The organism is Banduia mediterranea, from assembly GCF_031846245.1.
GTDB classification, from domain to species: domain Bacteria; phylum Pseudomonadota; class Gammaproteobacteria; order Nevskiales; family Nevskiaceae; genus Banduia; species Banduia mediterranea.
Window position 1 is genome coordinate 227810 of record NZ_JAVRIC010000001.1, and the last position, 57520, is coordinate 285329.

Sequence of the window (57520 nt, forward strand, 5' to 3'; positions counted from 1 at the left end):
GTGCGCGAGCCTCTGGAACGCATGCGCGCCCGCCTCGACGAGTTCTTCGACGCCGCCGCCGACGGCAGTCGCGCGCTCGATGGTCTTCGCCTGGAAACCGGCGCCGCCGGCGACAACGTGTTCCACTGGGAACTCAATGCGGCCGGCCGGCCGGTGCACGCCGAGGCCGAGCTTTCGGAGGTCTTCGACAAGGCACCGCGCAGCTCCGCCGAAACCCGGGCGCAGGGCGATGTCGCCGATCTCGGCCGCAGCGACGACGCCGGCGGCCATGTGTTCGGCCATCGCTTCACGCTCGATCAGGGCGAACGCAACATGTTTCCGCAGAACGCCCAGTTCAATAACAGCGCCTATCGCGTGCTGGAGAACGAATGGGCGGCCTGGGCCGACAGCGGCAAGCGCGTCGACATCGAGATCGACTTCAAGGATTTCGACGGCGTGCGTCCGCAATCGCTGGACGTGAGTTACGAGGTGGTGGACCCGGCGAATGGCGACGTCGTTTACGATAACTACGTTCGTTTCGAGAACGAGGCCGAACAGCAGTTCGAACGCGTTTCCACGAGCGACATCAACGAGAACTACTGACGTGAGCACCGTCGAGACGATGGATCGGAACGAAGCCACCCTGCAACTGGCACGCGCGATAGCCGCCGACACCAAGCTCGGCGCCCTGCCCTGGGACGACCTGGTGCTGGTCGCCCGCTTCGACGAGGGCGTCAGCAAGGTCAACGGATTTGCCTATCAGGCTGGTGGCGCCTCGCGGCCGGTGGCGCCTCGCGGCGCGGCGGTGCTCGATGCCTTCATCGACTTGCGCGCCGCCACGGCGGCCGACGACCAGGCGGACTGGATCGCCTGCAAGCTGCACGTTCGCCGTGCCGGCGGCAAGCTGTCGCTGGATTTCGAGTACGAACAACCGGATCGCTGGAAGATTTCGCCGGCGAACGTGAAGCAAATGAGCGAGGCATTGCGCCCGGCCGATTGACCGATCGAGCGCGCGCCCCGCGCTACAGATACGGCGAGAACAGCCAGCAGGCGGCATCGCGCAGGCGTTTCGGGAACGGCCGCCGTTCGAGTTCCTCCACCGTGGCCATGCGTGAACGCGTCATCACGGTCTTGCAGTAGTCGACGAACTCGCCGGCGAGCTGTGCATCAAACAGTTCCACGCCGAGTTCGAAGTTCAGTCGCAGGCTGCGCGCATCCAGGTTCGCCGAGCCCACCAACGCATAGCTGCCGTCGACCACGAACAGCTTGGAGTGCGCGAACGGCGCCGGCTGATACCAGACCAGGAATCCACGGCGCAGCATCGATGCCAGCACGTGCCGCACGGCGTAGTGGACGAAGCGCAGATTGCCGCGCTCCGGCAGGATCAGATGCACGCGTACACCGCGCAAGGCGGCGCCGTGCAGAGCGGCTTCGAGTTCTCGCGGCGGCAGGAAGTACGGCGTCATGATGTAGATGTCGTGACGCGCGCTGGCGATCGCCGCCTGCATCACCAGACTCAGATGGTCCATGTCCTCATTGGGGCCATCGGTGATCACGCGCGCGATCGTGGTGCCGGGCACTGCAGCGTCCGCCTGCCAGACATCCGGCATCCAGGCCTCATGCGCGGAGAACTGCCAGTCCTGCGCGAAGGCGCGCGCCAGCTGGGTGATCGCCGGGCCGCGCAGCTCGAAATGCAGATCGCTCACCGGATGGCGATTGCCGGGGTCTTGCGCCAGATGGCGGCCGCCGATGTTCATGCCGCCGGTAAAGGCCACGCATCCGTCCACCAGCAGCAACTTGCGATGGTTGCGCAAGTTCAGATAAAGCGCCGGTGGCAGCAGGCGCGGCGGGTGGAATCGCGCCACCGGCACGCCGCCGCGACGCAACAGCCAGCCGGCGCGCGGAAAGCTGTACCACTCGCCGACCCCGTCGATCAGCACGCGCACTTCCACACCGCGTCTGTGCGCCCGGATCAAGGCCTCGATGAAATCCCTGCCGGCGCGATCGGTATCGAACAGGTAGGTCGCCATCGCCACTGAATGACTGGCCCTGTCGATCGCCTCGATCATGCGTGGATACGCGGATTCGCCGTCACGCAGCATTTCCACATGGTGGCCGCCCAGCAAGGGCAGCTGCGTGATGACATCACTGGTGCGCACCAGCGAAAGATTGGCCTGCAGGATCGCGGGCACCTTGTCGCGATTGCGGATATCGGATTCGTTGTCGATGCCGACGGCGCCGCCGCGCAGATGCAGAAAGCCGAGCTGGCGGCCACGGGTGCGCACGCGATTGATGCCGAACAGCATGTACAACACCGGGCCGGCCAGCGGAAACAGCAGGCACACGGCGATCCAGCCCCAGGCGGTGCGCGGGTCCGGCGCCGTCAGCAGGGCATGTCCGCCCGCCACGAAAGCGATGGCGCCCCCGGCGAAGAACAGCAGTGCGTGCCAGGGGACGAAGGCTAGTTCGGTCGTAGCGCGATCTCCGTGGCCACCGGCAGATGGTCGGACAGGCGGTTGTCGAGCACTTGTGTCCGCACGATCGATACACCCGCGGTGGACAGGACATGGTCGATCGAACGTGTCGGACGCCAGCTCGGAAAGGTTGGCTCGGCATGCGCTGGCGTCAAGCCGGCGGCACGCAGTCTCTGGTGGTCGCGCAGTTCCTGCGGCTCGCAATTGAGGTCACCGAGAATCACCGTGTCCTGCGTGGCGGTGTCGGCATCCGGAATGGCGAGACCGCCCAGATAGTCCAGCTGGCGCGTGCGTGCTTCACGGTTCAGTGCCAGATGCGTCACCACCAATTGCAAGGGTGCATGTGCATCCAGGCGCAGCTCGGCCTGCAAGGCGCCGCGTCCGGGAATTCTTCCCGGCAGCGGATGGTGACGAACCTCGTGCAAGGGATAACGCGACAGGAAGCCGAGGCAGTGCCGTGCGAACGGCTTGAGATCACGATTGATCGCAGCCTGCCAGTGCGTAAATCCGGCGCTGCTCGCGAGGTATTCCACCTGGTTGAGCTGCTGCGTGCGCAGGCTGCCGGCATCGCATTCCTGAAGCGCCACCACGTCGTAGTCGGACGCCAGCTCGGCGATGCGGTCGAGGTTGGAACGGACCCCGCGCGACGGCAGGACGTGACGCCACATCCCGGTGAAGTAGTGCCGGTAGTGTTCGGTCTGCATGCCCACCTGGATGTTCAGCGTGAGCACGCGCAAGCTGCGCTCCGGCGCACTTTCGTCCCGCGGCTTTTTGTCGTGATGGAACATCGTCCGGATTATGCCGTCTTGCGCGTGGTCATCATCTGAATGATCGGCGCCAAGGTCCGATCAGGCGCGGCTTGACTCTGGACCTGGGTCCAAGGTTTACCCTGTATTCCCGAGAACAGGAATGACCCATGTTGAGAATCGGACAACTCGCCGATCAGGCTCAGGTGCCGATCGACACCGTGCGTTACTACGAGCGCGCCGGCCTGCTGCAAGCACCGGACCGCAGCGCGGCCGGCTACCGGCTGTACGACGGCGCCAGCGTGCACCGTCTGCGCTTCGTCCGCCGCGCCAAACGGCTCGGCTTCAGCCTGGACGACATTGCCGAATTGCTGCGACTTTCGGACCGGCGCGGCGACATTGCCGGCGTGCGCGCGACCGCACAGGCGAAATTGAGCGAAATCGAGGCACGCATCGTCGAGCTCAGCCGCATCCGCGACGGCCTGAGCCGGCTGGTTGACGCCTGCCCCGGCCACGGCGATGCCGCCGACTGTCCGATTCTCGGCGCCCTCAATCACGATGTTCCCGAACAGGATCGGTACTCATGAACGAAAGCAGCAGCCACAACCAGGCCGAACACAAGCCAAACGAACACGGCTGCGGCCATGCGCATCACGCCCACGCTGCGGCCCCGGCCAAAGCGGTGCCCGGTGCGCAATACACCTGCCCGATGCACCCGGAAGTGCTGCAGTCAGGTCCCGGCAGCTGCCCGAAATGCGGAATGGCGCTGGAACCGACGATGCCCAGCGAAACCGTGGACGACAGCGAGCTGCGCGACATGACACGCCGTTTCACGACAGGCGTTGTGCTCTCGGCACCGCTGCTGGTACTGGCGATGGGGCCGATGCTGGGTCTGCCTCTGAGCGGCGCCTGGCTACCTTGGACCGAGCTGGCCCTGGCCAGCCCCGTGGTGCTGTGGGCCGGCTGGCCGTTCTTCGTGCGCGGCGCGCAGTCGCTGCGTGGCTGGAACCTCAACATGTTCACGCTGATCGCCCTGGGTTCCGGCGCCGCCTATCTGTTCTCACTGCTGGCGACCGTGGCGCCCGGACGGCTGCCCGCAGCGTTTCTGGACGATGGCCATCCACCGCTGTATTTCGAGGCCGCTGCGGTCATCGTGACACTGGTGCTGCTGGGCCAGGTACTGGAACTGCGCGCACGCGCGCAGACTTCGGGTGCGATCCGCGCCCTGCTCAAGTTGGCGCCGAAGACCGCGCATCGCGTCGATGCCCAGGGCCGGGAAAGCGATGTGGAACTGGATCAGCTCAAAACGGGCGATCGGCTCAGGGTGCGACCCGGCGAAAAAGTACCGGTGGATGGGCGGGTGCTGGATGGCGACAGCCATGTCGACGAGTCGATGCTCAGCGGTGAAGCCGATCCAGTTCGGAAATCGGCGGGCGGGCGCGTCTCTGCCGGCACCGGCAATGGTCATGGCAGCCTGCTGATCGAGGCCGAGCGTGTGGGCCAGGACACCACTTTGTCGCAGATCGTGAAGATGGTCGCCGATGCGCAGCGGTCGCGCGCGCCGGTACAACGCCTGGCGGACCAGGTGGCCGCCTGGTTCGTGCCGGCCGTGGTGCTCGCGGCCGCAAGCGCGGCTGTCGCATGGACCCTGTTCGGCCCGGCGCCGGTACTGGCGCATGCGCTGATCGCGACGGTCTCCGTGCTGATCGTGGCCTGCCCCTGCGCTTTGGGTCTGGCCACGCCGATGTCGATCATGGTCGGAGTCGGCCGCGGCGCCCAGATCGGCGTGCTGATCAAGGACGCGGCGGCCCTGGAGCGCTTGCAGGCGGTCGATACCGTGGTGGTCGACAAGACCGGTACGCTGACCGAAGGCAAGCCGACTCTGAGCCGTGTGGCCTCCGTCGGCGAGCTGGCGGACAATGAACTGCTGCGGCTGGCCGCAGCCGTGGAGGCGGCCAGCGAGCATCCGCTGGCGCGCGCCATCGTCGACGGCGCCGAAGCGCGAAAACTGCGGCTTCCGAAAGCGCAACAGTTCTACAGCGATCCTGGCCTCGGCGTGTGGGGCCAGATCGATGGCCAGCGCATCGCCGTAGGCAATCGGCGTCTGGCCGAACGCGAAGGCGCCAGCCTGGGCCGGGTCGGGGACGAAGCGGCCCAGGCGCAGGCGCGCGGGTCCACTGTCGTCTACGTGCTGCACGACAGCGCGCTGGCCGGCTACCTGCTGATCGAGGACAGCATCAAGTCCTCCACACCGGCAGCACTTCAGGCGCTGCGCAAAGCCGGTGTGCGCGTGATCATGCTCACCGGCGACGATCAAGCCACCGCCGAGCATGTCGGCCGCGAGCTGGGGCTCGACGAAGTCGTCGCCAATGTGCTGCCGCAGGACAAGGCAAGCACCATTGAACGCCTGCAGCGTGAGGGTCGCGTGGTGGCGATGGCCGGCGACGGTGTCAACGACGCGCCGGCACTGGCGCGCGCGGATGTCGGCATCGCCATGGGCGGCGGCGCGGACGTGGCCATGGAATCGGCCGGCGTAACGCTGATGCGCGGCGATCTCGGCGGCATCGCACAGGCGATCTCGCTGTCGCGCAAGACCCTGCGCAATATCCGTCAGAACCTGTGGTTTGCCTTCGCCTACAACGTGCTCGGCGTGCCGATCGCGGCCGGCGTGCTGTATCCGCTGTTCGGCTGGTTGCTGTCGCCGATGCTCGCCGCCGCGGCGATGAGCCTGTCGTCGGTGTCGGTGATCGGTAACGCCCTGCGTCTGCGGCGTGCCTGAACATGTGGTGCGCCGGAGCCCGCGCCGAACGAGGGTGAGCGTTCAAACCACGGCGTTATATTCGTGCGGATGGTTGGCGATTAGCCTGCGCGCATCGACTGAAACGGAGCGATGCGATGGAAACAGGAGTGGGCAGAGCTGGTTACGTCCGACGCAGCGAGTCGGACTGGCGCACGTTGATTGAAGAGTGGGCGCAAAGCGGTCAGAACCAGGCGGCCTTCTGCGCCTCGCGTGGGATTGCACTGAGCACGCTGGGCAACTGGCGGCGCAAGCTCAAGGCCGGGCCGGCGGCGTCGTCCGGCGCGCCGCATCAAGCCACCGGCTTCATCGAGCTGACGGCACCGAGGGCGCCGGACAAGGAATCGCCGGCCTGGGGTGTGGAGCTGAGCCTGGGAGAAGGGACGGTACTGCGCCTGCGGCGCGCGCATGCTCACGGTCGGTGAGCGTCGCATCTGGCTGTATCGCCAGCCGACCGACATGCGCAGGCGCCAGCATCGGTCCTCGAATCCAGCGTCGCCGACGTCAGCCTGCTGGCCGGTCTTCTGACCGACAAGTTTGCCTGTCACCTGCCCTTGTATCGCCAGCATCAACGTCTGGCCGACGCCGGGATTCAAGTCAGCCGCAGCAGTCTCACGCAATGGACGCAGCGTGCCATCGATTTGCTCCGGCCGATCGTCGAAGCCCAGCACCGGCACCTTTTACAAAGTCGGGTGCTGGCGATGGACGAAACCCCGATCAAGGCCGGCCGGGAGAAACAAGGCAAGCTGCGCCAGGCCTATCTGTGGCCGATCTACGGACAGGATCACGAAATCGTCTTTCACTATGCGCCCTCGCGGGAGCATCGGCACGTCAAAGCCTTCCTCGGCGAGGCCTTCGCCGGCACGCTGCTGTCCGACGGCTATGAAGCCTACAGCGCCTATGCCGCGCAGAACGTCCAGGTGAAGCATCCCGCCTGCCGAGTCATCGAACCCACGCCGCGCGAATGGAAACTCCGCTTCGCCGACAATCCGCTTCGACCAGACATTGAGCGTCGGGGCAACTACGCTGCGGTTTGAACGCTTACGTTAGGACCGCTCGCGCAGCGAGCGTGTCCGTCATCGGTGCGGTTCTTGCGAAACCGGTGACATGGGTGAATTCACACCGTTTCAACAAGCCTCGGCTCAGGACGCGCGTGCGATGATGGCGCCCATGCCCGAACCCTCTTCCGGACCCGCCAATCGCAACGGCGGCGATCGTCCCGAATCACGCGCCGAGTCACGACTCGGCGCGAACATGCGTCATCGCGTGGAACACGTGGTGGAGGATGCGTCTCGCGAGATTCGTCGTCATGTGCCGCCAGCGCTGTACTCGCTGGGCGAGGAGGTCGCGCATGCGATCACGCATGGCGTCGGAGTGATGCTGGGCATTGCCGGTCTGGCGATACTGGTGGCGCGCGCCGCGCTGTATGGCGACCCCCTGCACATCGTCAGCAGCGCGATCTTCGGTGCTTCGCTGATCATTCTGTACACGGCCTCCACGCTTTATCACAGCGTGCCGCCCTCACGCGCCAAGGAAATCCTGCGCGTGATCGATCATGTTTCAATCTATCTGCTGATCGCCGGAACCTATACGCCGTTCACGCTGGTCACGCTCAACGGCCCCTGGGGCTGGTCGCTGTTCGGCGTGACCTGGGGCCTGGCGGCGGTCGGCATCGTCTTCAAACTGTTCTTCACCGGCCGCTTCGAGGCCTTGTCCGTCGGAATCTACCTGGGCATGGGCTGGTGTGCCGTGGTCGCGATCGAGCCGCTGCTGGATTCGCTGGGTACCGGCGGACTGTTGCTGCTGCTCGGCGGCGGCCTTTGCTACACCGGTGGGGTCGCGTTCTATCTGTGGAAGCGGCTCAGCTATCACCACGCGATCTGGCACAGCTTCGTGCTCGCCGGCAGCGTGCTGCACTACTTTGCGGTGTTGTTCTACGTCTTGCCGGGCGGCGACTGAACCTGGAACGGCCAGCGATGCACCTTCGTGCCGGCGCGCGGATCGAAGGCAGCCGCGATCAACGCCGCGGCGACCGCGTCCGCCTGGACCGGACGCATTGGCGCCAGAGCGCCACGAAACAGCGGTGCCAGCAGCGGTGCGACGGCCTGAGCGAACGATTCCAGCGGACGCTGTTCGCTGCGATCCCCCAGCAGCAACGAGGGTCTGAGAATGTGCACGGCGCTGTAACCGACATCCGACACCGCCTGTTCCATGCGCGCCTTGACCCGCGAATAGAACGCCAGTGAGCGGACATTCGCTCCGTAGGCGGACACGACCATGAAACGCGAGGCGCCGGCAGCGTGCGCGGCACGCGCAAACGCCAGCACCAGGTGATGGTCGACGTGCTCGAACGCGGTGCGTGAGCCGGCACGCTCGAGCGTGGTGCCGAGGCAGCAATAGGCATCGTCGGCCGGCAGAGCCGGCACGAGCGCCGTCAGGTCATCGAAATCGGTTCGCAGCCATTTCAGCTTCGGGTGCTCGAACGGGTCCGCCTGGCGCGTCAGCGCGATCACGCGCCCATAGCGCGGATCATCCAGCAGCCGCTGCAGGCAGCACCGCCCGACCAGGCCGGTGGTGCCGGCGATGACCGCGATGCGCGGAACGATCTCTGTCATAAACTGGGACTCTCCATTGTTTGCCGGCTGCCTGCGGGCGGCCGCCGCATCGACCGAAGACCGACATGACCGCTCCTTTCGAACTTCACGAACGTCTCGCCGCCGACACCTCTAGTCTGGGCGAATTGCCGCTGTCACGTCTGCTGATGAGCCGCGACGGGCGCTATCCCTGGTTTCTGCTGGTGCCGCGCATTGCCGGCCTGCGTGAACTGCACGAGCTGGACGCTGCCGACCGCCATCGACTCAGTGATGAATCGGCGGCGCTGTCACGCGCGCTGCTGAAGGTTTTCGGCGGCGACAAGCTCAACGTCGCCGCCATCGGCAACCAGGTGCCGCAGTTGCACCTGCACCACGTGGTCCGATCCGCGGATGACGACGCATGGCCGGCCCCGGTATGGGGCCATTCGCCGCCGCTGGCCCTGGCGGATGACGAGGCGCAGCGGCGGCGGCACGCGGTGTCCGCATCCTTGCGGGCGGCCGGCATTGCGCTGCGCGCGGATTGAGTCTGCCGTGCGGCGCAGTAGCGCTGCTAGACTCCGCCGACAGCCCTATCGACACCGCTCAGCAAAATCGGGTGAAATCCGCCGCCCATGCTGCCTGACGATTCCCGGGGAATGGTGCAGACCTTGCGCCCGCCTATCTCGATACGGGGAGAACATTCGATGATGCAATCGGTCGCAGGCAAGAAGATTCTGATCACCGGCGCCGCCATGGGCATGGGCCGGCTCTATGCCGAGCTGGCGATTCGCGAGTCGGCCGCCGCGGTGGTTTTGGGATGTCAACGAAGCCGCGCTGACGGAGACCGCTGAGGCTCTGAGCGCTCAGGCGGCAAGGTACATCCCTATGTCGTGGACGTATCCACCTTGGAGGCGATCGATGAAACCGCAGCGAAAGTGCGCACCGAGATCGGCGATATCGAGCTGCTGTTCAACAACGCCGGCATCGTACGCGGACGCTTCTTCTGGGAACACGACCACCGTCGCGATACCTTCCTGACGATGGCGATCAACTCGCTGGCGATCATGTACATCGCGCGGGAGTTTTTGCCTGGCATGATCGCCTCCGGCAGCGAATACCGCGTGGTCAACATCGCATCCGCGGCCGGGCTGGTCTCCAAGCCGAAGATGAGCGTGTACTGCGCCTCCAAGTGGGCGGCCGTCGGGCTGGTCCGATTCGGTACGGCTGGAGCTGGAACAGGCCGGGCACCACCACGTCAAAGTCACGACCGTATGCCCCAGCTACATCAGTACCGGCATTTTCGATGGTGCCAAGGCGCCCCTGCTGACGCCGATTCTGACGCCGGAGTACGTGGTCAACCGTGTCTGGCGCGCGATGAAGCTCGGCAAGCCTTTCCTGACCATGTTGTTCATGGTCCGTCTGTCGATGCGGTTCTGCGGCCTGTTGCCGATCCGCGTCTGGGACTGGCTCGGCGGAAAATTCTTCGGCGTATACAAGTCCATGGAGGACTTCCATGGGCGGCCGACGGTCTGAAAACCTCACTGCGCCGCAGCGCGATACGCGGGCCGTTTTGAGGACACGCCCTGTCACCTGCGCACGGCTACACTAGGCGCAAGGAAGCTAGTAAAACAACAGGCTGTTAGAGGAGGAGAGGCAGGTGAACTATCTGGTGACCGGGGGAACGGGATTCATCGGGCGTTTTCTGATTGCACGATTGCTGCAGCGTGAAGGCGCCCAGGTGCACGTGCTGGTCCGGGAAGGCTCCACTGCCAAGTTCGACGGGCTTGTCGAACGCTTCCCGGAACAGGCCAAGCAACTGCATTCCGTGCATGGCGACGTGACGCAGGACGGGCTGATGGCGGCCGCCGCGCGCCGGAAGCTGGTCGGCAAGATCGATCACGTGTTTCACTTGGCGGCCGTGTACGACATGAACATGGACGACGCCACGGCCGATCGCGTCAACAACGAGGGCACGCGCAAGCTCGTGAACTTCGTCAACGGCCTGGGCGGCAATGTTCGCCTGCATCATGTGTCCAGCATCGCCGTGGCCGGCGGCGGTTACGTGGGTCGTTTCAGCGAGGCAATGTTCGACGAGGGTCAGGATCTCGACCATCCGTACTTCCGCACCAAGTTCCAATCGGAAAAGATCGTTCGCGAAGAATCCAGTGTGCCGTTCCGGGTGTACCGGCCCGGCACCGTCGTCGGTTCGTCCGAAACCGGCGAGATGGACAAGGTCGACGGCCCTTACTACTTCTTCAAGACGATCCAGCGCATCCGCGACGCAGTGCCGAAATGGCTGCCGCTGATGGGCGTGGAGGGCGGCCACGTTCCCGTGGTTCCGGTCGACTACGTGGCCGCGGCGATGGACGAACTCGCCCACCACGACGGCCTGGACGGGCAAAGCTTCCACCTCGTGCAGCGCAATGCTCCGACCGTGGGTGATCTCATTCAGTTGCTGCTCGAAGCCGCACATGGCCCCGAGATCACCAGAAACGTGGACCTGCCGCCGCTGAGCCTGCCGCGCAGCGTGCGCCGGGTTTCGCGCTCCGTGACAAGCCGGCTGCCGATCGACATCGAACGCACGGTATCCAAGACCATCGGCATTCCGGTTTCGGTGCTGGGCTACATCAACAATCGCGCGATCTTCGACGATCGCAAGACACGGGCTGCGCTCAAGGGCAGTGGCATCAAATGCCCAGAGTTCCACGACTATGTGGAACGCCTGTGGCACTACTGGGAAGCGCATCTGGATACACATGTGCGTCTGCCGCCGGAACTGTCGCGCAAGGTCGCCGGCAAGGTTGTGCTGATTACCGGCGCATCCAGCGGCATCGGCTTCACCACCGCCAAGAAACTGGCGGCCGCCGGCGCGCGCGTGATCATGGTGGCGCGCAAGCCGACCAAGCTGGAGGAGGCGCGCCAGACGCTGCTCAACTTCGGCAGCGAGGTCTATGCCTATCCCTGCGACTTGGCGGACATGGACGCCGTGGACCAGCTCGGGAAGCAGGTACTCAAGGATTTCGGCCACGTCGACATCCTGATCAACAACGCCGGTCGTTCGATCCGTCGTGCGGTTGCCGAGTCCTATGACCGCTTCCATGATTTCGAGCGCACCATGGAGCTCAACTACTACGGCGCGGTACGGATGATCATGGCGCTGCTGCCGACGATGTCGAAGCGGCGTCAGGGACACATCATCAACATCTCGTCGATCGGAGTGCTCGCCAACGCCGCCCGCTTCTCGGCGTATGTTGCCAGCAAGGCAGCACTGGATGCGTTCACGCGCTGCCTGTCGGCCGAAATCCGCAGGAGCAACATCCACACCACCGCGATCTACATGCCGCTGGTGCGCACACCCATGATCGCGCCGACCAGGATCTACGACTACGTGCCAACCTGGTCGCCGGACGACGCCGCCGACACCGTGATGCGCGCGATCATCAAGCGGCCGAAGTCGATCGCCACGCCGCTGGGCACGGCAGCGGCGCTGAGCTACGCGATGTGGCCCAAGATCAACGACTACGTGCTGTCCAAGGGCTTCCAGCTGTTTCCGTCCTCGAGCGCTGCCAAGAGAGGGCGCAAAGGCCGCGAAAAGCCGACGCTGGAACAGGTGGTGTTCGCCAATCTGTTCAAGGGCGAGCACTGGTAACCCAGGTCTCGATCTGCTTGGCAGGGACGCCGGGCCATGAATTCACGACGCATCCGTCCGGCACTACTGATCGCGCTCGGCCTGCATGCCGCAGGCGTGATCGCCGGGCTCGGCATGCTGGACCATCGCGGCCGACCACATTCCATTCCGATACGGTTGGCACCGCCGGTCGTGGCCCTGCAGCTTTCGAACGAAATCGGGATTGAGCGGGCGCAGGGCTCCGCGCCCGCCACGCGGCAGGCGGGTCTGCGGCCGCTGGGCCTGCAGATGAGTCAGCGCCTCGGCGCCGCAGCGCAGGCACGAGCGGTCCGCGCGTCCTTCACTCTGGAAATGCGGAAATTACCGATGCGGACGACCGCCTCCGCGCCGATCGATCTCGCCAGGGCGGTGCTGGCGGACGCAGCCGACCTGGATGCCGAATGGCGGCAGATGCCGGCGCAGCACGATCCGCTGACAGGGCCGGAACCGCCGATCGGTGCTTCGACTCCCAACAAGCACGCGTTCTATTCGCGCGCCACGGCTCAACTGTTCAGGGTGAATCAGGACGTGCTGGAAGCGGTGGCCGCGGCCCGCGGCCGCAGCGGGCGCCACAGCACCGTGGAAGTGAGGCTCACAGTGAACCGGCAGGGGCGCGTGATCGATACGCGCGTGGTTCGCAGCAGCGGTTACGCCGATCTCGACCGGGCCGCTGTGGGAATGGTGCTTGCGGCGTCGCCGTTGCCGCGCATGTCCGAGGACATGACGCAGCAACGCGCCGAATTCAATATCCCGATCATGGTCGTACGGTAAGGCTTCTCAGGCGCTGGCGACGAGCCGCTCGCGCCGCTGCGCCACGGCGCCGGCCAGTTCGCGCAGGACTTGGGCGGTGTCCTCCCAGTGAATGCAGGCGTCGGTGACCGACTGACCGTAGACCGCGTCCGGCCCGATCTCCTGACGCCCTTCGACCAGATGACTTTCGATCATCACGCCGATGATGCGCTGGTCGCCACCGGCGATCTGGTTGCCGATGTCCTGGGCCACGGCGAGCTGGCGCTTGTGCTGCTTCTGGCTGTTGGCGTGCGAGCAGTCGATCATCACCTGCTGCGGCAGGCCGGCCTTGGCCAAGGCCGCACAGCTGGCTTCCACGCTGGCGGCGTCGTAGTTGGTACCGCTGGAACCGCCGCGCAGGATCAGATGGCAATCGGCATTGCCGGCAGTTTCGAAGATTGCGACTTCCCCGGTCTGCGTCAGCGACAGGAAGCGGTGCGGACTGGACGCCGACTGGCAGGCGTCGACGGCGACCTTGACGCTGCCGTCGGTCCCGTTCTTGAAGCCCACCGGACACGACAGACCCGAGGCCATTTCGCGATGCAGCTGCGATTCCGTGGTGCGGGCGCCGATGGCGCCCCAGGCGACCAGATCCGCGAGGTACTGCGGCGTGAGAATATCGAGGTATTCCACACCGGCAGGCATGCCCTGTTCGGCGAGCGTCAGCAACAGGCTGCGCGCGGAGCGCAGCCCCTTGTCGATGTCGTAACTGTCGTTGAGATCGGGATCGTTGATCAGACCCTTCCAGCCGACGGTGGTCCGCGGCTTCTCGAAATACACGCGCATCACGATCAGCAGGTTCTTCGAAAACTGCTGTTTGGCCGCAGACAGGCGCTGCGCGTATTCCTGCGCCGCGCGCGTGTCATGGATCGAACACGGCCCGACCACGACCAGCAGACGATCATCACGACCGGCCAGCACATCCTGGATCTGCGAGCGCGTCTCGGACACGGTCTGGGCGGCGCCGTCCGACAGCGGATACTCGGACTGCACCTGTGCCGGCATGGAGACCGGACGGATGGTCTTGATACGCAGGTTTTCGGTGACGCGTTTCATGGCAACAACCGCAGTAAGCACAAACGGGGGCGGGGATGCTATCAGAGCCCGCTGTGTCACGCAGCCGTAGCGGCGCACGGCCGCCGCTTTCGGCTAATCTGCCGGACTTCGATTTCGGCGGCCTGGGGCAATACCGATGTTTGGACGATTACGGGCAAGAATTCTGCTGTCGGCCGCACTGGGCCTGATCCCGCTGAGCGCGCAGGCGGACCGCTTCATGAACCTGCGCAACGAAGCGGCACTGGCGCGTGGATTCGGCTTGCCGGCGCTGGGGCGCGCACATCTGGCCGAGGACAAGGCCTGGATTCTGAGTGCCGATCTCAGCAACGAGTATCACGCCTCGCAGGACGGCGGCTCCGCCTTGCTGCTGGACGGCGAAACCGCGCGCTACGCGATCGAATACCGACGCCGTATCGGCGCCCGAATGGAACTCGGCGTGGAACTACCGCTGCTGCATCAGAGCGGCGGCTTCATGGATTCTGCGATCGAGAACTGGCACGACTGGTTTTCGCTGCCCAATGGCGGGCGCGACGAAGCCGAGCAGGATCAGTACCGCTATCGCTATGTGGAATCCGGAGAGACCCTGCTCGATGTCACCGATCGCGGCACGCGACTGGGCGAGGCGCGGCTGCTCGCGGCCTGGACGCTGGGTGCGGACACCGCCTTGCGTGGCGCAATCAAGCTGCCGACCGGTGACGCCGACCGACTGTCCGGCAACGACGCCGTCGCGCTCTCGGCCTGGCTCGACCATGCCTGGCAGCGTGGCGCCTGGTCCGCCTATCTCTCGGGCGGCGGACTCTATGCCGCGCAAGGCGAAGTGCTCCGCGAGCACCAACGCCGATGGGTCGCACTGGGCGGTGCCGGCCTGGGCTGGCAGGCTAGGCCGGCGTTGCGTTTTCTGGTCCAGCTCAACGCCCATTCGGCGCTCTACGAAAACGTGGAGGACGACGTCCTGCGCCGCGCCGGCTTGCAGCTCGGCATCGGTGCGGCGATCCGTCTGTCACCCGGAAGCGAGTTCCATATCGGGTTTCAGGAAGACCCGGTGGTCGCCAGTTCCCCGGATTTTTCGCTGCACTTCGCCCTGGCATTTGAGTAGCAGCACTGCCCGGCCATCGAATTTATTGATGGTTGAGTTTAGGGATTTTGCTACCATCGGAGCGTGAAACTCTCCCTGGACGCACTGCGCACGCTGGAGGCGATTGTCGAATACGGCAGCTTCGCCGGTGCCGCCGGTGCCCTGCATCGCGTGCCGTCGGCGCTGACCTACACCATCCAGAAGCTTGAAGCCGACCTGGGCGTGCGCCTGTTCGAACGCAGCGGCCGGCGTGCCGAACCGACTGCGGTTGGCCGAGCGCTGGTCGAGGAGGCGCGCGGACTGCTGCGCCAGGCCGAACGCGTGGAAAGCCGCATCAAACGCCTGTCCGAAGGCTGGGAGGCGGAGCTGGCGGTCGCCGTCGATGGCCTGGTACCGATGGAATGGCTGTTTCCGATGGTCGAGGACTTCGATCGACATGGCGCCAGCACTCGACTGCGACTGATGCAGGAGTTGATCGGCGGGCCCTGGGATGCGCTGATCGACCGCCGTGTCGACGTCGCAGTGGCGGCCGGCGAGACCCCATCGGGCTACGGACTGACCAGCCGTGTCATCGGCGAGATCGAGTGGGTTTACGTGCTGGCCGCGAAGCATGTGCTCGCCGACGCCGAGGAACCGCTGACCGAAAGCGTCCTGCTCGAACATCGAGCGGTGGTGGTGGCCGACAGTTCGCGCCGGCTCAGTGTCGGCACCAGCGGCGTTCACCCGGGGCAACCGACACTGACGGTGTCCACGCTGGAACACAAGATTGCCGCCCAGATTCGCGGACTCGGTGGCGGCTTTCTGCCGCTTCACCTGGCGCGGGCGCATATCGAAGCCGGCCGGCTTCGACACAAGGCAGTGGAGACTCCGCGCGAACCACTGACCTTGCGCGTGGCCTGGCGCGACAGCGAGGCCGGGCGCGGCGTGCAGTGGATTCGCGAATGGCTATTGCATTCGGGCGACCTCTGTTCGAGGTTGCGCGAATTCTCAAGTTGATACGTTATAACATTATAGGCAAAATGCCTGCCTCACGATTTTCCCTCCGAGGACTGGCCCATGCACCCGCGTCATTCAGCCGTTACCCTGGGTTTGCTGGCCGCGCTGAGCGCGGTCACGGCGAACGCCCAATCAAACCCTGCGAACACGCCCACTTCTGACGCGGACGACACAACTCGCCTGGAAACGATCATCGTGGAGTCGGGCCCCTTCGGTGGCCGTGGCGGTGACGAACTGACGCGTCCGGTCGACGTGATTTACGGCGATGCCCTGGCCCGCAAGAACAAGGCAACGATCGGCGATCTGCTGTCGGAAGAACCCGGCGTGGCCAATTCGGGGTTCGGCCCCGGTGTGGGTCATCCCGTGATTCGCGGACAGAGCGGGCCGCGCGTTTCGATCCTGCAGAACGGCATCGGCAGCATGGATGCGTCCTCGGTCAGCGCCGACCACGCGGTGGCGCTCGATCCCGGCGGCGCCGAACAGGTCGAGATCATCAAGGGGCCGGCCACACTGATCTACGGCAGCGGCGCGATCGGCGGCATCATCAATGTGGTCGACGACCGGCTCCCGGACGAAATCAGCCGTGGGCTGTCGGGTGCCGGGGACTTCTCGTTCGCCGACAACGCCGACGAACGCGACGGCAGCCTCAAGCTGGGCTATGGCACCGACGCCGTGCAGTTCAATGCCAGCTACGGCTACCGCCGCGCCGACGATTTCGAGATTCCCGGCTATGCCGATGCCGACGGCGAAGGCGAACGCGGCGTCCTCGAAAACAGCGATGTCGATACGCAAAGCGGCAGCGCTTCGGTGTCCTGGATCACGCCGAAGCATGTGCTCGGCTTCGCCGTCAGCCGCTTTGACACGCTGTATGGCGTGCCGGGGCACGAGCATGGCGACGATGAAGGCGACGAAGGCGTGACCGAGGAGGAAGGCAAGGGCACGCACATCGATCTCGACCAGACCCGCTACGACCTGCGCGGCGACTGGATCGAACCCTTCGCCGGCCTCGAGAAGATCAAGCTGCGTGCCGGCTACAACGACTACGAGCACGCCGAGATCGAGGGCAGCGGTGAAGTCGGGACCCTGTTCAAGAACAAGGCCTACGAGGCGCGCGTCGAACTTTTGCACCTTGCCGTCGCCGGCTGGCACGGTGAAGTCGGTTCGCAGCTGTCGCACCGCGACTTCAAGGCGATCGGTGAGGAAGCCCTGGTGCCTCCGACGATCGCGCGCAACCTTGGCCTGTTCGTCGTCGAAGAACATCGGTTCGGCGACGGCCATCGCCTCGAACTCGGTGCGCGGGTCGAACGTGCCTCGGCGGAAGCGAATGGCACCCAGCCGAACACCGACGCGACCCTGCCCGACCTCGATTTCACGCCCCTGAGCCTGTCCGCCGGCAGCGTGTTCGCCCTGGGCCACGACTATCACCTGCGCTTCAACCTGGCACGTTCGCAACGCGCGCCCACCACCGAGGAGCTCTATTCCTTCGGCGCGCATGAAGGCACCAAGGCCTACGAACGCGGTGATGTCGATCTCGATGTGGAAACCTCCAACAACGTGGAACTCAGTCTGGAGCGTCACCACGGACGATTTCGCAGCAGCGCCAGCGTCTACTACAACCGCATCGACGACTATATCTACGAAAAGCCGGTGGATCTTGGCCTGAACGTGGACGGCTCCGGCACGGCATCCAGCGACGGCATCGCCGACCGGGTGGACGATGAAGGCCATTTCGATCCGGACGGAGAGCTGGTGCTCTATGACTATGAGCAAAGCCGCGCCACGTTCTACGGCCTGGAAGCGCAAGCCGAATACGCGCTGCTGCAACAGGGTCCGTTCAAGCTCGACGGTCGAATCTTCTTCGACACTGTGCGTGGCGAACTCGACGGCGGCCGTGACCTGCCGCGCATCACACCCTCACGTCTTGGCGGCGGTCTGGATGCCTCGTTTCGCCAGTGGAGCGCCTCGCTGGCCCTGACTCATGTCGACGAACAGGATCGCGTGGCCGCGCTGGAGACCGAGACCGAGGGATACACGCTGCTGTCGGCCGACCTCGGTTACCGACTGCGCTATGGAACGGGAATGGCGACGTTCTATCTGCGCGGCCGCAATCTGCTCGACGAGGAAGCACGTGAGCACACCTCGTTCCTGAAGGACTTGGCGCCGCTGACAGGACGTACCCTGATGGCCGGGGTTCGTTTCGAGTTCGCCGGCGTGCAAGGACTGTAAGCTCCCCCACAACGAATGCCGGAGCCTGGCAGCGGCACCCCGAAGCGAAGCAGGCCAACCGGGCCCGCGCAGATTCCGACTCAAGTCTGCGGCTTGTCCGTCAATGGCGATACCGGGGCGGTATGCACGCAGATAACAAGAAGGGCGCCAATGGCGCCCTTCTTGTTTCAAACCTGAAGCCGGAGATTAAGGCGTTTCCTCCTCAGTCGTCTTCCGCGACGATGTCGGTGGTCGCGCAGGCCGAGTAGACGTTGGTGGTGGCCAGCGCGGACAGCAGACCGGAGCTGAACCTCAGACGCAGTGCGTCGTGCGGCTCGGCGGCGGGTTCGGGCAGCGTCACCAGAACCTGCTGTTCGTCACCGAGCAATCCCAGCAGCGTCAGACGCAGGGGCATGATCTCGTTGGTGGTCTGCTGCTCTTCGCCGTCCAGCAGCGTCGTCACCGTCAGCTGTGAAATCAGTTCCGCGCTGAGCAAGGCGTTGGCCGGGCGCGAAATGATGAAGCCTGGCACGCCGCCAGCGGCGAACTCCGTGCCTTCGGCGGCGCTCACGGTGATCTGGGTATAGCCCTGCAGCAGACCCACCGGAATGATCATCTTGGCGAAGTTGTCGAAATCATCGTCGATCACGTTGATTTCATCGTCCACCAGACAGCCCAGGCACAGCAGCAGATTGGGTCCGGTTTCGGCGCGCACGGTGGCGCCATTGCTTTGCAGGAGGCGCGAGATGCATTGATCCGGCGTGACCGTCAGTGTCGTGCTGCCACTTCGTTCTTCATCGCCGATGCCCGGAGACACGGCGGGCTTGAGCGTGACCGTGATCGTGGCCGTGCCCTCGCCGGTACCGGTCGCGAGCCCTTCGGCGTCGATCGTGGCGATGCTGTCGTCGTCGCTGGTCCAGTCCAGCTGCTCATTGGGAATCTCGGCGCTGCTGCCGTCGCTGTACTCGCCGATTGCAGTGAACTGCTGCTCCAGGCCGACGCCGATGGTCGTATCCTCGGGTTCCACCATCGTCACGCTCAGCAGAGCGGCGTCCGAGACCGTGACGCCAACCATGCCGGACACTGTGGTGCCTTCGGTGCCTTCGGTGGCATTGGTCGCCGTGGCGGTCAGCGTCGTGCCCCCGATGCTGACGCCGGTCACCGTGGTGGGATTGCCGACAGTGGGGTCGACGATGGCTCGCACCGGATTCGCCGAAGTCCAGGCCACCGTGGTGCCGTCCGTCAACTCACGCGGTTCCTCGCTGCCGGCATAGAGTCCGAGAACGGTGACGGTTTGTTCGGCACCGACGGGCACCTCGACTTCCGTCGGATCGAAGACCAGCTCCAGCAGCAGCGGACTCGTCACCGTAATCAGCGCGGTGGCGGACTCGCCGTCCTGCGAGGCCGTTACCGTGACCTGACCGCGGCTCAGGCCGGTGACCAGGCCATCGCCGTCGACCGAGGCGATATCGGAATCGTCGACCGACCAATCGGCGTCGATCGTGCCCGAATCCAGACCTTCCACGCCGGGTTGGCGCGTGAAGAATCCGGTCGCTGTCAACTGAATCGTATCGCCCGCAGCCACTTCACCGGTGGCCGGCGTCACTTCGATGTGATCGAGTTCCGGCGAGAAGTCTGGACTCTGAATCGAGTCGTCGCCACATGCGGCCAAAGCCAGAGCGCTTAGCGCGATTAGCCCGCGAATACCTTTCATTTCGAAAACTCCCTTCACTTCCCGTGAACTATGAGCGACAACCGAACCAAAAAGATTGTACGTTGACCCCTGAGGCAATCATAATCCAGAGGCGAGTGCCATAGACTAAAGTATCTACTGATCCAAATCTTTCGCATTTGTTTTTCGTGAGCCGGTCATGAACTTGGGTTCTACTGGTTCACGTTCTGAAGAATTAGGGAGAACAACGATGTTGAGACAGGGATGGCTGATCCTGGCAGCCTTGATGGTTGCTTCGCCAATTTGGGCTCAGGACGAGCCAGACAATCGTTGGTACGTATCGCCTCTGGTCGGCGGAATCGTATCGGATACAAGTGACTACGATTCCGGCATCGCCGCGTACATCACCGCAGGCCGGCCGCTCAACCAGTGGCTGACGCTGGAATTCGAAGGTCACTACGCGAAGATCGACGTTGACGATCTTATCAGCGACAACGACTACGAAAAGTACGGCGTTGGCGTATCCGCATTGTTGTTCCCGCTGGGGGCAAACGGCAGTCTCAAGCCCTATCTGCTCGCCGGCATCGCCGGCCAGGGCATCAGCTTCCTGCAGGAAGACACCGGCTCGCTGGGCCTTGCCGCTGGCGGTGGCATTGTTCAGCAGCTCAGCAATCACTGGGACTTCCGTGTCGACCTGCGCTATGCGCTTGACATGGTGGCCGGCCAGGGTGTCGTCGAGGACGACACCTTCTACAACTGGATCGGCACTGTCGGTTTCCGTTATCGCATCGGCACCTGGCCCAACGATTCCGATCGTGACGGCGTGCCCGACAGCGCGGACGCCTGCCCCAACACGCCGCGTGGCGTTGCCGTGGGTCCCAACGGTTGCCCGCTCGACGGCGACGGCGACGGCGTACTCGACAAGGACGACCGTTGCCCCGACACCCCGCCGGGCGTGCCGGTCGGCGCCGACGGCTGCGAACGCGACAGCGATGGCGACGGCGTGCCGGATTCGCTCGACAAGTGTCCGAATACTCCGGCCGGTGCCGCTGTCGATGCCGAAGGCTGTCCGCGTGACTCCGACGGCGATGGCGTGCCGGACTATGCCGACAAGTGCCCGAACACGCCGGCCGGCGTGCAGGTGGACGCCCGCGGTTGCCCGTTCGTCGACAAGGACGGTGACGGCATTCCGGATGCACAGGACAACTGCCCGGATACCCCGGCGGGCGTCCCTGTCGGCGAGGATGGCTGTCCGCTCGACAGCGACGGCGACGGCGTGCCGGACTACATGGACGAATGTCCGAAGACACCGGCCGGTCTGGCGGTGCTGCCGAACGGTTGCGCGCTCAAGGGTGACAAGCGTCTGGCACGTCCCGGAGAAGCGGCCGATGCCGACGGCTTCGCGCTCGACCGCGACTTCATCCTGCATGGCGTGGTCTTCGAGTTCGACTCGGCACGCCTGACCGCCGAAGCCAAGCGCATCCTCGACGATGTCGCCTTGACGATGGAGGCCTATCCGGATGTGAAGGTGGATGTCGAGGGCCACACCGACGCTACCGGCACCGACGGCTACAACCAGGCTCTGTCGGAGAAGCGTTCATTGGCCGTGGTCGACTACCTCGTGTCCAAGGGCGTCGCTGGCAGCATGATGACGCCGGTCGGTTATGGCGAGTCGCGCCCGATCGCCAGCAACGCCACCGAAGAAGGCCGAGGCGAAAACCGCCGCGTGGTCTTCCGGGTGACCGACGAAGGCAATTGATTCACGCCTGAGCGAAAGTGATCCAACCCTGGCACCGTGCAGACGGTGCCAGGGTTTTTTGTGGGCTGCGCAAAGACACGGGGCCCCCGAGCCGCTTTTTGCGCTACCTTGTCGCCTTACCGGAACACTACAATCGGCGGCCGACGCGGGTCGCTTCGGGGGGAGAACGCGTGATGTTGCGAGCGGTGTGCCTGCTCATATCCGGTCTTCTGGCCTCATCGGCATTCGCCGCGCGCGGTGACGGTTCCGGCGAAGCGGCCTGGTGGCTGTCGCCCATGCTCGGCGCGGCCACGGCAAACGGAGACCAGGGCGGCGCCGCGGCCCTTTCGCTGGGGCGGGATTTCAACGAGCAATGGTCCCTGGAGTTTGCGGCACGGCATGCGCGCACCGATAGCACGGTGGACTGGCGCCGCAGTGGATTCGACGTCTCGGCCCTGTGGTTTCCGATCGGCGCTTCGCCAGGCATGCGGCCGTATCTTTCCGCAGGTCTCGGCGCTGCGCGCGTCGAGGTCCACGATCAGAGCAGCGACGCCTTTGCCACCGCCGTGGGCGGCGGCCTGTTGCACCGGCTGAGCACGCACTGGGATCTGCGCGCCGATCTGCGTTATGCGCTCGACCTCGCTTCTTCGGACAACGACGATCACTGGACCGCCCTGCTGGGGCTGCGTTTCGGTTTCGGGCCAGCCGAAGCCGGCGACGGCAGCTTCGGTGATGCCGACGGCGACGGCGTGCCGAACTACGCCGACGTGTGCCCGGCCAGCGCACCGGACACCCGGATCGGCAGTGACGGCTGCGCGATCGACAGTGATGGCGACGGCATCCTCGACCGGGACGACCGCTGCCCCGACACTTCGCGCGGCATGCAGGTGGGCCTTGCCGGCTGTCCGCTGGACCCGGATCAGGATGGCGTTCCGGAGGCACAGGACGAATGTCCGAACACATTCCCGGGTTCACATGTGAACCTGCGCGGCTGCTCGGTCGATAATGATGCCGATGCAGACGGCGTTCGGGACGACATCGACCGCTGCCCGGATACGGTGTGGCGACTCGTGGTCGGCGACGACGGCTGCGCACTCCGTTCACAGAGCGTGATTCTCGAGAACATCACCTTCGAATTCGATTCGGCGGTGCTCACCATCAATGCCAGAGCCCTGCTCAAACAGGTGGTGCGTGGGATCAAGGGCCAGCCGACGATGCGTGTGGAGATTGCGGGCCATACCGATTCGCTGGGCCCCGAGGCCTACAACCTCGACCTGTCGCGTCGTCGCGCCTGGGCGGTACGCGACTTCCTGTGGAAGAACGGCGTGCCGGTCAGCCGGCTCGTCGCCGAGGGCTACGGCGAATATCATCCGATCGGCGACAACGAAACCGAGGCCGGCCGCGAACAGAACCGGCGCGTGGAATTCCGGGTGCTGTCACCGTGAAGACTCAGAATCCCGAACCGAGGCGCCAATAACTCAAACGCATATCGACCGACCAAAAGGTTTTAGTGGTTTCAGGCGCGACGCTTGCTAGCCTGTCTCTCCTTCCCCAGACCTACAGAGCGGACCACCGCATGTCATTCGATGCCTGGCTTACGCTGGCGATTATCGTCGTCTGTCTTGTCCTGCTTGTTCTCGAGAAACTTCCTTCCGAACTGGTGATGGCACTGGGCATGGTGGCCCTGCTCACGGCCGGTGTACTCAGCCCGGCACAGGCGCTGGCCGGGTTTTCCAACGAAGGCATGATCACCGTGGCGGCGATGTATATCGTCGCCGCCGGCATACGCGAAACCGGCGGAATCGACCTGGTCACGCGCTACCTGCTGGGTCGTCCCAAATCCACCGGTGCCGCGCAGCTGCGCATCATGTTGCCAACGATCACGCTGTCGGCGTTCATCAACAACACTCCGGTGGTCGCCACCTTCCTGCCGGCGATCATCACCTGGGCCGAACGCAACAATCTGTCGATTTCCAAGCTGCTGATCCCGCTGTCCTACGGCGCGATCTTCGGCGGCACCTGCACCCTGATCGGCACCAGCACCAACCTCGTCGTCAACGGACTGTGGATCGCCGAGGGCGAAACCAGTCTGGGCATGTTCGATCTGGCCTGGATCGGCATTCCGACCGCAGTCGTCGGAATCATCTACCTGATGACCATCGGTTCGCGGCTGTTGCCGGATCGCGCAGAGAACGCCGGCGTGTTCGACAACCCGCGCGAGTACACCATCGAAATGGTCGTGGCGAAGGACGGGCCGCTGATCGGTCAGTCGATCGCCGAAGCCGGTCTGCGCAACCTCGGCTCACTGTTCCTGGTGGAGATCGAGCGCGATGGGCGCATCGTTCCTGCCGTCAATGCCACCGAACGCCTGCTGGCAGACGACCGCCTGGTCTTCGCCGGCGACGTCGCGGCCATCGTCGAACTCAACCGGATTCGGGGACTCAATCCCTCGCTGACCAACGGTGCCGCACTGGAGCGACAGTACCCGGAGCGTCGCCTGGTCGAGGTGGTCGTATCCACGCGCTGCCCCCTGATCAACCAGACACTGCGCGACGGCCGCTTCCATACCTACTACGGCGCCTCCGTCATCGCGGTGGCGCGTGATGGCCGTCGCCTGCGCGGCTCGCTGGGCGACATGGTGCTCAAGCCGGCCGATACCCTGCTGCTCGAAGCACGGCCGGTCTGGGTCGAACGCCATCGCTTTTCGCCGGACTTCCTGCTGGTCAGCGCCGTGCAGAACTCCGAGGCACCGCGCTTCGACCGTGCGGTGCTGGCCTGGGTGATTCTGGGCGCCATCGTCATCAGCGCCACCACCGGCATCGTCGACATGCTCACGGCCGCGCTGCTCGGCGCCGGTGCGATGATCGGCAGCGCTTGCGTCAGCATGGGTGCGGCGCGCCGCAGCGTGGATTTTCCGGTGCTCGTCGTCATCGCCTGCTCGTTCGCGCTCGGCAAGGCCCTGCAGGTCACCGGTTCGGCCGGCGTGATTGCCGAGGCGGTGCTCGAACTGCCGGGTGAACGCCCCTGGCTGGTGTTGGGCTGCGCCTACCTGCTGACTTCGGTGATGACCTCGGTGATCACCAACAACGCGGCCGCCGTACTGATGTTCCCGATCGTGCTGGCGGCGGCCGAGCAACTCGATGTCAGCCCGATGCCGTTCGTGATCAGCGTGATGATGGCGGCGTCCGCGAGCTTCGCGACGCCGCTGGGCTACCAGACCAATCTGATGGTGGCCGGCCCCGGGCGCTACCGTTTCGCCGACTTCATACGTGTGGGCCTGCCACTCAACGTCCTGTTGGGCGGGATTTCGGTCGTGTTGATTCCCATGATCTGGCCGTTCTGAGCCCGAAATGCTGCTGTCGCGGCGTTTCGCAAACGCGTAAAGTCCGATCGCTGCGGGCATGAGTGATCGGGGGAGCGAGGATGGAAAGTGAGGAGCTGATCCGGGAAGTCCGGTTGCGTGTGCCGCTGGATGCGGCCGAGATGCTGGCCAGGGAAGCACCTGATCGGGTGCGTCAGGTCATGGCCGGTCTGCCGCCGAATCTGGCGAAGCTGATTCAGGTACACCTGCCCGAAGATCTGCGCGACCCCGCTGCAAACGAACTGCCGGCAGCCGCAGCTGACAGCGTCGCCGCGCTGATGGACTCGACACCCGGCGTGGTCCCCAGCGGCGCCACCGTCGCCATCGCGATCGAATGCCTGCGCTGCATCGAAACGCCCACCGACGTGACCTATCTCTACGTCGTCGATGACCAGATGCATCTGCTGGGGCTGCTGGTGATGCGCGACCTGCTGCTGGCGCGCGAGGACCAATCGGTCGACAGCCTGATGCTGCGCGAACCGTTCACGCTCAAGGCCGACACCGCACTGGACGAAGCCGGGCGCGCCGCCGTCAAGCGGCATTATCCGGTCTACCCCGTGGTCGACGACCAAGGCCGTCTGCTGGGCCAGGTTCGCGGCTGGCGCCTGTTCGAACATCAGGTCGTGGAGATCGCCGCGCAGTCCGGCGCCATGGTCGGTGTCGGCCGCGAAGAGCGCGCCGACACTGCGGTTCTGAAAGCCTTTCGCATGCGCCACCCCTGGTTGCAGCTCAATCTGCTGACAGCCTTCATCGCCGCCTTCGTGGTCGGCCAGTTCCAGGACACCATCACCCAGATCGTGGTGCTCGCGGCCTTTCTGCCGGTGCTCGCCGGCCAGTCCGGCAATACCGGCTGCCAGGCGCTGGCGATCACCTTGCGCGGTCTCACCCTGGGTCAGCTCGACGGCGTGCCGACGCGACGTTTGCTCGGCAAGGAGATCCTGCTCGGCGCGATGAACGGACTGGTCACCGGCATCGTCGCTGCGGTCGCGATCATTCTGTCGACCGGCCTCGGCGACCCGCGTGCGCCGATGCTGGGGCTCGCGATCTGTCTTGCGATGGTCGGCGCCTGTGTCGGCGCCGGAATTTTCGGCGTGATGGTTCCGCTAATTCTGAAACGTGTCGGCGCCGATCCGGCCACGGCATCGAGCATCTTCCTGACCACCGGCACCGACATCTGCGGCATGGGACTGCTGCTGGTGCTGGCGACGCTGCTGGTGCTTTAGCGTGAATCACGCGCGGCGTGATGCCGACCGCCCCTCGCCCGCTTGCGGAGGAAGAGAGGGGGGCCGTTCGCGACTGCGAGTGATGGGTGAGGGCCGTTAGCGTCGCCGCTCAGACGATGCCGCTCAGGGCGCGATCCCAGGGTGGTGGGTCGCCGAAACGTGTCGCCAGAAAATCAATCAGCGCCTCCACGCGCCGCGGCAAATAGCGACCGCTGGGGCGCACCGCGTAGATCGACAGCTCGCGGATGCGCCAGTCCGGGAGTACCGCCACCAGCCGGCCCTCGCGGAGTTCGTCGGCGACGTCCCAGGTGGATTTCAGCGCGATGCCGGCGCCGCCCACGGCCCACTCGCGCAAGGCACCGCCACTGTTGGCGCGCAAGCCGCCGCCGACGATGACGGTCTCGCTGCCGCGCGCGCCCTGCAGCAGCCACTCATTCTGCAGATGCCCCGGATTGGCCAGGACCAGACAATCGTGGACGCTGAGGTCCGCCGGCCGCTGCGGTCTGCCGCGCCACTTCAGATAGTCGGGCGCGGCCACCAGCAGCCGCCGGTTCGGCGCCAGACGCCGTGCCACCAGCGAGGAATCGGCGAGATCGCCGATGCGCACCGCAAGGTCGAGCCGGGAATCGATCAGATCGACGAGTTCATCCGACAGATGCAGATCGAATTCCACCCCTGGGTGCAGGTGGCGAAACGCGGCCAACGCCGGCGCCACGTATTTGCGACCGAATGGCGAGGGCGCGGTCAGGCGGATCGAGCCACGCAGTTCGCCGTCGGCGAGGTTCGCCATTTCGCCGACACTGTCGAGCAGCGACAGCGCGGTGCGCACCCGATCCGCGATCGAACGTCCTTCCTCGGTGACATGCAGCAGGCGCGTGCTGCGTTCGAACAGACGAATCGCCAGTGCCTTTTCGAGCCGTGCGATCTGCTTGCTGACAGTCGCCGGCCCGACATTGAGTTCGCGCGCGACCGCCGAGAAGCTGCCGCTGTCGATCACCTGCAGGAACACGCGCAGGTCCTGTATCAGCGGGACCGTCATCTATTCTGATCCGGAACAGGTCTTATTCGATTCTAGTCGTTTTCGGACTTGATGGGATTGCCGACACTGCAAACCCATTTATCTCGGGAGCCCCCCATGCAGGTCTCAACCATGCAAGCGATGCTGATCGAGCAGTTCGGCGGCCCGCAGGTGTTCCGGCGTGCGCAGATCGGACGGCCGCAGCTGGCGCCTGGCCACGTTCTGATTGATGTTGCCGCCAGCAGCGTCAACCCCGTGGACACCAAGATCCGCGCCAACGGCCCCGGCATCGCACCGATTCTGCCGGCGGTGCTGCACGGCGATGTTGCCGGCCGCCTGATCGCGGTGGCCGACGACGTGCAGGGCTTCGCGCCCGGCGATGAGATCTTCGCCTGTGCCGGCGGCGTCCGCGGCCTGGGCGGAAGCCTGGCCGAAGTCATGCTCGCCGACGCGCGTCTGCTGGCGCCGAAGCCGAAGTCGCTGGACATGGCGGCGGCCGCGGCTCTGCCGTTGGTCACCATCACCGCCTGGGAAGGGCTCTACGAGCGAGGCGCGCTCAAGCCCGGCGAACGCGTGCTGGTCATCGGCGGTACTGGCGGCGTGGGCCATATCGCCGTGCAGCTCGCGCGGCGCGCCGGTGCCTGGGTGGCCAGCACCGCGTCCTCGCCGGAAAAGGCGCGGATCGCGCGGGAGCTGGGCGCACACGAAGTGATCCTGCATCGCAATGAATCGATTACGGACGGCGCGATGCGCCTCAGCGGCGGCGAGGGTTTCGACCTGACGTTCGACGCCGTCGGTGGTGACAAGGTGCTGCCGCAGGCTTTTTCCGCCACCCGACTGGGCGGCCGCATCGTGACGATACAGGCCCGCGCCAACGTCGACCTGGCCCCGCTCCACGACCGCGCGCAAAGCCTGCATGCGGAATTCATGTTGCCGCCGCTGCTGTACGGTCGCGGTCGCGAACATCACGGTGAGATTCTGCGGAAAGCCTCCATCCTGGTCGATGCCGGTGAACTCAAGCCGCTGCTCGACGAACGCCGTTTCGGCTTCACCGAAGTCGGCGCGGCGCATGCCCATCTCGAATCGGGGCAGGCGCACGGCAAGGTGGCCCTCATCAACGATCTGACGAACTGAATCAAGGAAAAGCTCATGGACCTGCAACTACAGGACAAGTCCGCGCTCGTCACCGGCTCCACCGCCGGCATCGGCTTCGCCATTGCCGAACGGCTGGCAGCCGAAGGCGCCACGGTGGTCGTCAATGGTCGTACCCAGGAACGCGTCGATGCCGCGATGGCATTGATCACCGACCAGCTCGCCGACGCCAAACTGCGCGGGATCGCGGCGGACGTCTCGACCGCCGCGGGCGTCAAGACGCTGGTGGCTCAACTTCCGGACGTGGACATCCTCGTCAACAACGTCGGCATCTTCGGCGCCAAGGACTTCGTCGAGATCAGCGACGAGGACTGGCAGAACGTATTCGACATCAACGTCATGTCCGCCATCCGCCTGACGCGACACTATCTGCCCGGCATGAAGGCGCGGAACTCAGGCCGCCTGATCTACATGTCCAGCGAGTCCGGAACCAACATTCCGGTGGAGATGATCCACTACGGCCTCAGCAAGACCGCCTTGATCGCATTGGCCGCCGGCGTGGCCAAGGACTGCGCCCAGACCGGCATCACCGCCAACAGCATTCTGGCCGGGCCCACCTGGTCGGAAGGTGTGTCCACCTTCGTCGGTGAACTGGCCGAGGACAAGGGCATCACGCCCGAAGAAATGGAGCAGGAATTCTTCCGCTCGGCGCGGCCGACATCGCTGCTGCAACGCTTCATCAAGCCCGAGGAAATCGCCAATCTCGTCGCCTACACCGCAAGCCCCTTGTCGTCCGCGACCACCGGCGCGGCGCTGCGGGTCGAAGGTGGCTTGCTGATTACGCTGCCCTGATTCCGCTTGCCACAAAGGACCATTCTGGCTATCTTGGCCAGATTGCGGGCTGAGTTCCTGCGCCCGACGCCAAGGTGCCCCATGCAGGTCAACATTTTCGAAGCAAAGAACAGGCTTTCGCAGTTGGTGAAAGCGGCGCAATCCGGGGACGAGGTGGTTATCGCCAACCGCGGCGTACCCGTGGCCAAGCTAGTGCCTGCCGAGGGCCAGGATGATGCTCCGGCAGTGGGCAGTGCTCGCGCGCACGACATCCTGGAGTGGCTGGATCGCAATCCGCTGCCTGCGCATGCGCGGCGCAGCCGTGAAGAAATCGAAGCCGGGGTTCGAGACGAGCGCACTGCATGGGAGTGATCTATCTCGATGCCTGCCTGCTGATCTACCTGGTGGAAGCGCATCCGGATTTTGGCCCGCGGGTCCGGGCCGCGATGGAACAGACCGTTGATGCGAACTTTGCCATTTCACCGCTCGTGAAAATGGAATGCCTGGTCGCGCCGCTCAAACGGGGTGATCCCGTTCTGCAGCGCAACTACGAATCGCTGTTCCTGCGTTTACGAAGCCTGTCGGTATCGGAAACGGTGTTCCTGCAGGCGGCCAAGCTTCGCGCCCGATTCGGCCTCAAGTCGCCGGATGCGCTGCATTTGGCCTGTGCGCAGCATCATGGCTGCGAGGCGCTGTGGACCCACGACGGCCGCCTGGCAGCGGCCAGCCATGGCTTGGCGCGAGATCTTTCAGTCGACCCTGCTTGATGGCTGAGCGGACGCCGCGCCGTTCAGACGCCGCTGTCCGTAAACTGCGGCGGTGAACCTGCTCGCCATCGCCGTCGCCCTGGTCGGATTCCTCAGCGCCGCCCTGTCTGCGATCGCCGGGCTGGGAGGCGGCACCGTACTGATCGGCGTGCTGTACGCGGTCGGCCTGCATCCCACGGTCGCCGTACCCTTGTTCTCGGCGGTGCAGTTCTTCTCCAACCTGTCGCGCACGCTGGCCTACCTGCGCCATGTGGAATGGCGGGCGCTGGCCTGGTTCGCGCTGACCGGTGTGCCGGCGCCGTTCCTGTTCGCGCCGCTGGTGGCGCACGCCGACGTGCACTGGATCGAGCTGGTGCTGGCGGCGCTGATCCTGCTGTCGATGATTCCGGCGCGGGGCGGACGCGATCCGATTCCACAGCGCTGGTCGTTCATGCTGGCGGGCCTGCTCAACGGCAGTATCGGCATGTTCGTGGGCGCCACCGGCCTGTTCGTGGGGCGGCTGTTTCTGCGCCCGGAGTGGCGGCGCGAGACCGTGATCGGCACGCTCGCCGTGACCCAGGCCGCTGGTCATCTGCTCAAGGTGCTGGCCTATGCCAGCGCCGGTTTCTCGATCACCGAACGGCTCGACTGGCTGGTGCCGCTGGTGATTGCGGTGATCGCCGGCACCGTGATCGGTCGCTGGCTCAACCACTTGGTCAGCGAGGCGCTGTTCTCGCGGCTGTTCAAGACGATACTGATCGTCCTTTCACTGAAACTGCTGGCCGACGGAGTGCTCGGCCTGGGAGGCTGGTCATGGAGCCTGTTCTGAAGCTGGAGGCGCACACCCTGGAATCGCTGATCGTGGAGTACATGCCGACGGTGACGCACGACGGCTTTCACATCGAGGCGCTACAGCCTGGCCAGGCGCGCATTCGTTACGGCGTGACGCCGGACATGCTGCGTCCCGGCAATCGCGTGTCCGGACCGTCGCTGTTCGCCGTTGCCGACATCGCGATGTACGCCTGCGTGCTCGCGCATATCGGTCCGCAGCCGATGGCCGTGACCTCCGACATGACGATGCATTTTCTGCGCGGCGCAAGCCCCGCAGATCTGGTCTGCGAGGCGCGTCTGCTGCGTCTCGGACGGCGCCTCGCGGTGATGCAGGCGACCATTCGTTCGGTCGGCGATACTCGGGTGGTCGCCGAGGCCAGCGGCAGCTACGCGCTGCCGCTGGGGCATGTTCAAGCTCAAGCCTGAACCGTCTGCCGGCGAACGTCCCCAACCATAAAAGCGGAACTAGCGCAGATTCGCACTCGCAAGCGCGGATTTCTCGGCCGTGGCGTACAACACGATGGCCGCGTAGTCCTCAGGCGCCATGTCCGGTTCGACCAGATAGTTGAAGTTGCCGGCGCGCGCCTTCAGCGCGCCCAGCGACACATGGGGGGCGCCCGGTTCCAGCGAGCGGGCGAGCCAGACGTCGACGCCCGCAGCCGATCTAGCACGCAGTCCCTCGAATCGCAACAGCGCCTCGCCTTCCGGAATCTGGTAGAGCGTGACCTTTCCGGCGACGCCACTCAAGGCGCCGCTACGCACCACAAGATCGGCACCGATTTCATCGAACGGCGGAAGCGGTTCGTCGAGGCTGTCCACCGTCATCGGTGCATCCGGCGGTGGGTTCGCGGGCATCACTTCGGCCGCAGGTGCCGGGGCGCCGGCTGTCTCGGCGGGGGGCGGCGGCGACGAGCCGGAGCACGCACTCAAACCGATGCTGCACACCAGACAGGAACTGAGCAGATAACGACGCGGGGCGACCATTCCTTTGACACTCCACAGCGCACGAACAGATCGATCGGACCCGCCTATGCGAGCGGCAGCGGTCCATTGTCGCGATAGTACTCCAGCACACGGCGATACTGCGCCGGGTCCTTGACGTGAACCAGATCGCCCTCGCGCGGGAAATGCCAGTCGTAGAGGCGCGACAGCCAGAAGCGCAGCGCCGCCGCGCGCAAGACCAGCGGCCAGGCTCGGGACTCCGCCGGCGTCAACTCGCGCAGCGCGCGATAGGCCTCGATCATCGCGTGGGCGCGCGCCGCGTTCGGCGTGCCATCGATCTCGAAACACCAGTCGTTGACCGTCACCGCCAGGTCGTATAGCAGCGCATCGTTGCAGGCGTAGTAGAAATCGATCGCCCCGCCGATGCGGTCACCCACGAACAGCACGTTGTCGCGAAACAGGTCGGCGTGGATCACGCCTTGCGGAAGCTCGGTGAGGTCCAGTGTCCGCTGTGCGTTCAGCTCATCGTCCAGCAGGGCCGCGGTATCCTGGTCTACCTGTGGAATCAGCAGCGTTGCGGTTTCGCTGCGCCACGTCGCACCGCGCGAATTGTCGAGCTGCATCGGGAACGAACGGCCGGCGGCGTGCATCTGCGCCAGCAATTCGCCCGCCGCCCGGCATTGCGCCACATTCGGAAACAGCACGCTGCCACCGCAGAGACGATTGATGATCGCCGCCGGTTTGCCGTTGAGTTCGGACAGCGTTTTGCCGTTGCTCATGGCCACCGGCATCGGGCACGGTATGCGGCGCCGTGCCAGGTGATCCATCAGGCCGAGAAAATACGGCAGGTCATCGTAGTTGAGGCGTTCGAACAACGTCAGCACCCAACGGCCGTCCGCCGTGTCGACGAAATAGTTGGTATTTTCAACCCCTTCGCCGATACCCTGAAAGCCGATCAGTTGCGCCAACGGATATTGCGCCAGAAAGGCCTTCAACTGACGGTGACTGACTTTGGTGAAAACGGACATCGATACGTCCGGCACGAATTCGGGGCCGATTAGATCAGAGCCGGCCCACCGAGTCATGCCTGTTCGTCACCCGCCGTACCACGACAACAACGAGCAACATGGATTTCACCAATCAACTGATTCTCGGCAGCGGCATCCTGTTTCTGCTGAGCATCCTGGCCACGCTGCTGACCCCCCGGCTCGGCGTGCCCTTGCTGTTGCTGTTCCTGATTGTCGGCATGCTCGCCGGTGTCGACGGCCCTGGCGGAATCCCGTTCTCGGATTTCCGGCTGGCCAATCTGCTGGCGACGCTGGCGCTGGCGGTGATCCTGTTCGACGGCGGCATGCGCACCTCCTTCGCCAGTTTCCGCGTGGCGATGCGGCCGGCGCTGACGCTGGCCACCGTGGGGGTGATCATCACCACCGGCATCGTCGGCGCCTATGCGGCATGGCTGCTGGATCTCAACTGGATCCAGGGTCTGCTGCTCGGTGCCATCGTCGGTTCCACCGACGCCGCCGCGGTGTTCTCGCTGCTGCAGACCAACGCGGTCTCGCTGAACCGCCGTGTCGCCAGCGCGCTGGAAATCGAATCGGGCACCAACGATCCGATGGCGGTATTTCTGACCATCTCGTTGCTCGGCATGCTGACTGCACCGGAACTGCCGTCGGCCGTCGACCTGCTCCTGTTCTTCATCTGGCAGATGGGTCTGGGCGGTGTGCTTGGCTGGCTGGGTGGCCAAGCCCTGGTGCGCGGAATCAACCGGCTGGAACTGGCGGAATCGCTGTACCCGCTGCTGGCGCTGTGCGGCGGCATCCTGGTCTACGGCCTGACCTCGGTGCTCGGCGGCAGCGGCCTGCTCGCGGTCTACATCGCCGGGCTGGTGATGGGCAATCGACGCATCCGTTCGGCCACCGGCATCCGCCGCTTCCACGACGGCGTCGCCTGGCTCAGCCAGATCGGCATGTTCGTGGTGCTCGGCATGCTCGCCAATCCCAGCCAGGTGTGGACGCTGGCACCCAAGGCCGCGAGCATCGTGCTGGTCCTGCTGCTGCTGGCACGGCCGATCGCCGTGTTTGCGAGTCTGCTGCCGTTTCGGTTCACGTTTCGTGAGCAGCTTTATATCGCCTGGGTCGGGCTGCGCGGTTCGGTGCCGATCGTGCTGGCCACCTATCCCGCGCTGGCCGGGGCCGAAAACGCCGCCCTGTATTTCAACGTGGCATTTTTTATCGTGCTGACCTCACTGGTGATCCAGGGATGGACGGTGGCGCCGATGGCGCGCCTGCTGGGTATCACCGTACCGGCCTCTACGGCGCAGGTGCATCGCATGGAATTCGACCTGCCGGGCCAGCGCGGCTACGAGATCGCCAGTTACCGGCTGTCGCAGAACAGCCGCCTGGTCGGCAAGGTGCCGGACAGGCTGCGGCTACCACGCAGTGCCCGCGTGATCAGTCTGGCGCGGCGCGGCAAGATGCTGACACAGCCCAGTTGGGGCGCGATGCGTACCGGTGACTACATCAGCCTTTTGGTGCACCAGGATGAGGTGGACGAACTCGACGGCCTGTTCCGCGCCGAGGATCAGCCGATGTCGGCGGCCGAGGTCAAGCGTTTCGGCGAGTTCGTGCTGGACAACAGCGCACCGATCCAGGCCGTGGCGGACGTCTACGGCCTGGAGCTTCCGAATCTGCGCGACGGCGAGACCGTGGTGGACTACTTCGAACGCCACATTCCGACGCCCGTGGCCGGCGATCGCCTGCGCCTCGGCGAATGTCAGTTGGTGGTCACGCGCATGGACAACGGACAGATCGCCGAGCTGCGCCTGCGACTGCCGCATTGAGCGGCGCTTCCGGCGTGGCTCGGCGGTCAACGGCTTTGGGCTTTGCGTCTTTGCGCGAGGAATCCAGGCCTTCGAATCACCGCCGCCAGAACGCTGGCGTCAGCAAGACCAGGAAGGCGAAGATTTCGAGGCGGCCCAGCAACATCGCGAACGAGCAGACCCACAGACTGAACGAGTCGATCGTTGCGAAGTTGGCCGAGACCTCGCCGAGACCCGGGCCGAGGTTGTTGATGCAGGCGGCGACGGCGGCGAAGGCGCTGACCTCGTCCATGCCGGCCGCCAGCAGCAGCAGCAGCATGATCACGTAGAAGCCCATGTACGCGGAAATGAAGCTCCACACGGCCTGCAGCACACGCGGCGGCACTACCTTGCGGCCAAGCTTGACCGGAAGCTCCGCGCTGGGGTGCACCAGCTGATAGACCTCGCGCATGCCCTGCTTGAACAGCAGCATCACGCGAATGACTTTCATGCCGCCGGCGGTCGATGAGGCGCAGCCGCCGATGAAGCTCGACAGCACCAGCAGCACCGGCACGAACGAGGGCCAGATCGTGTAGTCGGCCGTGGTGAATCCGGTGGAGGTCATGATCGACACGACCTGGAACGCGGACTTGGCAAAGGCCTGCAGCGGCATCACGTAGCGACCCGCGATCAGCAGGGCGACCGCAATCAGCACGCTCAGAATCAGCGCGATCAGCAGGAACATGCGTGATTCGGGATCGGCCAGATAGATCCGCAGCGAGCGGTCGCGCCAGCTTACGAAATGCAGCGAGAAATTGATCGCCGCCAACAGCATGAAGACGACGGAAATCGTCTCCAGCAGATGATTGTCGAAGTAGCCGAAGCTGCGATCGTGGGTGGAAAAGCCGCCGGTCGATACGGTGGAGAACGCGTGGCCGATGGCGTCGAACAAGCTCATGCCGGCGGCCCAGTAGGCAGCCGTGCAGGCGATCGTGAGGCCCAGGTAGATGGTCCAAAGCGCACGCGCGGTTTCCTTGATGCGCGGCGTCATCTTGGTGTCCTTGACCGGCCCCGGGGTCTCGGCGCGCAGCAGCTGCATGCCACCGACGCCCAGCAGCGGCAGGATCGCCACGGCCAGAACGATGATGCCGCCGCCACCCAGCCACTGCAGCTGCTGGCGGTAGTAGAGGATGCTGCGGGGCAGGATGTCGATACCGGTCAGCACCGTCGCGCCCGTCGTCGTCAGCCCGGAAATCGACTCGAACACGGCCTGCGAAAACGTCATGCGCGGCGTGGTCGGAAACCAGAAAGGCAGCGCGCCGGCCACGCCGAGCACGGTCCAGAACAGGGCGACAACCAGGAAGCCATCGCGAATCTTGAGGTCCGCACGATTGCGCCGCACGGGTATCCACACCACGCAGCCGATCGCCAGGGTCGTCACGAAGCCGAGCATGAACGCGTCGAGCGCGGAATCGCCGTAGAACATTGAGACGCCGGCCGGCGGCAGCATCGTCAGCGAGAAGATCATCAGCAGCACGCCGATCAGGCGTTGCACCGCCGCGAAGCGATGACCGCGATGGGTATTCGGTGTCACCGTCAGAAACGAACGGCGCGGTTTCATACGCATTGCGGGTGACCCGTGTGCGCCGGCTTCATCGCAGTCGCGCCGTCAACATGTCGAATCACCCCCATGATCAGACCTAGCCGATGATGCCCGAATGTCTGTGTCGTGATCGCGTCATCGTCGGGCCCGGTTCACAGAAAGCCGATACCGACCTGGAACAGCTTTTCGACTTCACCGGCCTGGGACTTGTCCACGATGAACAGAATCACGTGATCCTCGGCCTGGATCACGGTGTCGTGATGGGCGATCAGCACATCGTCGCCACGCACGATGGCGCCGATGGTGGTGCCTTCCGGCAACTTGATCTGATCGAGCCGGCGACCGACCACCTTGGAGCTGTTGCGGTCTCCATGCGCCACCGCCTCGACGGCTTCGGCAGCACCCCGACGCAGGCTGTACACCCGCACCACGTCGCCACGCCGCACGTGCGCCAGCAGCGCCGAGACGGTGGCCTGCTGCGGCGATACCGCGATATCGATAACGCCGCCTTCGACCAGATCGACATAGGACAGCCGGTTGATCAGCGACAGTGCTTTCTTGGCGCCGAGCCGCTTGGCCAACATCGCGGAAAGAATGTTGGCCTCGTCGTCATTGGTGATCGCGCAGAAGACGTCCATGTCTTCGATGTTTTCCTCGACCAGCAGGTCCTCGTTGGCGGCATCGCCGCACAGCACGATGGCGCGACCCAATTGCTCGGAGAGGAAGCGCGCACGGTCACGGTTGCGCTCGATGATCTTGACCTGGATCGAATTTTCCAGGGCTTGCGCCAAACGCATGCCGATGTTGCCGCCGCCGGCCAGCATCACGCGCCGCACCGGGCGGTCGGCGCGTCGCAGCTCGGCCATGATCTTGGGAATGTGCTCGCGCGCGGCGACGAAGAAGACCTCATCCTCGACCTCGATGAGGGTGTCGCCTTCCGGCAGGATCGGCCGGCCACGCCGGTAGATCGCCGCCACACGTGCGTCCGCACCCGGCAGGTGGTTCGGCAGCTCGCGCAGCTGCTGGCCGACCAGCGGACCCCCATAGTAGGCCTTGACGCCGACCATGCGCACGCGGCCATCCGCGAAATCGACGACCTGCAGGGCGCCCGGATATTCGATCAGGCGGCGGATGTAGTCGGTGACCAGCTGCGCCGGCGAAATTCGCATGTCGACCGGAATCGCGTCCTGGCGGAACAGCGATTCTTCCGACAGGTATTCGCCCGAACGCACGCGCGCGATCTTGGTCGGCGTGTGGAACAGCGTGTAGGCGATCTGGCACGCGATCATGTTGGTCTCGTCGGACTCCGTGACCGCGATGATCATGTCGGCGTCCTCGGCACCGGCGCGGCGCAGCACATCCGGGAACGAGGCGTAGCCCTGCACCGTGCGGATGTCGAGCCGATCCTGCAGTTCGAGCAACAGCCCACCGTTGGTATCCACGACCGTGACGTCGTTCTGCTCGCCCGCGAGATTCTCGGCCAGAGTTGCGCCGACCTGACCTGCGCCGAGGATGATGATCTTCATGGGCGGCGAACCTTACGCCGGGAATTGTTGCGCCGCAAGATAAGTTTCGACAGTGGGAACGGGGGCAGCAGGCACTCGCCATGGCATCGAAATTGCGAACCGACACGGCCAATCGTCACGGCCGTTGCGGAGCCATTTCGCGGTGCCATCAGGCCGGTCGTGCCGAACAGGGTTTTGGGGTTGGTGAGGGGAAGCTGTGCTATGCGCAGTGTTGAGGGGGCGGTGATCCGCCCCCTTTTTTTCTTGGCGCGCCCGACACGGGTCTGCGGACTCATTTCGACGGCGCGGCCTCCGCACTTTCGGCCTTGCGCAGGCGCAGGTAGTAGAAGCCGTCGAAGTCCCCGCCCGGCGCGAGACGCCGCCCCAGCCGTGCCGGCACGCCCCATTCGGCCTCGATCGGAAATTCCTGCACATCGGCGGTGCACGCCATGAAGCGTTCGGCCACCGCAGCGCCTTCCGCGTCCAGGATCGAGCAGGTCGCGTAGACCAGCACACCGCCGGGCGCCAGCAACGGCCACAAGGCCTTGAGCATGCGCAACTGCCCCTGGGCCAGTCGCTCGACGTCATCCTCGCGACGCAACCACTTGATGTCCGGATGGCGGCGGATCACGCCGGTGGCCGAACAGGGCGCATCGATCAGGATGCGTTCGAACGCAGTGCCGTCCCACCATTGCTCAGGTTGCGCGGCATCACCGGCCACCACCTGCGCGCTCAGTCGCAGGCGGCGAAGGCTCTCATCGATGCGGATCAGGCGCTGCTTGTCGGAGTCCAGGGCCACCACCTGCGCATCCGGACAGCGTTCGAGAATGTGGGCGGTCTTGCCGCCGGGCGCCGCGCAGGCGTCGAGCACGCGCTGGCCCGGCTGCGCGTCCAGTAAGGCGGCGGCGAGCTGCGCCGAGGCGTCCTGCACCGAGGCGCTGCCGCGCGCAAATCCCGGAATCGCCTCGACCGGCTGCGGCTGCGCCAGCACCAGGGCTTCGGGCACGCCGGGCACGGTGTGCGCGTCCAGGCCCTGAGCGGCCAGACGCGCGCGATACGCCTCGCCGCTCATGCGTCGGCCGTTGACACGCAGCGTCATCGGTCCGGCCTGCTGGTTGGCCGCGATCACGCTTTCGGCGGCCGCGCCCCAGTCGGCTTCGATACGGCGCACCAGCCAGTCCGGATGTGAATGAACGATCCCCGGCGACTGCACTAGCGCCTCTTCGAGCTGCGCCTGCTCGCGCTGGTAACGACGCAGCAAGGCATTGATCAGCGCGCGCGGACGCGGCTGGTTGAGAATCGTGGTCGCCTCCACCGTTTCCTGGACGGCGGCGTGGGCCGGCACGCGCATCGAGCGTAGCTGATAGAGCCCCACGCGCAGCAGCGCATCGACTTCATCGTTGTCGATCGCGCGATCGGACATCGCATCGACCAGCGCGCCAAGCAAGCGGTAATCGCGGATCACGCCGTAGACCATGGCCTGCAACAGGGCGCGGTCACGCGGCGGCACCTGCGGCGCCTGCAGCAGGATATCATCGAGACTGCGCCCGCGCATGACGCGGGCGACGGCGCGGGCAGCGATCGCGCGTACGTTCTTCAAACGGGCTTCCTGTGGTATGACGCGGGCACGCGTTCATGCATCGGTGTGGCGCTATTGTAGTGGCCGCTGCGTGCGGCGGTCTTGGCCGCGCGCCCGCGATACGAAGAATCCGGACGGTGTTCCATGGCAGGTGGCGAAATGCGCGAGCAACATTCTTCGGTCGGCACTGCGCGCGCCAGTTGGCGCGGCCTGCCGGCCAGCGTCTGGGCGCTCGGTTTCGGGTCCTTGTTCATGGATATGTCGTCCGAACTGGTGCACAGCCTGCTGCCGCTGTTCATGAGTACCACGCTGGGCGCCAGCATGTTCGCGATCGGCGTGCTCGAAGGGGTGGCCGAAGCCACCGCGGCGATCACCAAGGTGTTTTCCGGTGCGCTCAGCGACCGCCTGGGACGGCGCAAGCCTCTGTTGATTGCCGGTTACGGGCTGGCGGCACTCAGCAAACCGGTATTTCCGCTGGCCGGCTCCATCGGCTGGGTATTCGCGGCACGCTTCGTCGACCGCATCGGCAAAGGCATACGCGGCGCACCGCGCGACGCCCTGGTCGCCGATGTCACGGCACCGCTCCAGCGTGGCGCGGCCTATGGTTTGCGCCAGTCGCTCGACTCCGTCGGCGCTTTTCTTGGGCCGATGCTGGCGGTGGCCTTGATGCTGGTGCTGGCCGGCGATCTGCAGGCCGTGCTCTGGATCGCCGTGCTTCCAGCCTTCATCTCCGTGCTCCTGCTTTGGGTCGCGGTCCGCGAACCGCAGGCTCAGGCCGCCGCGGAGGAACGCCGCCGGATTCCGCTGCGCCTTGCGGACATGCGGAGGCTGCCGGCGCGCTACTGGTGGGTGGTGCTGCTCGGTGGCGTGTTCACGCTGGCACGCTTCAGCGAAGCCTTTCTGATTCTACGGGCCCATGACGTGGGTTTGGGGCTGTCATTGGCGCCGTTGGTGATGATCGTGATGAGCGTGATTTATGCCGCCTCGGCTCTGCCGGCCGGGATCGCGGCGGACCGGATCAGCGCAAGGCATTTGCTGTTTGCCGGTCTGCTGGTGCTGGTTGCGGCGGACGTGATGCTGGCGCTTGCCACAGGGCCGGCGCTGGTGCTCATGGGCGCCGCCGTTTGGGGCTTGCACATGGGGCTGACGCAGGGCCTGTTCTCCAAGCTGGTGGCCGACACCGCACCCGCTTCGCTGCGCGCCACTGGATTCGGACTGTTCAATCTGGTCAGCGGCGGCGCCCTGTTGCTGGCCAGCCTGCTGGCCGGTCTGCTCTGGCAGCAGATGGGCGCTGCGGCCACGTTCATCGGCGGGGCTGCGTTCGCCGGCCTGGCAGCCTGCGGCCTGCTCGTGGTGGGCCGCAGGCCACGGCGATAGCCCAGCCAGCGTGGCGGTGCGCATCACCGGGGTCGACGAGCAGGGACGGTCCACCGAACTCAGCGTGAATCACGCGCCGCGTGATGCCGACCGACCCTCGCCCGCTTGCGGGAGAGCGGTGGGTGTCAGCGACTTCCCGCATGGCCTGCCGCCGGTCGCGGACTTGCTCGCCCCGTTGCTGGGTACGCTGACGATCTACGACCTCGCCGGGCATCCCTCGATGCCTGGTGGTGCCGGTCGAAGCCTTGCAACCGCCGAGCTGAAACCTGCTCAGGAAAAGCGCAGACCGTCCAAGGCGCGGCCGCGCACCGCATCGATTGCCGCCAGCGGCTTGCCGCCGGGCCATTGCAGGCGTTGCAGGCTGAGCACACCGTCGCCGGTGGCGACGTGAATGCCCTGGCCGTCGGAGGCCAGCACACGGCCGGGCTCGGTCGAGCCCGGCAGGCTCAGCGGCCGCGCTTCGAGAATGCGCACACGTTCGCCGTCCAGTTCGGTCCAGGCCATCGGTGCGGGGTTGTAGGCCCGTACCGAGCGCGCCAGGATCGGCGCCGGCTGGGTCCAGTCGAGCCGGGCTTCCTCCTTGCTGAGCTTGCGGGCGTAGGTCGCGCCTTCCGCGGGCTGCGGCTGGGAACACAGCCTGGCCTCGGCGCACTGTTGCACGGCTTCGACGATCAGCCGCGCGCCGAGCACGGCGAGCCTGTCATGGAGTTCGCCGCTGTTCATGGCCTCGTCGATCGGCAGCGCTTCGCGCAGCAGCATCGGGCCGGTATCGAGCCCCGCGTCCATCTGCATGATGGTGACGCCGGATTCACGGTCGCCGGCCAGGATCGCGCGCTGGATCGGCGCCGCGCCACGCCAGCGCGGCAGCAACGAGGCGTGGATGTTGAAGCAGCCATGCACCGGAACATCGAGCACCGCCTGCGGCAGAATCAGCCCGTAGGCCACCACCACCATCAGCTCCGGCGCGAGCGCGGCCAGTTCGTCGACCGCCTCGGGCGTGAAGCGTGGCGGCTTGCGCACCTCAAGTCCCAGCGTCTCGGCGCGCTGCCCCACCGCCGAAGCGCTGAGCTTGCGGCCGCGTCCGGAGGGCCGGTCGGGCTGGGTGTAGACCGCCAGGATGTCATGCCCCGCCGCGTGCAGCGCATCGAGCGCGATCACGGAGAATTCAGGGGTCCCGGCGAAGACGAGTCTCATCGATGTGCGGACGACAACGGCGAGTTTCGCGCAAAGACGCAAAGGCGCAAAGAAATAAGAAGCCGTTCTTCGTGTTGTGCCGTTCTTCGCGTCTTTGCGTCTTTGCGCGAGATCAATAGCCCTAGCCCTTGAATGACCCGGCTCACACCCGCGCCGCCGCCTTTTCGAGCTTCTTCTTGATGCGCTCGCGCTTGAGCGCCGAGAGATAGTCGATATAGAGCTTGCCGTCGAGATGGTCGATCTCGTGCTGCACACATTGTGCGAGCAGGCCTTCGGCTTCGATCTCGTAGGGATTGCCCTCGCGGTCCAGCGCCTTGAGGCGCAGTCGGTTGTAGCGCTGCACCTTGTCGCTGAAACCAGGCACCGACAGACAGCCTTCGTCCATGGCTTCCAGGTCCAGCGGTTCCAGAATTTCCGGGTTGATCATCACCATCGGCTCGCTCTGGCCGTCCTCGCGCGCACAATCCATCACCGCGAGCCGCAAGGCAATGCCGACCTGGGTGGCGGCGAGGCCCACACCGGGCGCGTCATACATGGTTTCGAACATGTCGTCGATCAGGCGTTGCAGCTTGCCGTCGAACTGTTCGACGGGCCGCGCCTTTTCGCGCAGGCGTGCGTCCGGATGGTGGAGGATCGTCATCAAGGCCATGTCAGCAAGCTCTTCGGCTTATTCCCGAGTCGACGTCGACGGCTAGAGTCGACAGCAACTGCCACCGCCAAGCATGTGCCGCCGCAGGGATTTATGACAGAATCCAGGGCGAAAGCCTGAGGGGGTGGCATCAATGCGCAAGTATAGCGGGTTCGCCGGTGACGGGCCGTTGCGGCCGGGTCGGTTCGCGGCGGGCATCCTGCTGGGCGCGGCGCTGGGCGGCTGCGCGACGCAGCCGGTGGCGCCGCCAGCGCCGTTGCCGATGGCTCCTCCGGCGAGCGATCCGGCGCCGATGACAGCGACCCCAGCGGCTGCGCCAATGCGCGAAACGGTCCGCCTGCGCGAAAGCGGAGCAGGCCGCTACGTGGTCAAGAAGGGCGACACGCTCTGGGATATCTCCCGATATTTCCTGCAGGACGCCTGGCAATGGCCGGAACTGTGGTACGTCAATGGTCAGGTCAGCAACCCGCATCTGATCTATCCCGGTGATGTGCTGACGATCACCTGGGTCGACGGACATCCGCAGCTGATGCGTGAATCCGGCGTTGCGATCGAACGTCTGTCCCCGCAGATCCGCGAAAGCGGGCTCGGCGATGCGATACCGGCGATTCCCTTGGAGGCGATTCGTGACTTCCTGCGTGGCCCGCGCATCGTTTCGCTGGAGGAACTCAAGGCCGCACCGTATGTGCTGGCGTTTCTGGACTCGCGCCTGATCGCAGGTGCCGGCGACGGCTTCTACGTCAAGAACCTGCCACGCGACGAGGCCTACAGCTATTCGGTGGTCAACGTGGGCGATGCCTATCGCGACCCGGAAACCGGCGACATCCTGGGTTACGAAGCCATACCCACGGCCGAAGCCGAGGTCCGTGACTATGGTTCACCGAGCACTGCCGAACTGGTCAGCAGCTATCGCGAGACGCGCATCGGCAATCGCCTGCTGCCGCGCGAGCTGGAACTGTTCGCCTCGAATTTCTATCCGCATTCTCCGGATGCCGAGCTCGGAGGCACCATCATTTCGGTGTTCGATGGCGTCTCACAGATCGGCCAGTACCAGATCGTGGCGATCAATCGCGGCACCGACCAAGGCCTGGAGCCCGGCCATGTGCTGTCGATCTTCCAGCGCGGGCGCAACGTCAAGGACCCCTACGACCCGGCCTCGCGCGTGCAACTGCCGGACCTCTACGCCGGCAACCTGATGATTTTCAAGGCTGATGCCCGTCTGTCCTACGGACTGGTCATGACTGCTGAGCGGCCGCTGCACGTGCTCGACAAGGTCGGCAAGCCGCACAGCGCCGCGCGCTGAGTCGCTCGTGACGCCGGACCAGCAACGCGCCTGGCTGACGCTGCTGCAGGCGCCCGGCGTCGGTCCGGCCGCCGGCCTGAGATTGCTGCACGCGCACGATTCCGCCGAGGCCGCCCTGGCGGCCGGTCCGCGCGCCTGGCGCGCCGCCGGGATCGCCGAAGCCCAGCACGCACCGCTGAAACAGCCGGACCCGGCGCAGATCGAGGCCAGCCTGGAATGGCTGCATGGCGCCAGCAATCGCCGACTGCTGACGATCGATGATCCGGACTATCCGGCGCGCCTGGTCGAAATCGCGCGCGCGCCGCTGGCGCTGTTCTGCCAGGGTGAGGCCAGTACCCTGGCACGCCCGCAGCTGGCCATCGTCGGCAGCCGCACCGCGACCGCGCAGGGCTTGGAGAATGCACGCGCCTTCGCGGCCGAACTCGTCCGCCACGGCCTGGTCATTACCAGCGGCTTGGCTCTGGGTATCGATGGCGCAGCCCATCAGGGTGCGCTCGATGGTGGCGGCAGCACGATCGCGATCTGTGGCACCGGTCTGGATCGCGTCTATCCGGCGCGGCATCGCGGATTGGCGCATCGCATCGTCGAAGACGGATGCCTGGTGTCGGAATTCGCACCCGGCACGCCCGCGCTACCGGAGCATTTCCCACGACGCAACCGCATTCTGTCGGGTTTGTCGCTGGGTGTGTTGGTGGTCGAAGCGGCGACGCGCAGCGGCTCGCTGATCACGGCGCGGCTGGCGGCCGAGCAGGGGCGCGAGGTGTTCGCAATTCCCGGTTCGATCCACAACCCGATGGCGCGCGGTTGCCACTCATTGATCCGGCAGGGCGCCAAACTGGTCGAAACGGCGCAGGATTTGCTTGATGAACTGGCATCGCAGCTCGGCGAACGGCGAGTCGTCAGGAACACCGCCCCATCGTCCGCGGCAGCGCTGACTGCAGCACAGCGTCGTGTTCTCAAGGTGATCGACGACGCACCGACAGCGTTCGATACGCTGGTCGACCGATCGGGCCTGGACGTGGCGTCCTTGTCGGCGGTGTTGCTGGATCTGGAACTTGCGGGATTCGCGGCAAGCCAACCGGGCGGCGCGTTCATTCGGTTGAAATCGGGCTAACGGCCATGCCGCCAAGCGGCACCCCGCAGAGCGCCCTCTCCCGCAAGCGGGCCAGGGTAGCTCGGCATCACGCGGTGCGTGATTCACACTAAAGTTCCAATCGCCTCGTGGCGAGCGGGACCCACGCACTCTTCCAGCTTGTACCGGCCGAACCTCGATGCACTGACGTCGGCGGGTTTTCACTGCACAATACGCCCATGAAAGAAAGCGTCCTCGATGTGCTGATGTATCTGTTCGAGAACTACATGGACGGTGAGTTCTCCGACGAAACCAATCACGAGACCTTGCGCGTCGAACTGGTCGGCGCCGGGTTTCCCGAAGACGAAGTCGACCATGCCTTCCGCTGGCTTGACGGACTCGCCGAACAGCGTCGCAACCTCTCGATCACCGGCGCACCCGGCGCCATCCGCATCTATGCCCGCTCCGAGCAGGCCCGTCTGTCGCGCGAATGTCGCGGCTTCGTGCTGTATCTGGAGCAGCTCGGCATCCTCACCGGGCTGACGCGCGAACTGGTCATCGACCGTCTGCTGCAAATCGAGGATGACATCGACCTGGAGCGCGTCAAATGGGTGGTGCTGCTGGTGCTCATCAACGAGCCCGGCGCCGAGGACGCGGCCGCCCAGGTCGAGGAAATGGTCTATTACGACGGCGATTTCCTGCACTGATTCCGGCGGCTGTCCAGCAACTGTCTGGGGCCGCCGGTACCGGTCAGGCAAAGGTCCGCGCCGGGTGGCGCACTGGACAAACCCTGACCGCGGCCCGTATAAGCTCGCGCCCTAGACATTTTTTTCTACGCACCCTGCGGGCGAATGAGCAAGAACCTGGTCATCGTCGAATCGCCAGCCAAGGCGAAGACGATCAAGAAATATCTCGGCAGCGACTACGAAGTCCTGGCCTCCTACGGCCACGTGCGCGATCTCGTGCCCAAGGACGGCGCCGTCGACACCGAGCACGGCTTCGCGATGAAGTACCAGGTCATCGATCGCAACGAGAAACACGTACGCGCCATCAGTCAGGCGCTGAAGAGTGCCGACACCCTGATTCTCGCAACTGACCCTGACCGCGAAGGCGAGGCCATCGCCTGGCATCTGGTCGAGCTGTTGCATGAAAAGAAGCAGCTCAAGGACAAGCCGGTCAAACGCGTGGTGTTCTACGAGATCACCAAGCGCGAAGTGCAGAAGGCCATCGCCGAACCGCGCGAAATCGCGAGCCCCATGGTCAATGCCCAGCAGGCACGGCGCGCGCTCGACTATCTGGTGGGCTTCAATCTGTCGCCGCTGCTGTGGCGCAAGGTATCGCCCGGCCTGTCGGCCGGTCGCGTGCAAAGCCCGGCACTGCGCCTGATCTGCGAACGCGAAGAAGAGATCAAGGCCTTCATTCCGCGCGAGTACTGGACCGTGGAGGCGCGCGTCGACAAGGATGGCCAGAAGTTCTCGGCACGTCTGGTCGAATATTCGACGCGCAAGGTCGAGCAGTTCACGATCACCTCGGTGGTCGGCGCGATGGGCGCCAAGAGTGCACTGCTCAAGGCGGCCGACGGCAAGCTGCTGGTCGCCAAGGTCGACAAGAAGCAGCGGCGCCGCAATCCCTCGCCGCCGTTCACGACCTCGACCCTGCAGCAGGAGGCCAACCGCAAGCTCGGCTTCACCGCGCAGCGCACCATGCGCGCCGCGCAGCAGCTCTACGAAGGCACCGAGATCGACGGCGAGACGGTCGGCCTGATTACCTATATGCGTACCGACTCGGTGAATCTGGCCCAGGACGCCCTGCAGGAGATACGCGAGACCATCGCCGGCAAATACGGCGCCGGCTCGGTTCCGCCCGAGCCACGTCATTTCAAGGCAAAGTCCAAGAACGCGCAGGAAGCGCATGAGGCGATCCGTCCCACGGCGGCCTCGCGTCTGCCGGAGCACATCGCGCGCGCGCTGCCGCCGGATCAGGCCCGTCTCTATGAGCTGATCTGGAAGCGTGCCGTCGCCAGCCAGATGACGCAGGCGGTGTACGACACCGTCACCGCCGAGCTGCGCGCGGGGCCGGATCATGCCTTCCGCGCCAATGGTTCGGTGTTGGTGGAGCCCGGCTTCATCGCGGTTTATACCGATGGCAAGGATCAGCCGGACGACGAGGACGACGAGAAGCGCCTGCCGGTGCTGGTCCAGGGCGAGACCGTCGAACTGATCGACGTGATCCCCGACCAGCATTTCACCGAGCCGCCACCGCGCTTCACCGAAGCGAGTCTGGTCAAGACGCTCGAGGAGTACGACATCGGCCGGCCGTCGACTTACGCCACGATCATCTCCACGCTGCAGTCGCGCGACTACGTGCGGCTCGAAGGCAAGGCCTTCACGCCGACCGACGTTGGCATGATCGTCAACCGCTTCCTGACCGAGCATTTCACGCGCTACGTGGACTACGATTTCACCGCCAAGCTCGAGGACAACCTCGACGCGGTGTCGCGCGGCGAGAAGGAATGGGTGCCGCTGCTCGAAGAGTTCTGGGGTGACTTCAAGCCCACGGTCGACCTGAAGCAGGAACTCAAGCGCCAGGACGTGGCGGAAACGCGCGAACTGGGTACCGATCCCGAATCCGGCAAGCCGGTCACGGCACGCCTGGGCCGCTATGGGCCGTTCGTGCAGATCGGCACCAAGGACGACGAGGACAAGCCGCGCTTCGCCAGCCTGCGTGCCAACCAGCGCATCGACACAATCACGCTGGATTCCGCGCTGGCCCTGTTCGAACTGCCGCGCACGCTCGGCGAGACCGCCGACGGCACCGAGGTCCAGGCCAACATCGGCCGCTTCGGCCCCTACGTGCGCATCGGCAAGACCTTCGTCTCGATGAAGAAGGACGACGATCCCTACACGATCGAACTGCCGCGCGCGCTGGAACTCTACGAAGCCAAGCTCGCCGCGCTGGAAGCGGCCACGATCAAGACCTTCGCCGCCAGCGAAGTGCGGATCATCAAGGGCCGTTTCGGACCCTACATCACCGACGGTTCGCGTCGCGGCAAGATTCCGCGTGGCGAAGAACCCGAATCGCTGAGCCTGGCGCGCTGCGAGGAACTGCTCGCCGAGCAGGCGCCGGCCAAGAAGGGCGCGAAGAAGAGCGCCAAAAAGACCGCAGCGAAGAAAGTCGCCAAGAAGGCGACGGCGAAAAAGGCACCGGCCAAGAAGCGCGCGGCCAGGAAAGCAGCTGCCAAAAAGGCGGCTGGCTGATCCGGCGCGGTTTCGGCCGCGCCACGGCAGTGGGCTGGCGGACCGAAGCGCGGTTACACTGCCTGCCGATATCCAAACCGTGTAAGGCCACCGGCTCTTGAGCGAATTCTCCGAATCCAGTGCTTCGCTCGCGGCGCGTCACTACACGCGCCAGTCGCCGCGGCTGTCGCCGCAGCGCGCCGCGCGGGTATTGCGGCGCGGCGGCGTCATCGCCTATCCAACCGAAGGCGTCTGGGGTCTGGGTTGCGACCCTGACAACGCGCTCGCATGCGAGCGCATCCTGATGATCAAGAACCGGCCCTGGGAAAAGGGCCTGATCCTGGTCGCGAACGATTTCGACCAGCTGATGCCCTGGATCACCCTGCCGTCGAATTCCGCGATCCGCCGCGCCGCGACCACCTGGCCGGGTCCGGTGACCTGGCTGTTTCCCTGCGCCGATGACTGCCCGCTGTGGCTGAGCGGCGACCACGACACCATTGCCGTACGCATCAGCGACCACCCGGTCGTGCGCGCGCTGTGCCACTACTTCGGCGGCGCCATCGTATCGACCAGCGCCAATCGTGCCGGCCGCGATCCGGCCCTGAGCGCGACGCGGGTGCGCCTGCAGCTACGCTCCGAAATCGATGGCCTGGTACCCGGCCCGCTGGGAGGTCTTGAGGGCCCCACGCCGATCCGCGACGTGCGCAGCGGATTCATGCTGCGGCGGTAAAGCCGGAGATCCAGGACCGTATGAGCGATGTGACCGACGCCCGCGCCGTCGAATCCTATCTGCGCGGACTGCAGAACCGGATCTGCCGCGAACTGGAGCGACTCGACGGCGAGGCGCGCTTCGTCGCGGACCCATGGCAACGCGAGGAAGGCGGCGGCGGCGTAAGCCGCATCCTCTCGGACGGCGCAGTGTTCGAGCGCGCCGGTGTCGGCTTTTCGGATGTATACGGCTCGCAGCTGCCGCCATCGGCCAGTGCGGCGCGCCCCGAGCTGGCCGGTCGCGGATTTCGTGCGATGGGCGTTTCGCTGGTGATCCACCCGCGCAACCCCTATGTGCCCACAGCCCATGCCAATGTGCGTTTCTTCATTGCCGAAAAGCCGGGCGAGGTCCCGGTGTGGTGGTTCGGCGGCGGCTTCGATCTGACGCCGTACTACGGCTTCGAGGACGACGTACGTCATTGGCACCGGCAGGCACAGGCCGCCTGCGCGCCGTTTGGCGAACATGTGCATCCACGGCTCAAGTCCTGGTGTGACGACTACTTCCACCTCAAGCACCGGAACGAGCCGCGCGGTGTCGGCGGCCTGTTCTTCGACGACTGGCAGGAGGGCGGATTCGATCAGGCCTTCGGCCTGATGCGCAGCGTCGGCGATCATTTCCTGCCGGCCTATGTGCCGATCGTCGAGCGCCGCAGTGCCATGCCCTATGGGCAGCGCGAACGTGAATGGCAGGCGCTGCGACGCGGCCGCTACGTGGAGTTCAACCTGGTCTGGGATCGTGGCACCTTGTTCGGTCTGCAGAGTGGCGGCCGTACCGAATCCATACTGATGTCGATGCCGCCGCAGGTGGCCTGGCGCTATCGCCACGAACCGGTCGCGGCCTCGCCCGAAGCCGAACTGCTGGAGAAGTTCCTCAAGGTTCGCGACTGGGTCTGAAGCGTATTCATCCGGCCGACAGTCGGTGTTCGATAAGGTGGAACTATCTATAAGGGCTGTTTGTATAGTTCTGATACATTGAACACATGACATTGACTGAACTTCGCTATCTGGTGAATCTCGACAAGGAACGGCACTTCGGCCGTGCCGCCGAGCGTTCATTCGTTTCGCAGCCAACCCTGTCGGTGGCCCTCAAGAAACTCGAGGACGAACTTGGCGTGATGCTGTTCGAGCGCAATCGCGGCGAGGCGCGGCCGACTCCGGTCGGCGTGCGCATCATCGGGCAGGCCAAGCGGGTGCTGGCCGAGGCCGCGCTGGTCGGAGACCTCGCCAAGGAAGGGCGTGACGAACTGGTCGGGCCCCTGCGGTTCGGCGCGATCTACACCGTAGGCCCCTATCTGCTGCCATATCTGATCCCGATCCTGCGCCGAAATGCGCCGATGATGCCCCTGGTCATCGAGGAAAACTTCACCTCGGTGCTACTGGAGCAACTGCGCAACAACGAGCTCGACGTGGCCATTCTGGCGCTGCCGATCGACCTGAACGGCCTGCAATCCTGGCCGCTGTATGACGAGGATTTCGTGGTCTTGCTGCCACCGGACCATCACTGGACCGAGGAGCACTCGATCACCGCGCGACGCATGAGCGAGGAGCCTCTGCTCCTGCTCGGGCCCGGTCACTGCTTTCGCGATCAGGTGCTAGAAGCCTGTCCCAAGTGTGTCGATGCCGATGGTGACGGCCCCAAGCCGCAGACCGGGTCGAGCCTGGAGACGATCCGACACATGGTGGCCAGCGGCCTGGGCATCACCGTTCTGCCGCAGTCATCGATCGAAAACCGACCGCAGGAGCCGAGCCTGCTGGTCGCCAAGCCGTTCGCGCCGCCGGCACCATCACGCCGCATCGCCTTGATCTGGCGCAAGACGTTTCCGAGGACCAAGGCGATCGAGGTGCTGCGTGCGGCGATACTCGAATCCCGGATGAAGGGTGTGCGGTTTGTGGAAGAACAAGGGGAGGCCGCCTGATCGTCGATCAGCGGCGAATAGTCCGCCGGAAGGGGGTAGACACCATGAAACTGTCAGGAAAACGTCCCAGGAATCTCGGCGTGCGTGAGGGTCGTCTCGCGCCATGTCCCAACAAGCCGAATTGTGTCAGCAGCCTCTCGGGTGCCGGAGAAGGCAGTTCGATCGAAGACAATCCGCAGCACGTCCATCCGTTCCGGTTCGTCGGCGATCCGCTGGCGGTGATTCCGCGCTTGCGGCAGATCGTCGAGAGCTGGCCGCGCGCCACGGTGGTCACGGCGGACGAGCGCTATCTGCACGCCGAGTTCGAATCGCGGCTCCTGGGCTTCGTCGACGATGTGGAGTTCTACGTGATGCCCGACCAAGGCACCATCCATGTGCGCTCGGCCGCGCGCCTAGGCTATTCGGATTTCGGGGTCAATCGAGCCCGCATCGAAGAGCTGCGCGAACGCTTCGAAAGCTGACCGGCGGCGAGCGGTCGCGCTCAGTTGGCGACGCCGAGCGCGCGCAGGGTATCGAGGTTCAGGTAGGCATCGACCGGCAGCTTGTGGCTACGCTGATAGGCGTTCACAGCCGCCATCGTGCGTGGGCCCACCTTGCCGTCAATCGGACCCGGATCGTGCCCGGCACTCTTGAGCGCACGCTGCAGACGCTTGATCGTGCCCGGGCTCATGTTGGTCTCGCACAATACCGGCCGCCATTCGAGCTGCGAAGCCGACACCAGTTGCTTGACCGGCAAGCTCGATGTCTGCTGCGGCACCTGCACGCGCCGCACCTGACCGGGTGAGCTGAGCTCCCGCACGGTCATCTGCGAGGTCTGCGGTGCGACGGCGACCCGCCGGACCTGTGCCGGCCGATCGATCACGCGCCGCGTCACCGTGCGGTACTCCGCAGGAATCTCGACCTGGCGGACCTCCGGCGTGCGCCGCATCACGCGCCGCGTCACCGTGCTGTACTGGGCCGGTTCCTCGACCAGGCAGTAGATCTGCCCGGTGCCATAATCCTGCCGCTCGATCGGCCCACGTCCCGGCTTCCATACCTGCCGCGCCGGCGCGATCATGATGCGTTCGTTCTGGGTTTCGTAGACCGGTTCGGTGGTCACATAGCGTGTCGAGGCCGGACGCACCAGAACCTGCTCGGTCACGGTCTTGAACGTGGCCGGAACCACTTCCAGCCGTTCGTAGGCTTCCTGCGTGGTGAAGCTGCGTGTTCCGGTGGTGTACTGCGGCGGGATCACTTCGTAGCGTTCGTACGCAGGCTGGGATACGTAGTCACGCGTCACCGTTTCGTACCGCTCCGGTGTCCGCACCAGGGCGTAGCACTCTCCGGCGCGTGCCGCCGGCAGCGGCGGAATCGATGGACTGGGGGCGACCATGCTGGCGTCGGTGTACGGCGTCACCGAGGTTTCGACATAGCGTGTCGGCTCCACCGAGGCGGTGGAATACAACACCCCCGAATCGACCGTCTGCCAGCTCGAAAAGTTGCTGGCGTCGGTGCTGGTGGCCACCGTGTTCCAGCTCGAATAGCCTCCCGTCGAAGCGGCGGCATTCACGTAGCCGCCGCCATCGAGGGCTGCGCTGCGCTGGTACATTGCCAGGCGCTCGGCCGTGCGCTGTTGTTCGATCTCCGCATTGGTCTGCTCGCGGAAGGTCGGCGTATCCAGAATCTCGGACCGCCGATTCTCGAATTCGAAGGCGGGGTTGGGGGGTGGCTGCGCGGTACGGGCCGTCGTCACATAGGGGGGCGGGATCGTGGACTCACGCAGGTAGGCACTGTCCTCGCTGAGGTAACGGTCGCTCGCACAGGCGCCCAGTGCAAGGGTCGCCAGCAAGGCGCCGCTAAGCCTTCGATCATGCAATGACATACATCTCCCTTGATCCCCATCGCGCCGGCCGGTCAACGCCCCTGCATGGTAGCGATGCCGCCCAAGTTTCGTCTAACGATGATTGCGACGTGCGCTGCCCCCGAGGAAGAAAGAGACAGTAGGGCGGGAGATGGAGGAAGGAGGTCGCGCAAATTTTTGGCGGCAATGACCCCGCACTCTAACGTGACCCACCGGACCGACTCGCCCCCCAGATTGCTTCCTTCGAGAGCGCACGTTGAACCGGCCGACAGCGATTGATCGCCATCAGGCTTTTTCGGTTCGGCATCCGCCTGGGCGTGGTCGGTCAGTGACGTCCACGGGCAGTCGGCGGCTCAAGGCCACCCGAGAGACGCTGTTCGATGCCGTGCAAGGCGAGCTGACGGCCAGCCATGTCTTCGTGCTCAGAGAACTGATGGCCCACAAGCTTTTGCGAACCGTCTTCTACATGCTCAGCCGCAACCAGCCGTACCGAAACACCGTCGTCGATTACCAAGCCCGCAGCGTCAAACGCAACGCGCCCCGTTGGATCAAGGCCCTGACTCAGTACGGCTTCATCGCCACCCAAGCCTGACCCCGCGCCGCGCTGGCCCCAGATGACCGCCGTCGGTCAGAGAGAATTATGCCCGGAAGCGGGTCGCTCGCAGCCGCGAGCGGTCCCCTCTCCCGCAAGCGCGCGAGGGTCGGTCGGCATCACGCCGCGCGTGATTCACGCTAAAGGCCCTTGAGGGCCTGTTCGACGAACGGCGGCAAGGCGAAGGCGCCACGGTGAATCGCTGCCGAGTAGTAGCGGCAGTTCAGTGCTGCAATCGCGGCTTCGTCGAGACGCTGCGCCAGGGGCTCGCCGGACTTGCAGGCCAGTGAGGCGCTCCACCAGCCGCTCGGGTAGATCGTCTGCGGGAAGTGCAGAAGCTGAGTCTGCGCAAAACCGCTGTCGCGCATGGCGCGATGCATCGCCGTGATCAGTTCGAGATGCAGCAGCGGTGATTCCGATTGATGCACCAGAATGCCGTCGGCCTTGAGCGCCTTGATGCAGTCGGCGTAGAAGCGCTTGCCGAACAGGCCTTCGGCTGGTCCGATCGGGTCGGTGGAATCGATGATCAGTACGTCGATCGATTTCGCCGGGGCGTCCTTCATCCATTGAATGCCATCGCCGAAGTACAGTTCGGCCCGCGGGTCCTCGTTGGATTCGCACAGTTCCGGGAAGTACTGTTCGGACAGACGTGTGACGCGTTCATCGATCTCCACCTGCACCGCCGATTCGACCTCGGGATGCTTGAGCACCTCACGCAAAGTGCCGCAGTCGCCGCCGCCGACGATGACCACGCGCTTGGGTGCCGGATGGCTGTTCAGCACCGGGTGCGACATCATCTCGTGGTAGAGAAAATTGTCGCGAGTGCTCACCATGGTGCAGCCGTCGATCGTCATCAGGTAACCGAAGGTTTCGGTACGGTAGATGCCGATCGTCTGATAGGGCGTGGTCTCGCTGTGTACGGGCTGGCCGAGCTTCAGCGAAAACGCGAGTCCGGTGTTGTCGTCCGACTCGGTGAACCAGGATTGATCTAGGGACATCGGCAGTTTCCAGGGCGCGGCTTTTCGAGCGCGCGAGTATAGGGGCAGCGCATGTTCACCAATATGAAGGACGCAATTCAAGCATGAGCAACTGGGCCGCGACCGACGCGCGAGCGCAATACAACATCCCGTTCTGGGGTGAAGGCTACTTCGACGTGAATGCGGTCGGGCATGCGGTGGTGCGGCCGCATCGCGACAACGGCGCCGAGGTCGATCTGTACGAACTGGCCCGCCGGCTGCCGCAGGAAGGCCTGGACCTGCCGGTACTGGTGCGCTTCAAGGACATCCTGCACGACCGCGTCGACGCCTTGGCGGACGCGTTTTCGGGCGTCATCGGGGAACTGGGTTACGGCGGGCGCTATACCGCCGTCTATCCGATCAAGGTCAATCAGCAGGCCGACGTGGTCAAGGCCATTGTGGCGCACGGCGGGGCCCGCGTCGGCCTGGAAGCCGGCAGCAAGCCGGAACTGGCCGCCGTGCTGGGGCTGGCCCCGGCCGATAGCGTCATCGTGTGCAATGGCTACAAGGACCGCTCATACATTCGGCGGGCACTGATCGGCACCAAGCTGGGTCACCGCGTCTACATCGTCGTCGAGAAACTGTCGGAACTGCCGATCGTGCTCGCCGAATCCAAGGCGCTGGGAGTCTCACCGCTGCTGGGTCTGCGCGTGCGCTTGTCCTCCAAGTTCGCCAGCACCCAGCAGAACACTGGAGGCGAGAAGTCGAAATTCGGCCTGACGCCGCCGCAGATACTGGCGGCGGTCAACATGCTGCGCGAGGCCGGACAGCTGGATACCGTGCGCATGGTCCACTTCCACCTCGGCTCTCAGGTCGCCAACGTGCAGGACATCGCGCGCGGCTTGCAGGAAGCGGCCCGTTTTTACGTGGAGTTGCGACAGCTCGGCGCGCCCGTTGACACGGTGGACGTGGGCGGCGGGCTGGGTGTGGACTACGAAGGGACCCGCTCACGCAGCCTGTGTTCGATGAACTATTCGCTGCGCGAGTACGCGCGCAATATCCTGCGCGCCTTGCAGGAAATCTGCGCCAGCACCGGCGAGCCGGAGCCGAATGTGATCTCCGAATCCGGCCGCGCGCTGACGGCGCATCACGCGGTATTGATCAGTTCCATCATCGATCAGGAAACGGTGCCGGATCATGACTTGCCAGCGCCGCCGGCCGACGCCCCGGCGATCCTGCGGGATTTCTTCGCGCTGTTCGACGAAATCGACTCACAGGGGCCGATCGAGTCGCTGCACGATGCCGCGCATTTCCTGGGCGAGGCCCAGGGCCAGTACGCGCATGGGCGTCTCGATCTCGAACAACGCGCCTATGCCGAACGGGCCTACTACGCGGTGGCGCGTGCGGCGATCCCACGGCTGGATGCCTCGATCCGTGCTCATCGTGAAACGATCGACGAGCTTCAGCTCAAATTGTCCGCGAAGTACTTCTGCAATTTCTCGCTGTTCCAGTCGCTGCCGGACGCCTGGGCGATCGAACAGGTCTTTCCGATCCTGCCGCTGCACCGTTTGGATGAAGTCCCGGCCGTGCGTGCGCGCCTGTGCGACCTCACCTGCGATTCGGACGGACAACTCGAACATTACGTCGATCGGGAAGGTGTGATGCCGACCCTGGCGATGCACAAGCTGCGTGAAGGCGAGCCCTACCTGGTCGGCTTTTTCATGGTGGGTGCCTATCAGGAAATTCTGGGCGACATGCACAACCTGTTCGGTGATACCAATGCCGTCAACGTGGTGTTGACCGACGACAGTTGGCGGCTGGAAGACGCCGAGTACGGCGATCGCACCGACGAACTGCTGCGCTATGTGCATCTGGCGCCGGAGGAGTTGGCGCAGAGTTACCGCCACAAGTTCGAGAACCTGGATATATCCGCCGAGGAAAAGACCGAATTGCTGGCGGAGCTCGACGCGGGCCTCAGCGGCTACACCTATCTGAGCTGAGAGCGCCGGGTCGAATTGTGTCGACGCCCGCCAACGAAAGCTATGGATTGCTCAGCGATGACGATGATGTGCTCCTGTTCAAGGACATTCCGGAGTCCGCCTGCCGCCATTTGCCACGCAATTTTCTGATCCATCTGGTCGCTCTGGGGGCGATCAGGACCGGTGATCTGCTGGCCTCGCCGAAGCTGGTCTTGTCGTGGTTGTTGCACGCCGCCGGTGTGCCGGCCGCCTTCAGTGCCTGGCTGGTACCGATTCGCGAGTCCGATTCGATGGCGCCGCAGATTCTGGTGGCGCATTGGATCCGCAAGGCGCCGCGTCGAATGAACTACTGGGTGTTCGGCGGTCTGGTTCAGGCGCTGGCGCTGCTCGGAATCTGGGCGGCGGTGGCGGGTTTGCCGCCGCTCGCCGCCGGTTTCTCCTGAGTCTCTTTCGAAATTCCCGAACGAGGCTGATTTTCTCACCGGCGATTTCGGCGAAAAAGAGAAGCGCGGGTGTTGCCATTGACAGCACACCCGCTCAATGAATACTGCCCTGCGCGAAGGCCTGACGCAATTCCATCGTCGTTTCCAGCAGGAGCTGGTGCCCTTGGTGGAAGCCAATCTGGGCCCGCATCTGACGCCGACGACAGACTTCGGAGTCGGGCCCGTCCTCACCCAGGCACGGAAAGGGCCGCCACGCCTATAATGCCCGCGACCAAGGCAAACATTGCCCAGAAGCCGCCAGCAAACAGGACCAATGCCACTCCGGCCGCCCGGCCTTTGGACCGCCTGATCACGTGGTCGGGATGACGTTCCACTTGGGGATCCAATCGGTCCAAGTGAGCCTGGAGATTCTTTCTTCGGAGCCCGCGACCGGTAAGACGTGCCAGCAGATAACCCATAGGGACCGTTGCCCATGACCATTCGCAGTCTCGACGACGTGCGCGCCACCGAAGCCCGCAGCCTGGTCGACCAGCCCTTGCCGGCTTCGACCTACGAACTGCTGCGCAACAGCGCCAAGGCCTACGGCGGCAAGCCGGCCCTGAGTTTCTTTCTCGAAGGCAAGCAGTACGAGCGAGCCCGCAGCTACAGCTATCGCGATCTGTTCGAGCAGGTGACGCGTTGCGCCAATCTGTTCGGCCGTCTTGGCGTGGGATCCAGCGATGTCGTCGCCTACCTGCTGCCGAACCTGCCGGAAACGCACTTCGTCCTGTGGGGTGGCGAGACCGCCGGTATCGCCTTCGCCGTCAATCCGCTGCTGGAACCGCCGCAGGTCGCCGAGCTGCTCGACGCGGCCCAGGCCAGGGTTCTGGTCACCATCGCGCCGCTGCCGGTGCCGGG

53 protein-coding genes and 1 pseudogene (2 of these 54 cut by a window edge) are annotated in these 57520 nt (G+C 65.0%); 39 read left to right on the forward strand and 15 right to left on the reverse strand.

Annotated elements, in window-relative coordinates; genetic code table 11:
* Both RM530_RS01140 and RM530_RS01145 read left to right on the forward strand, forming a co-directional pair.
* Positions 1 to 582 carry the 3' end of a DNA/RNA non-specific endonuclease gene (locus RM530_RS01140; RefSeq protein ID WP_311363363.1) on the forward strand. It extends 687 nt beyond the left edge of the window, so only the last 582 of its 1269 coding nucleotides appear in the window; its start codon lies beyond the left edge, outside the window; the stop codon is at positions 580 to 582.
* Position 583: 1 nt separating this feature from the next.
* On the forward strand, positions 584 to 979 hold the full coding sequence (locus RM530_RS01145) for a hypothetical protein (protein ID WP_311363364.1): 396 nt from the start codon (positions 584 to 586) through the stop codon (positions 977 to 979).
* Positions 980 to 1001: 22 nt separating this feature from the next.
* Here RM530_RS01145 and RM530_RS01150 read toward each other — a convergent pair whose 3' ends face one another.
* Both RM530_RS01150 and RM530_RS01155 read right to left on the reverse strand, forming a co-directional pair.
* Positions 1002 to 2387 carry a phospholipase D-like domain-containing protein gene (locus RM530_RS01150; RefSeq protein WP_311363365.1) on the reverse strand — a complete coding sequence of 462 codons (1386 nt, stop codon included), beginning with the start codon at positions 2385 to 2387 and terminating at the stop codon, positions 1002 to 1004.
* A 53-nt stretch (positions 2388 to 2440) separates the two neighbouring features.
* On the reverse strand, positions 2441 to 3241 hold the full coding sequence (locus RM530_RS01155) for an endonuclease/exonuclease/phosphatase family protein (protein WP_311363366.1): 801 nt from the start codon (positions 3239 to 3241) through the stop codon (positions 2441 to 2443).
* A gap of 131 nt (positions 3242 to 3372) precedes the next feature.
* On the opposite strand from RM530_RS01155, the gene RM530_RS01160 reads away from it, so the two are divergent.
* From RM530_RS01160 to trhA, 5 genes are all read left to right on the forward strand, one after another.
* Positions 3373 to 3786, forward strand: a complete 414-nt coding sequence (locus RM530_RS01160) for a heavy metal-responsive transcriptional regulator (protein ID WP_349256144.1) — start codon at positions 3373 to 3375, stop codon at positions 3784 to 3786.
* On the forward strand, positions 3783 to 5978 hold the full coding sequence (locus tag RM530_RS01165) for a copper-transporting P-type ATPase (protein WP_311363368.1): 2196 nt from the start codon (positions 3783 to 3785) through the stop codon (positions 5976 to 5978). The genes RM530_RS01160 and RM530_RS01165 overlap by 4 nt, the downstream gene beginning before the upstream one ends.
* Before the next feature lie 116 nt (positions 5979 to 6094).
* A complete protein-coding gene (tnpA, locus tag RM530_RS01170; protein ID WP_432276065.1) occupies positions 6095 to 6421 on the forward strand; it encodes an IS66 family insertion sequence element accessory protein TnpA in 327 nt (108 codons plus the stop codon).
* A 9-nt stretch (positions 6422 to 6430) separates the two neighbouring features.
* Complete coding sequence (locus RM530_RS01175) at positions 6431 to 7033, forward strand: IS66 family transposase (protein ID WP_311363425.1); 603 nt, start codon at positions 6431 to 6433, stop codon at positions 7031 to 7033.
* 70 nt (positions 7034 to 7103) lie between these two features.
* Positions 7104 to 7955: a PAQR family membrane homeostasis protein TrhA gene (trhA, locus tag RM530_RS01180; protein ID WP_311363370.1), complete on the forward strand. Its 852-nt coding sequence runs from the start codon at positions 7104 to 7106 to the stop codon at positions 7953 to 7955.
* On the opposite strand, the gene RM530_RS01185 is transcribed toward trhA, so the two are convergent.
* A complete protein-coding gene (locus RM530_RS01185) occupies positions 7931 to 8611 on the reverse strand; it encodes an NAD(P)H-binding protein (RefSeq protein ID WP_311363371.1) in 681 nt (226 codons plus the stop codon). The genes trhA and RM530_RS01185 overlap by 25 nt on opposite strands.
* A gap of 65 nt (positions 8612 to 8676) precedes the next feature.
* Here RM530_RS01185 and RM530_RS01190 point away from each other — a divergent pair, with 65 nt between their 5' ends.
* From RM530_RS01190 to RM530_RS01210, 4 genes and pseudogenes are all read left to right on the forward strand, one after another.
* Positions 8677 to 9114 carry an HIT domain-containing protein gene (locus RM530_RS01190; RefSeq protein ID WP_311363372.1) on the forward strand — a complete coding sequence of 146 codons (438 nt, stop codon included), beginning with the start codon at positions 8677 to 8679 and terminating at the stop codon, positions 9112 to 9114.
* A 162-nt stretch (positions 9115 to 9276) separates the two neighbouring features.
* A pseudogene (locus RM530_RS01200) lies at positions 9277 to 10102 on the forward strand (SDR family oxidoreductase).
* Between the two features lie 124 nt (positions 10103 to 10226).
* On the forward strand, positions 10227 to 12218 hold the full coding sequence (locus RM530_RS01205; RefSeq protein ID WP_311363375.1) for an SDR family oxidoreductase: 1992 nt from the start codon (positions 10227 to 10229) through the stop codon (positions 12216 to 12218).
* Positions 12219 to 12254: 36 nt separating this feature from the next.
* On the forward strand, positions 12255 to 13007 hold the full coding sequence (locus tag RM530_RS01210; RefSeq protein ID WP_311363376.1) for an energy transducer TonB family protein: 753 nt from the start codon (positions 12255 to 12257) through the stop codon (positions 13005 to 13007).
* Positions 13008 to 13013: 6 nt separating this feature from the next.
* Here RM530_RS01210 and RM530_RS01215 read toward each other — a convergent pair whose 3' ends face one another.
* A complete protein-coding gene (locus RM530_RS01215) occupies positions 13014 to 14081 on the reverse strand; it encodes a 3-deoxy-7-phosphoheptulonate synthase (protein ID WP_311363377.1) in 1068 nt (355 codons plus the stop codon).
* A 136-nt stretch (positions 14082 to 14217) separates the two neighbouring features.
* Between RM530_RS01215 and RM530_RS01220 the strand changes: the two genes are divergently transcribed.
* The 3 genes from RM530_RS01220 (at position 14218) to RM530_RS01230 (ending at position 18378) form a co-directional block, all read left to right on the forward strand.
* Positions 14218 to 15177, forward strand: coding sequence for a DUF3187 family protein (locus RM530_RS01220; RefSeq protein ID WP_311363378.1), 960 nt, complete (start codon positions 14218 to 14220; stop codon positions 15175 to 15177).
* Between the two features lie 63 nt (positions 15178 to 15240).
* Complete coding sequence (locus RM530_RS01225; protein WP_311363379.1) at positions 15241 to 16152, forward strand: LysR substrate-binding domain-containing protein; 912 nt, start codon at positions 15241 to 15243, stop codon at positions 16150 to 16152.
* Between the two features lie 60 nt (positions 16153 to 16212).
* On the forward strand, positions 16213 to 18378 hold the full coding sequence (locus RM530_RS01230) for a TonB-dependent receptor domain-containing protein (protein WP_311363380.1): 2166 nt from the start codon (positions 16213 to 16215) through the stop codon (positions 18376 to 18378).
* Between the two features lie 202 nt (positions 18379 to 18580).
* Here the strand turns inward: RM530_RS01230 and RM530_RS01235 are convergent, their stop codons facing one another.
* The gene (locus tag RM530_RS01235) at positions 18581 to 20071 is read right to left on the reverse strand and encodes an Ig-like domain-containing protein (RefSeq protein ID WP_311363381.1); all 1491 of its coding nucleotides are present in this window, start codon (positions 20069 to 20071) and stop codon (positions 18581 to 18583) included.
* A 208-nt stretch (positions 20072 to 20279) separates the two neighbouring features.
* Between RM530_RS01235 and RM530_RS01240 the strand changes: the two genes are divergently transcribed.
* From RM530_RS01240 to RM530_RS01255, 4 genes are all read left to right on the forward strand, one after another.
* The gene (locus RM530_RS01240) at positions 20280 to 21788 is read left to right on the forward strand and encodes a thrombospondin type 3 repeat-containing protein (RefSeq protein ID WP_311363382.1); all 1509 of its coding nucleotides are present in this window, start codon (positions 20280 to 20282) and stop codon (positions 21786 to 21788) included.
* Positions 21789 to 21961: 173 nt separating this feature from the next.
* Complete coding sequence (locus RM530_RS01245) at positions 21962 to 23212, forward strand: OmpA family protein (RefSeq protein ID WP_311363383.1); 1251 nt, start codon at positions 21962 to 21964, stop codon at positions 23210 to 23212.
* Between the two features lie 131 nt (positions 23213 to 23343).
* Complete coding sequence (locus tag RM530_RS01250; protein WP_311363384.1) at positions 23344 to 25110, forward strand: SLC13 family permease; 1767 nt, start codon at positions 23344 to 23346, stop codon at positions 25108 to 25110.
* Between the two features lie 80 nt (positions 25111 to 25190).
* On the forward strand, positions 25191 to 26351 hold the full coding sequence (locus RM530_RS01255) for a magnesium transporter (RefSeq protein WP_311363385.1): 1161 nt from the start codon (positions 25191 to 25193) through the stop codon (positions 26349 to 26351).
* A gap of 109 nt (positions 26352 to 26460) precedes the next feature.
* On the opposite strand, the gene RM530_RS01260 is transcribed toward RM530_RS01255, so the two are convergent.
* Entirely contained in the window at positions 26461 to 27390 is a 930-nt protein-coding gene (locus RM530_RS01260) for a LysR family transcriptional regulator (protein ID WP_311363386.1), read from the reverse strand.
* A 96-nt stretch (positions 27391 to 27486) separates the two neighbouring features.
* Here RM530_RS01260 and RM530_RS01265 point away from each other — a divergent pair, with 96 nt between their 5' ends.
* From RM530_RS01265 to RM530_RS01290, 6 genes are all read left to right on the forward strand, one after another.
* The gene (locus tag RM530_RS01265) at positions 27487 to 28503 is read left to right on the forward strand and encodes a zinc-dependent alcohol dehydrogenase family protein (RefSeq protein ID WP_311363387.1); all 1017 of its coding nucleotides are present in this window, start codon (positions 27487 to 27489) and stop codon (positions 28501 to 28503) included.
* Positions 28504 to 28518: 15 nt separating this feature from the next.
* Positions 28519 to 29313, forward strand: a complete 795-nt coding sequence (locus RM530_RS01270; protein WP_311363388.1) for an SDR family NAD(P)-dependent oxidoreductase — start codon at positions 28519 to 28521, stop codon at positions 29311 to 29313.
* An 81-nt stretch (positions 29314 to 29394) separates the two neighbouring features.
* Positions 29395 to 29664: a type II toxin-antitoxin system Phd/YefM family antitoxin gene (locus tag RM530_RS01275; protein ID WP_311363389.1), complete on the forward strand. Its 270-nt coding sequence runs from the start codon at positions 29395 to 29397 to the stop codon at positions 29662 to 29664.
* Positions 29655 to 30059, forward strand: coding sequence for a type II toxin-antitoxin system VapC family toxin (locus tag RM530_RS01280; protein WP_311363390.1), 405 nt, complete (start codon positions 29655 to 29657; stop codon positions 30057 to 30059). The genes RM530_RS01275 and RM530_RS01280 overlap by 10 nt, the downstream gene beginning before the upstream one ends.
* A gap of 52 nt (positions 30060 to 30111) precedes the next feature.
* The gene (locus tag RM530_RS01285; RefSeq protein WP_311363391.1) at positions 30112 to 30867 is read left to right on the forward strand and encodes a sulfite exporter TauE/SafE family protein; all 756 of its coding nucleotides are present in this window, start codon (positions 30112 to 30114) and stop codon (positions 30865 to 30867) included.
* Positions 30852 to 31295 (forward strand): PaaI family thioesterase, encoded by a 444-nt coding sequence (locus RM530_RS01290; RefSeq protein WP_311363392.1) that lies wholly within the window; start codon positions 30852 to 30854, stop codon positions 31293 to 31295. The genes RM530_RS01285 and RM530_RS01290 overlap by 16 nt, the downstream gene beginning before the upstream one ends.
* 39 nt (positions 31296 to 31334) lie before the next feature.
* Here the strand turns inward: RM530_RS01290 and RM530_RS01295 are convergent, their stop codons facing one another.
* Positions 31335 to 31724: a hypothetical protein gene (locus RM530_RS01295; protein WP_311363393.1), complete on the reverse strand. Its 390-nt coding sequence runs from the start codon at positions 31722 to 31724 to the stop codon at positions 31335 to 31337.
* A gap of 173 nt (positions 31725 to 31897) precedes the next feature.
* Positions 31898 to 32839, reverse strand: coding sequence for a homoserine kinase (locus tag RM530_RS01300; RefSeq protein WP_311363394.1), 942 nt, complete (start codon positions 32837 to 32839; stop codon positions 31898 to 31900).
* Positions 32840 to 32937: 98 nt separating this feature from the next.
* Here RM530_RS01300 and RM530_RS01305 point away from each other — a divergent pair, with 98 nt between their 5' ends.
* Positions 32938 to 34653 carry a potassium/proton antiporter gene (locus RM530_RS01305; protein ID WP_311363395.1) on the forward strand — a complete coding sequence of 572 codons (1716 nt, stop codon included), beginning with the start codon at positions 32938 to 32940 and terminating at the stop codon, positions 34651 to 34653.
* Between the two features lie 76 nt (positions 34654 to 34729).
* Here the strand turns inward: RM530_RS01305 and RM530_RS01310 are convergent, their stop codons facing one another.
* From RM530_RS01310 to rsmB, 3 genes are all read right to left on the reverse strand, one after another.
* Positions 34730 to 36232 (reverse strand): TrkH family potassium uptake protein, encoded by a 1503-nt coding sequence (locus RM530_RS01310; protein ID WP_432276068.1) that lies wholly within the window; start codon positions 36230 to 36232, stop codon positions 34730 to 34732.
* 134 nt (positions 36233 to 36366) lie between these two features.
* Positions 36367 to 37740, reverse strand: a complete 1374-nt coding sequence (gene trkA / locus RM530_RS01315) for a Trk system potassium transporter TrkA (protein WP_311363397.1) — start codon at positions 37738 to 37740, stop codon at positions 36367 to 36369.
* 271 nt (positions 37741 to 38011) lie between these two features.
* Positions 38012 to 39319 (reverse strand): 16S rRNA (cytosine(967)-C(5))-methyltransferase RsmB, encoded by a 1308-nt coding sequence (gene rsmB / locus RM530_RS01320; protein ID WP_311363398.1) that lies wholly within the window; start codon positions 39317 to 39319, stop codon positions 38012 to 38014.
* 138 nt (positions 39320 to 39457) lie between these two features.
* On the opposite strand from rsmB, the gene RM530_RS01325 reads away from it, so the two are divergent.
* Positions 39458 to 40675, forward strand: a complete 1218-nt coding sequence (locus tag RM530_RS01325; RefSeq protein WP_311363399.1) for an MFS transporter — start codon at positions 39458 to 39460, stop codon at positions 40673 to 40675.
* A gap of 270 nt (positions 40676 to 40945) precedes the next feature.
* On the opposite strand, the gene fmt is transcribed toward RM530_RS01325, so the two are convergent.
* Both fmt and def read right to left on the reverse strand, forming a co-directional pair.
* Positions 40946 to 41869 carry a methionyl-tRNA formyltransferase gene (gene fmt, locus RM530_RS01330; protein WP_311363400.1) on the reverse strand — a complete coding sequence of 308 codons (924 nt, stop codon included), beginning with the start codon at positions 41867 to 41869 and terminating at the stop codon, positions 40946 to 40948.
* A 142-nt stretch (positions 41870 to 42011) separates the two neighbouring features.
* Positions 42012 to 42518: a peptide deformylase gene (def, locus tag RM530_RS01335; protein WP_311363401.1), complete on the reverse strand. Its 507-nt coding sequence runs from the start codon at positions 42516 to 42518 to the stop codon at positions 42012 to 42014.
* A 133-nt stretch (positions 42519 to 42651) separates the two neighbouring features.
* Here def and RM530_RS01340 point away from each other — a divergent pair, with 133 nt between their 5' ends.
* From RM530_RS01340 to RM530_RS01375, 8 genes are all read left to right on the forward strand, one after another.
* The gene (locus RM530_RS01340) at positions 42652 to 43821 is read left to right on the forward strand and encodes a LysM peptidoglycan-binding domain-containing protein (RefSeq protein ID WP_311363402.1); all 1170 of its coding nucleotides are present in this window, start codon (positions 42652 to 42654) and stop codon (positions 43819 to 43821) included.
* 7 nt (positions 43822 to 43828) lie between these two features.
* On the forward strand, positions 43829 to 44935 hold the full coding sequence (gene dprA, locus RM530_RS01345) for a DNA-processing protein DprA (protein WP_311363403.1): 1107 nt from the start codon (positions 43829 to 43831) through the stop codon (positions 44933 to 44935).
* Between the two features lie 197 nt (positions 44936 to 45132).
* Entirely contained in the window at positions 45133 to 45600 is a 468-nt protein-coding gene (locus tag RM530_RS01350; RefSeq protein WP_311363404.1) for a Smg family protein, read from the forward strand.
* Positions 45601 to 45744: 144 nt separating this feature from the next.
* Entirely contained in the window at positions 45745 to 48150 is a 2406-nt protein-coding gene (locus RM530_RS01355; protein ID WP_311363405.1) for a DNA topoisomerase I, read from the forward strand.
* Positions 48151 to 48313: 163 nt separating this feature from the next.
* Positions 48314 to 48859 carry an L-threonylcarbamoyladenylate synthase type 1 TsaC gene (tsaC, locus tag RM530_RS01360; RefSeq protein WP_349256146.1) on the forward strand — a complete coding sequence of 182 codons (546 nt, stop codon included), beginning with the start codon at positions 48314 to 48316 and terminating at the stop codon, positions 48857 to 48859.
* Positions 48860 to 48879: 20 nt separating this feature from the next.
* Positions 48880 to 49791: an oxygen-dependent coproporphyrinogen oxidase gene (gene hemF / locus RM530_RS01365; protein ID WP_311363407.1), complete on the forward strand. Its 912-nt coding sequence runs from the start codon at positions 48880 to 48882 to the stop codon at positions 49789 to 49791.
* A gap of 86 nt (positions 49792 to 49877) precedes the next feature.
* Positions 49878 to 50813: a hydrogen peroxide-inducible genes activator gene (locus tag RM530_RS01370; RefSeq protein ID WP_311363408.1), complete on the forward strand. Its 936-nt coding sequence runs from the start codon at positions 49878 to 49880 to the stop codon at positions 50811 to 50813.
* A gap of 44 nt (positions 50814 to 50857) precedes the next feature.
* The gene (locus RM530_RS01375; protein WP_311363409.1) at positions 50858 to 51274 is read left to right on the forward strand and encodes a DUF1499 domain-containing protein; all 417 of its coding nucleotides are present in this window, start codon (positions 50858 to 50860) and stop codon (positions 51272 to 51274) included.
* Between the two features lie 20 nt (positions 51275 to 51294).
* On the opposite strand, the gene RM530_RS01380 is transcribed toward RM530_RS01375, so the two are convergent.
* A complete protein-coding gene (locus RM530_RS01380; protein WP_311363410.1) occupies positions 51295 to 52641 on the reverse strand; it encodes a peptidoglycan-binding domain-containing protein in 1347 nt (448 codons plus the stop codon).
* A 268-nt stretch (positions 52642 to 52909) separates the two neighbouring features.
* Here RM530_RS01380 and RM530_RS01385 point away from each other — a divergent pair, with 268 nt between their 5' ends.
* A complete protein-coding gene (locus tag RM530_RS01385; protein ID WP_311363411.1) occupies positions 52910 to 53245 on the forward strand; it encodes a hypothetical protein in 336 nt (111 codons plus the stop codon).
* Between the two features lie 140 nt (positions 53246 to 53385).
* On the opposite strand, the gene speE is transcribed toward RM530_RS01385, so the two are convergent.
* Entirely contained in the window at positions 53386 to 54243 is an 858-nt protein-coding gene (gene speE, locus RM530_RS01390; protein ID WP_311363412.1) for a polyamine aminopropyltransferase, read from the reverse strand.
* Between the two features lie 83 nt (positions 54244 to 54326).
* Here speE and speA point away from each other — a divergent pair, with 83 nt between their 5' ends.
* The 4 genes from speA to RM530_RS01410 all read left to right on the forward strand — a co-directional run.
* Positions 54327 to 56201: a biosynthetic arginine decarboxylase gene (gene speA / locus RM530_RS01395; RefSeq protein WP_311363413.1), complete on the forward strand. Its 1875-nt coding sequence runs from the start codon at positions 54327 to 54329 to the stop codon at positions 56199 to 56201.
* Between the two features lie 17 nt (positions 56202 to 56218).
* Positions 56219 to 56623, forward strand: coding sequence for a hypothetical protein (locus tag RM530_RS01400; protein WP_311363414.1), 405 nt, complete (start codon positions 56219 to 56221; stop codon positions 56621 to 56623).
* A gap of 97 nt (positions 56624 to 56720) precedes the next feature.
* Positions 56721 to 56885, forward strand: coding sequence for a hypothetical protein (locus RM530_RS01405; protein ID WP_311363415.1), 165 nt, complete (start codon positions 56721 to 56723; stop codon positions 56883 to 56885).
* Positions 56886 to 57095: 210 nt separating this feature from the next.
* A protein-coding gene (locus RM530_RS01410; RefSeq protein ID WP_311363416.1) for an acyl-CoA synthetase crosses the window boundary here: on the forward strand, positions 57096 to 57520 show its start. It continues 1522 nt past the right edge of the window; the window shows 425 of its 1947 coding nt (coding positions 1–425); it begins with the start codon at positions 57096 to 57098; its stop codon lies beyond the right edge, outside the window.

Coding starts and splice junctions, on each gene's coding strand:
- hemF (WP_311363407.1), top strand. CDS start 48,880: ATGAGCGATGTGACCGACGCCCGCGCCGTCGAATCCTATCTGCGCGGA.
- RM530_RS01405 (WP_311363415.1), top strand. CDS start 56,721: ATGAATACTGCCCTGCGCGAAGGCCTGACGCAATTCCATCGTCGTTTC.
- def (WP_311363401.1), bottom strand. CDS start 42,518: ATGGCCTTGATGACGATCCTCCACCATCCGGACGCACGCCTGCGCGAA.
- RM530_RS01270 (WP_311363388.1), top strand. CDS start 28,519: ATGGACCTGCAACTACAGGACAAGTCCGCGCTCGTCACCGGCTCCACC.
- RM530_RS01250 (WP_311363384.1), top strand. CDS start 23,344: ATGTCATTCGATGCCTGGCTTACGCTGGCGATTATCGTCGTCTGTCTT.
- RM530_RS01340 (WP_311363402.1), top strand. CDS start 42,652: ATGCGCAAGTATAGCGGGTTCGCCGGTGACGGGCCGTTGCGGCCGGGT.
- RM530_RS01215 (WP_311363377.1), bottom strand. CDS start 14,081: ATGAAACGCGTCACCGAAAACCTGCGTATCAAGACCATCCGTCCGGTC.
- RM530_RS01370 (WP_311363408.1), top strand. CDS start 49,878: ATGACATTGACTGAACTTCGCTATCTGGTGAATCTCGACAAGGAACGG.
- RM530_RS01280 (WP_311363390.1), top strand. CDS start 29,655: ATGGGAGTGATCTATCTCGATGCCTGCCTGCTGATCTACCTGGTGGAA.
- RM530_RS01295 (WP_311363393.1), bottom strand. CDS start 31,724: ATGCCCGCGAACCCACCGCCGGATGCACCGATGACGGTGGACAGCCTC.
- RM530_RS01245 (WP_311363383.1), top strand. CDS start 21,962: ATGTTGCGAGCGGTGTGCCTGCTCATATCCGGTCTTCTGGCCTCATCG.
- speA (WP_311363413.1), top strand. CDS start 54,327: ATGAGCAACTGGGCCGCGACCGACGCGCGAGCGCAATACAACATCCCG.
- RM530_RS01185 (WP_311363371.1), bottom strand. CDS start 8,611: ATGACAGAGATCGTTCCGCGCATCGCGGTCATCGCCGGCACCACCGGC.
- RM530_RS01210 (WP_311363376.1), top strand. CDS start 12,255: ATGAATTCACGACGCATCCGTCCGGCACTACTGATCGCGCTCGGCCTG.
- RM530_RS01305 (WP_311363395.1), top strand. CDS start 32,938: ATGGATTTCACCAATCAACTGATTCTCGGCAGCGGCATCCTGTTTCTG.
- RM530_RS01235 (WP_311363381.1), bottom strand. CDS start 20,071: ATGAAAGGTATTCGCGGGCTAATCGCGCTAAGCGCTCTGGCTTTGGCC.
- speE (WP_311363412.1), bottom strand. CDS start 54,243: ATGTCCCTAGATCAATCCTGGTTCACCGAGTCGGACGACAACACCGGA.
- RM530_RS01260 (WP_311363386.1), bottom strand. CDS start 27,390: ATGACGGTCCCGCTGATACAGGACCTGCGCGTGTTCCTGCAGGTGATC.
- RM530_RS01310 (WP_432276068.1), bottom strand. CDS start 36,232: ATGAAACCGCGCCGTTCGTTTCTGACGGTGACACCGAATACCCATCGC.
- RM530_RS01255 (WP_311363385.1), top strand. CDS start 25,191: ATGGAAAGTGAGGAGCTGATCCGGGAAGTCCGGTTGCGTGTGCCGCTG.
- RM530_RS01230 (WP_311363380.1), top strand. CDS start 16,213: ATGCACCCGCGTCATTCAGCCGTTACCCTGGGTTTGCTGGCCGCGCTG.
- RM530_RS01220 (WP_311363378.1), top strand. CDS start 14,218: ATGTTTGGACGATTACGGGCAAGAATTCTGCTGTCGGCCGCACTGGGC.
- RM530_RS01300 (WP_311363394.1), bottom strand. CDS start 32,839: ATGTCCGTTTTCACCAAAGTCAGTCACCGTCAGTTGAAGGCCTTTCTG.
- RM530_RS01265 (WP_311363387.1), top strand. CDS start 27,487: ATGCAGGTCTCAACCATGCAAGCGATGCTGATCGAGCAGTTCGGCGGC.
- RM530_RS01350 (WP_311363404.1), top strand. CDS start 45,133: ATGAAAGAAAGCGTCCTCGATGTGCTGATGTATCTGTTCGAGAACTAC.
- RM530_RS01190 (WP_311363372.1), top strand. CDS start 8,677: ATGACCGCTCCTTTCGAACTTCACGAACGTCTCGCCGCCGACACCTCT.
- RM530_RS01155 (WP_311363366.1), bottom strand. CDS start 3,241: ATGTTCCATCACGACAAAAAGCCGCGGGACGAAAGTGCGCCGGAGCGC.
- trhA (WP_311363370.1), top strand. CDS start 7,104: ATGGGTGAATTCACACCGTTTCAACAAGCCTCGGCTCAGGACGCGCGT.
- RM530_RS01275 (WP_311363389.1), top strand. CDS start 29,395: ATGCAGGTCAACATTTTCGAAGCAAAGAACAGGCTTTCGCAGTTGGTG.
- trkA (WP_311363397.1), bottom strand. CDS start 37,740: ATGAAGATCATCATCCTCGGCGCAGGTCAGGTCGGCGCAACTCTGGCC.
- RM530_RS01240 (WP_311363382.1), top strand. CDS start 20,280: ATGTTGAGACAGGGATGGCTGATCCTGGCAGCCTTGATGGTTGCTTCG.
- tnpA (WP_432276065.1), top strand. CDS start 6,095: ATGGAAACAGGAGTGGGCAGAGCTGGTTACGTCCGACGCAGCGAGTCG.
- RM530_RS01290 (WP_311363392.1), top strand. CDS start 30,852: ATGGAGCCTGTTCTGAAGCTGGAGGCGCACACCCTGGAATCGCTGATC.
- RM530_RS01355 (WP_311363405.1), top strand. CDS start 45,745: ATGAGCAAGAACCTGGTCATCGTCGAATCGCCAGCCAAGGCGAAGACG.
- RM530_RS01165 (WP_311363368.1), top strand. CDS start 3,783: ATGAACGAAAGCAGCAGCCACAACCAGGCCGAACACAAGCCAAACGAA.
- RM530_RS01375 (WP_311363409.1), top strand. CDS start 50,858: ATGAAACTGTCAGGAAAACGTCCCAGGAATCTCGGCGTGCGTGAGGGT.
- fmt (WP_311363400.1), bottom strand. CDS start 41,869: ATGAGACTCGTCTTCGCCGGGACCCCTGAATTCTCCGTGATCGCGCTC.
- RM530_RS01325 (WP_311363399.1), top strand. CDS start 39,458: ATGCGCGAGCAACATTCTTCGGTCGGCACTGCGCGCGCCAGTTGGCGC.